Source organism: Myroides phaeus (assembly GCF_009799805.1).
Taxonomy (GTDB): domain Bacteria; phylum Bacteroidota; class Bacteroidia; order Flavobacteriales; family Flavobacteriaceae; genus Flavobacterium; species Flavobacterium phaeum_A.
The window spans coordinates 1930146-1987816 of the sequence record NZ_CP047050.1 but is presented as its reverse complement, the minus strand read 5'-3'; the positions used below and the strand labels follow the sequence as shown (position 1 = coordinate 1987816).

General features: G+C 36.5%; 51 protein-coding genes, 1 tRNA gene, 2 other RNA genes and 1 pseudogene (1 of these 55 only partly in view). 30 read left to right on the top strand and 25 right to left on the bottom strand.

Features of this window, described 5'->3' with window-relative positions:
- From GQS07_RS08895 to ffs (GQS07_RS08875), 5 genes are all read right to left on the bottom strand, one after another.
- Positions 1-1202 carry the 5' portion of a sigma-54-dependent transcriptional regulator gene (locus GQS07_RS08895; RefSeq protein WP_158210482.1) on the bottom strand. It extends 223 nt beyond the left edge of the window, so the window shows 1202 of its 1425 coding nt (coding positions 1-1202); it begins with the start codon at positions 1200-1202; its stop codon lies beyond the left edge, outside the window.
- Positions 1203-1611: 409 nt separating this feature from the next.
- The gene (locus tag GQS07_RS08890; RefSeq protein ID WP_158210481.1) at positions 1612-3924 is read right to left on the bottom strand and encodes a BamA/TamA family outer membrane protein; all 2313 of its coding nucleotides are present in this window, start codon (positions 3922-3924) and stop codon (positions 1612-1614) included.
- On the bottom strand, positions 3902-8977 hold the full coding sequence (locus GQS07_RS08885; protein ID WP_158210480.1) for a translocation/assembly module TamB domain-containing protein: 5076 nt from the start codon (positions 8975-8977) through the stop codon (positions 3902-3904). The genes GQS07_RS08890 and GQS07_RS08885 overlap by 23 nt, the downstream gene beginning before the upstream one ends.
- Before the next feature lie 659 nt (positions 8978-9636).
- Positions 9637-9735, bottom strand: an RNA gene (gene ffs / locus GQS07_RS08880) — signal recognition particle sRNA small type.
- 420 nt (positions 9736-10155) lie between these two features.
- An RNA gene (gene ffs / locus GQS07_RS08875) (signal recognition particle sRNA small type) lies at positions 10156-10254 on the bottom strand.
- Between the two features lie 88 nt (positions 10255-10342).
- On the opposite strand from ffs (GQS07_RS08875), the gene GQS07_RS08870 reads away from it, so the two are divergent.
- Positions 10343-11440, top strand: a complete 1098-nt coding sequence (locus GQS07_RS08870) for a glutaminyl-peptide cyclotransferase (protein ID WP_158210479.1) — start codon at positions 10343-10345, stop codon at positions 11438-11440.
- Positions 11441-11566: 126 nt separating this feature from the next.
- Here GQS07_RS08870 and GQS07_RS08865 read toward each other — a convergent pair whose 3' ends face one another.
- Both GQS07_RS08865 and GQS07_RS08860 read right to left on the bottom strand, forming a co-directional pair.
- The gene (locus tag GQS07_RS08865) at positions 11567-12241 is read right to left on the bottom strand and encodes a DUF2461 domain-containing protein (protein ID WP_158210478.1); all 675 of its coding nucleotides are present in this window, start codon (positions 12239-12241) and stop codon (positions 11567-11569) included.
- The gene (locus tag GQS07_RS08860) at positions 12238-12735 is read right to left on the bottom strand and encodes a DNA-deoxyinosine glycosylase (RefSeq protein ID WP_158210477.1); all 498 of its coding nucleotides are present in this window, start codon (positions 12733-12735) and stop codon (positions 12238-12240) included. Before GQS07_RS08860 ends, GQS07_RS08865 begins: the two co-directional genes overlap by 4 nt.
- Positions 12736-13046: 311 nt before the next feature.
- Here GQS07_RS08860 and GQS07_RS08855 point away from each other — a divergent pair, with 311 nt between their 5' ends.
- Together GQS07_RS08855 and GQS07_RS08850 are read left to right on the top strand one after the other, a co-directional pair.
- Positions 13047-13910, top strand: a complete 864-nt coding sequence (locus GQS07_RS08855) for a DUF4595 domain-containing protein (RefSeq protein ID WP_158210476.1) — start codon at positions 13047-13049, stop codon at positions 13908-13910.
- Positions 13911-14163: 253 nt separating this feature from the next.
- Positions 14164-14952 (top strand): hypothetical protein, encoded by a 789-nt coding sequence (locus GQS07_RS08850; protein ID WP_158210475.1) that lies wholly within the window; start codon positions 14164-14166, stop codon positions 14950-14952.
- 26 nt (positions 14953-14978) lie between these two features.
- On the opposite strand, the gene GQS07_RS08845 is transcribed toward GQS07_RS08850, so the two are convergent.
- The 3 genes from GQS07_RS08845 to GQS07_RS08835 form a co-directional block, all read right to left on the bottom strand.
- Entirely contained in the window at positions 14979-15275 is a 297-nt protein-coding gene (locus tag GQS07_RS08845; protein WP_158210474.1) for a hypothetical protein, read from the bottom strand.
- Positions 15276-15531: 256 nt separating this feature from the next.
- Positions 15532-17430 carry a molecular chaperone DnaK gene (gene dnaK / locus GQS07_RS08840; RefSeq protein ID WP_158210473.1) on the bottom strand — a complete coding sequence of 633 codons (1899 nt, stop codon included), beginning with the start codon at positions 17428-17430 and terminating at the stop codon, positions 15532-15534.
- A gap of 748 nt (positions 17431-18178) precedes the next feature.
- Entirely contained in the window at positions 18179-18610 is a 432-nt protein-coding gene (locus GQS07_RS08835; RefSeq protein WP_158210472.1) for a GNAT family N-acetyltransferase, read from the bottom strand.
- Between the two features lie 527 nt (positions 18611-19137).
- On the opposite strand from GQS07_RS08835, the gene GQS07_RS08830 reads away from it, so the two are divergent.
- Positions 19138-19222 (top strand) — tRNA-Ser (locus GQS07_RS08830).
- 84 nt (positions 19223-19306) lie between these two features.
- Here GQS07_RS08830 and GQS07_RS08825 read toward each other — a convergent pair.
- Positions 19307-20146 carry a tyrosine-type recombinase/integrase gene (locus tag GQS07_RS08825; protein ID WP_006260881.1) on the bottom strand — a complete coding sequence of 280 codons (840 nt, stop codon included), beginning with the start codon at positions 20144-20146 and terminating at the stop codon, positions 19307-19309.
- Positions 20147-20332: 186 nt separating this feature from the next.
- On the opposite strand from GQS07_RS08825, the gene GQS07_RS08820 reads away from it, so the two are divergent.
- The 7 genes from GQS07_RS08820 (at position 20333) to tet(X) (ending at position 27796) form a co-directional block, all read left to right on the top strand.
- Complete coding sequence (locus GQS07_RS08820; protein ID WP_008651082.1) at positions 20333-21499, top strand: tetracycline-inactivating monooxygenase Tet(X2); 1167 nt, start codon at positions 20333-20335, stop codon at positions 21497-21499.
- A gap of 192 nt (positions 21500-21691) precedes the next feature.
- Entirely contained in the window at positions 21692-22534 is an 843-nt protein-coding gene (estT, locus tag GQS07_RS08815) for a macrolide hydrolase EstT (RefSeq protein WP_229103106.1), read from the top strand.
- On the top strand, positions 22527-23750 hold the full coding sequence (gene floR, locus GQS07_RS08810) for a chloramphenicol/florfenicol efflux MFS transporter FloR (protein ID WP_014053560.1): 1224 nt from the start codon (positions 22527-22529) through the stop codon (positions 23748-23750). Before estT ends, floR begins: the two co-directional genes overlap by 8 nt.
- 27 nt (positions 23751-23777) lie before the next feature.
- The gene (locus GQS07_RS08805) at positions 23778-24083 is read left to right on the top strand and encodes a LysR family transcriptional regulator (protein ID WP_001255015.1); all 306 of its coding nucleotides are present in this window, start codon (positions 23778-23780) and stop codon (positions 24081-24083) included.
- A 111-nt stretch (positions 24084-24194) separates the two neighbouring features.
- Entirely contained in the window at positions 24195-25688 is a 1494-nt protein-coding gene (locus tag GQS07_RS08800) for an IS91-like element ISVsa3 family transposase (protein ID WP_001120888.1), read from the top strand.
- Positions 25689-26258: 570 nt separating this feature from the next.
- On the top strand, positions 26259-26636 hold the full coding sequence (locus tag GQS07_RS08790; RefSeq protein ID WP_044502095.1) for a hypothetical protein: 378 nt from the start codon (positions 26259-26261) through the stop codon (positions 26634-26636).
- A gap of 23 nt (positions 26637-26659) precedes the next feature.
- Positions 26660-27796, top strand: a complete 1137-nt coding sequence (gene tet(X), locus GQS07_RS08785; protein ID WP_396022221.1) for a tetracycline-inactivating monooxygenase Tet(X) — start codon at positions 26660-26662, stop codon at positions 27794-27796.
- A gap of 211 nt (positions 27797-28007) precedes the next feature.
- Here tet(X) and catB (GQS07_RS08780) read toward each other — a convergent pair whose 3' ends face one another.
- Entirely contained in the window at positions 28008-28637 is a 630-nt protein-coding gene (gene catB / locus GQS07_RS08780) for a type B chloramphenicol O-acetyltransferase (protein ID WP_010256763.1), read from the bottom strand.
- A gap of 629 nt (positions 28638-29266) precedes the next feature.
- On the opposite strand from catB (GQS07_RS08780), the gene GQS07_RS08775 reads away from it, so the two are divergent.
- The 4 genes from GQS07_RS08775 (at position 29267) to GQS07_RS08760 (ending at position 32165) form a co-directional block, all read left to right on the top strand.
- Positions 29267-29728: a MarR family winged helix-turn-helix transcriptional regulator gene (locus GQS07_RS08775; protein WP_010257559.1), complete on the top strand. Its 462-nt coding sequence runs from the start codon at positions 29267-29269 to the stop codon at positions 29726-29728.
- Between the two features lie 9 nt (positions 29729-29737).
- Positions 29738-30184, top strand: a complete 447-nt coding sequence (gene arr, locus GQS07_RS08770; protein WP_010257556.1) for an NAD(+)--rifampin ADP-ribosyltransferase — start codon at positions 29738-29740, stop codon at positions 30182-30184.
- Between the two features lie 191 nt (positions 30185-30375).
- On the top strand, positions 30376-31164 hold the full coding sequence (locus tag GQS07_RS08765; protein ID WP_158210470.1) for an APH(3') family aminoglycoside O-phosphotransferase: 789 nt from the start codon (positions 30376-30378) through the stop codon (positions 31162-31164).
- Positions 31165-31340: 176 nt separating this feature from the next.
- Positions 31341-32165, top strand: a complete 825-nt coding sequence (locus GQS07_RS08760; protein WP_004295324.1) for a class D beta-lactamase OXA-347 — start codon at positions 31341-31343, stop codon at positions 32163-32165.
- A gap of 202 nt (positions 32166-32367) precedes the next feature.
- On the opposite strand, the gene erm(F) is transcribed toward GQS07_RS08760, so the two are convergent.
- From erm(F) to ere(D), 3 genes are all read right to left on the bottom strand, one after another.
- The gene (gene erm(F), locus GQS07_RS08755) at positions 32368-33168 is read right to left on the bottom strand and encodes a 23S rRNA (adenine(2058)-N(6))-methyltransferase Erm(F) (RefSeq protein ID WP_015431539.1); all 801 of its coding nucleotides are present in this window, start codon (positions 33166-33168) and stop codon (positions 32368-32370) included.
- Between the two features lie 496 nt (positions 33169-33664).
- Positions 33665-34294 carry a type B chloramphenicol O-acetyltransferase gene (catB, locus tag GQS07_RS08750; RefSeq protein ID WP_010256763.1) on the bottom strand — a complete coding sequence of 210 codons (630 nt, stop codon included), beginning with the start codon at positions 34292-34294 and terminating at the stop codon, positions 33665-33667.
- A gap of 393 nt (positions 34295-34687) precedes the next feature.
- Complete coding sequence (gene ere(D), locus GQS07_RS08745) at positions 34688-35914, bottom strand: EreD family erythromycin esterase (protein ID WP_009040233.1); 1227 nt, start codon at positions 35912-35914, stop codon at positions 34688-34690.
- Between the two features lie 372 nt (positions 35915-36286).
- Here ere(D) and GQS07_RS08740 point away from each other — a divergent pair, with 372 nt between their 5' ends.
- The 8 genes and pseudogenes from GQS07_RS08740 (at position 36287) to GQS07_RS08705 (ending at position 42610) form a co-directional block, all read left to right on the top strand.
- Complete coding sequence (locus GQS07_RS08740) at positions 36287-37150, top strand: aminoglycoside 6-adenylyltransferase AadS (RefSeq protein WP_003013318.1); 864 nt, start codon at positions 36287-36289, stop codon at positions 37148-37150.
- A 158-nt stretch (positions 37151-37308) separates the two neighbouring features.
- On the top strand, positions 37309-37599 hold the full coding sequence (locus GQS07_RS08735; protein ID WP_158210469.1) for a hypothetical protein: 291 nt from the start codon (positions 37309-37311) through the stop codon (positions 37597-37599).
- Positions 37596-37787 (top strand): annotated as a pseudogene (locus GQS07_RS13855) (DnaJ domain-containing protein); the annotation flags it as partial. The gene GQS07_RS08735 and the pseudogene GQS07_RS13855, both read left to right, overlap by 4 nt.
- Positions 37788-38340: 553 nt before the next feature.
- Complete coding sequence (locus GQS07_RS13690) at positions 38341-39249, top strand: HNH endonuclease (RefSeq protein WP_199269093.1); 909 nt, start codon at positions 38341-38343, stop codon at positions 39247-39249.
- 266 nt (positions 39250-39515) lie between these two features.
- Positions 39516-40334: an AraC family transcriptional regulator gene (locus GQS07_RS08720; protein WP_158210467.1), complete on the top strand. Its 819-nt coding sequence runs from the start codon at positions 39516-39518 to the stop codon at positions 40332-40334.
- 76 nt (positions 40335-40410) lie between these two features.
- Positions 40411-40887 (top strand): hypothetical protein, encoded by a 477-nt coding sequence (locus GQS07_RS08715; RefSeq protein WP_158210466.1) that lies wholly within the window; start codon positions 40411-40413, stop codon positions 40885-40887.
- A gap of 2 nt (positions 40888-40889) precedes the next feature.
- A complete protein-coding gene (locus tag GQS07_RS08710; RefSeq protein WP_158210465.1) occupies positions 40890-41318 on the top strand; it encodes a DoxX family protein in 429 nt (142 codons plus the stop codon).
- Positions 41319-41320: 2 nt separating this feature from the next.
- The gene (locus GQS07_RS08705; protein ID WP_158210464.1) at positions 41321-42610 is read left to right on the top strand and encodes an APC family permease; all 1290 of its coding nucleotides are present in this window, start codon (positions 41321-41323) and stop codon (positions 42608-42610) included.
- Positions 42611-43016: 406 nt separating this feature from the next.
- On the opposite strand, the gene GQS07_RS08700 is transcribed toward GQS07_RS08705, so the two are convergent.
- The 8 genes from GQS07_RS08700 to GQS07_RS08665 all read right to left on the bottom strand — a co-directional run bounded on the left by GQS07_RS08700 (position 43017) and on the right by GQS07_RS08665 (position 49968).
- Positions 43017-43505 (bottom strand): hypothetical protein, encoded by a 489-nt coding sequence (locus GQS07_RS08700; protein WP_006260877.1) that lies wholly within the window; start codon positions 43503-43505, stop codon positions 43017-43019.
- Positions 43506-43508: 3 nt separating this feature from the next.
- Positions 43509-44423 (bottom strand): relaxase/mobilization nuclease domain-containing protein, encoded by a 915-nt coding sequence (locus tag GQS07_RS08695; RefSeq protein WP_006260876.1) that lies wholly within the window; start codon positions 44421-44423, stop codon positions 43509-43511.
- Between the two features lie 2 nt (positions 44424-44425).
- The gene (locus GQS07_RS08690) at positions 44426-44725 is read right to left on the bottom strand and encodes a plasmid mobilization protein (RefSeq protein WP_006260875.1); all 300 of its coding nucleotides are present in this window, start codon (positions 44723-44725) and stop codon (positions 44426-44428) included.
- A gap of 95 nt (positions 44726-44820) precedes the next feature.
- The gene (locus GQS07_RS08685; RefSeq protein ID WP_158210463.1) at positions 44821-45774 is read right to left on the bottom strand and encodes a toprim domain-containing protein; all 954 of its coding nucleotides are present in this window, start codon (positions 45772-45774) and stop codon (positions 44821-44823) included.
- Positions 45775-45993: 219 nt separating this feature from the next.
- A complete protein-coding gene (locus GQS07_RS08680; RefSeq protein ID WP_006260873.1) occupies positions 45994-47229 on the bottom strand; it encodes a primase-helicase family protein in 1236 nt (411 codons plus the stop codon).
- Between the two features lie 96 nt (positions 47230-47325).
- Positions 47326-47625, bottom strand: coding sequence for a DUF3853 family protein (locus GQS07_RS08675; RefSeq protein ID WP_006260872.1), 300 nt, complete (start codon positions 47623-47625; stop codon positions 47326-47328).
- Between the two features lie 175 nt (positions 47626-47800).
- The gene (locus GQS07_RS08670) at positions 47801-48700 is read right to left on the bottom strand and encodes a hypothetical protein (protein ID WP_006260870.1); all 900 of its coding nucleotides are present in this window, start codon (positions 48698-48700) and stop codon (positions 47801-47803) included.
- Positions 48697-49968: a site-specific integrase gene (locus GQS07_RS08665; protein WP_006260869.1), complete on the bottom strand. Its 1272-nt coding sequence runs from the start codon at positions 49966-49968 to the stop codon at positions 48697-48699. Before GQS07_RS08665 ends, GQS07_RS08670 begins: the two co-directional genes overlap by 4 nt.
- A 598-nt stretch (positions 49969-50566) precedes the next feature.
- Here GQS07_RS08665 and GQS07_RS08660 point away from each other — a divergent pair.
- Positions 50567-51277: a hypothetical protein gene (locus GQS07_RS08660; RefSeq protein ID WP_233269250.1), complete on the top strand. Its 711-nt coding sequence runs from the start codon at positions 50567-50569 to the stop codon at positions 51275-51277.
- A 193-nt stretch (positions 51278-51470) separates the two neighbouring features.
- On the opposite strand, the gene GQS07_RS08655 is transcribed toward GQS07_RS08660, so the two are convergent.
- Positions 51471-52319, bottom strand: coding sequence for a hypothetical protein (locus GQS07_RS08655; RefSeq protein WP_158210461.1), 849 nt, complete (start codon positions 52317-52319; stop codon positions 51471-51473).
- 252 nt (positions 52320-52571) lie between these two features.
- Here GQS07_RS08655 and GQS07_RS08650 point away from each other — a divergent pair, with 252 nt between their 5' ends.
- From GQS07_RS08650 to GQS07_RS08630, 5 genes are all read left to right on the top strand, one after another.
- Positions 52572-53387: a class I SAM-dependent methyltransferase gene (locus GQS07_RS08650; RefSeq protein ID WP_158210460.1), complete on the top strand. Its 816-nt coding sequence runs from the start codon at positions 52572-52574 to the stop codon at positions 53385-53387.
- 296 nt (positions 53388-53683) lie between these two features.
- The gene (locus GQS07_RS08645) at positions 53684-54115 is read left to right on the top strand and encodes a hypothetical protein (RefSeq protein ID WP_158210459.1); all 432 of its coding nucleotides are present in this window, start codon (positions 53684-53686) and stop codon (positions 54113-54115) included.
- 307 nt (positions 54116-54422) lie between these two features.
- Entirely contained in the window at positions 54423-54704 is a 282-nt protein-coding gene (locus GQS07_RS08640) for a hypothetical protein (RefSeq protein ID WP_158210458.1), read from the top strand.
- Between the two features lie 293 nt (positions 54705-54997).
- Positions 54998-55678 carry an Abi family protein gene (locus GQS07_RS08635; RefSeq protein ID WP_158210457.1) on the top strand — a complete coding sequence of 227 codons (681 nt, stop codon included), beginning with the start codon at positions 54998-55000 and terminating at the stop codon, positions 55676-55678.
- A gap of 20 nt (positions 55679-55698) precedes the next feature.
- Positions 55699-56187 carry a hypothetical protein gene (locus GQS07_RS08630; RefSeq protein ID WP_158210456.1) on the top strand — a complete coding sequence of 163 codons (489 nt, stop codon included), beginning with the start codon at positions 55699-55701 and terminating at the stop codon, positions 56185-56187.
- A gap of 102 nt (positions 56188-56289) precedes the next feature.
- Here GQS07_RS08630 and GQS07_RS08625 read toward each other — a convergent pair whose 3' ends face one another.
- Positions 56290-56523 carry a hypothetical protein gene (locus GQS07_RS08625; RefSeq protein WP_158210455.1) on the bottom strand — a complete coding sequence of 78 codons (234 nt, stop codon included), beginning with the start codon at positions 56521-56523 and terminating at the stop codon, positions 56290-56292.
- 96 nt (positions 56524-56619) lie between these two features.
- On the opposite strand from GQS07_RS08625, the gene GQS07_RS08620 reads away from it, so the two are divergent.
- On the top strand, positions 56620-57663 hold the full coding sequence (locus GQS07_RS08620) for an SMI1/KNR4 family protein (protein ID WP_158210454.1): 1044 nt from the start codon (positions 56620-56622) through the stop codon (positions 57661-57663).
- Positions 57664-57671 lie beyond the last annotated feature (8 nt).

Here is a 57671-nt window from a genome sequence, read left to right as displayed (position 1 = left end):
TGTGGCAAAACGTCTTTTTCAATAACCTCACCTCTTGTCAATAAAACAGAACGCTTGATAATGTTTTTCATCTCACGCAAGTTTCCAGGCCAATCGTATGTTAAGAAAACACATTCTACTTCAGAAGAAAACTTCTTCACTTGTTTTTCTAATTCGTGATTCGACTCTTCTAAGAAATGCTCAGCGAACATTAATATATCAGAACCTCTATCTGCTAATCTTGGAGCAACAATACCAAACTCGTTTAAACGGTGGTATAAGTCCTCTCTAAATTCTCCTTCACGAACCGCCTTTGGCAAGTCCTCATTAGTAGCTGCAATAACGCGAATATCCACATCAATTTCATTGCTACTTCCTACAGGTTTCACTTTTCTCTCTTGCAAAGCACGCAGTAATTGCACTTGCACTTCATACGATAAGTTACCTACCTCATCCAAAAAGATCGTACCGCCATTAGCCGCTTCAAAGTGTCCTACTTTATCCGTAACAGCGCCAGTAAACGAACCTTTGATATGTCCGAAAAACTCACTTGACGCTAAATCCTTAGGAATAGCTCCACAGTCAACTGCGATATACGGCTTGTCTTTACGCTTGCTCTTTAAGTGAATTGAATGGGCAATATTCTCCTTACCTGTACCACTATCTCCGATAATTAAAACAGACATATTTGTTGGTGCAACTAAGTCGATATACTCGTGTAATTGTTTAGAAATACTACTCTCTCCTCTAACGTAATCTAACTCCTCTTCTGTATCGTCAGTCGTTTCAGAAGTAGTTTTAGCAGTTGTCGTTTTTACCTTTGCTTTACTTGTAACAACCTCCCCGCGCTCTATACTTGCTTTACGCTCAAGTGCTTGTTTGATTGTCATCAAGATTTCATCCGGATTAATTGGTTTGGCAACATAATCAAATGCGCCTAATTTCATTGCATTTACAGCCGTTTTAATCTCAGTATATCCTGTCATCAAGATAACTTGTGCTGTTGGACAATGCGATTTAATATATTTCAACAATTCTAATCCATTACTATCAGGCAAACGAACATCCGTTAAAACAATATCATAGCACTCTTTATCAATAGATTGCTCGGCCTCCGCGCTACTAAAAGCATTGGATACTTTATACCCTTTTTTAGTTAAAAAAGTTTTTAGCATTTCGCAAAAAGGAACATCATCATCTATAACCAGAATCTTGTGACTCATATTTTCTATTTTTAGGTGCTAATCGCAAATTTAATATTTTTATTACTCACAAACCAACTGCTTCATCACTTTTACCTATATAAACAGTAAAAGGGAGCCTAAGCTCCCTATTTACCAGAAGATTTCTCTTCTTCACCTTACTAACGATCTAACCTGTTACCTTTCGATAACATAATTTTTTAAACAAACACTTTATTTTCTTTTTCAAAGCCGAAGATTATTGCTAATCTTCATTTTTTAATAACACCTTACGTTAATTATAATAGTAAATATTGTGCCATTTTTCTCATTCTATCACCTTATTCAATTATTTTATTAATTATCAACAACTTACGATATTCCACAAAAAAGCAATCCCCAGCTTTCCACAGAAAACGGGGGATTATATTGTGTAATGTTTCCACACTTGTTAGAATGGATACCCAATTGCGAAGTTAAACATCAGGTTATCTTTTCGCCATTGGCTATCTCCAAATCGTATATCGTCAACAACCCAACGCTCACCTGACTTATTGTAAGGGATACGCAATGGGAAAGCAAAGTCAAGTCGCAATACCAAAAAAGTAACGTCAAATCTCAAACCTGCTCCTGCGCCTACGGCAAAATCGTGAATGAAATTACCACTAAACTTACCTCCTGGTCTGTCAGACACATCGTTTAAATTCCATATGTTACCCGCATCTACAAATAGTGCTCCGTGTACAATGCTAAACAATTTCTTTCTATATTCTAAGTTCATCTCAAGCAACATATCTCCTGATTGGTCTGGAATAAACTTGCTATTTGTTGTATTTGGATCAAAGTTACCTGGTCCAAGAGTTCTTGCTCTAAAGGCTCTAATACTGTTAGACCCTCCCACAAAAAACTGCTTGGTATAAGGCATATTCTTTGAATTTCCGTACGCTACACCAATTCCAGCGTGCACTCTACTCACTAATTGAGATGTTCTACTCAACCTCAAATAATGTCTAAAGTCGTGTTCTGTTTTCACATACTGACTAAACGGAACCCCTAATACGCTTTTTTCTTTGTCTTTATCTACATTTGCCCCCATCAGTAATCCTGTGATATTTCCTGATAAGTCCACCGATCCTTTATAGTAGAACGTATGCTTTTTAAACTGGCGTGCTGTATTGGTAAACGTGTAAGAATAAGTAGGACCAAATGTCAACTGCTTGTCTAAAATACGCTGCAAGGAAGGATTACCCTCTGCGTATTCTTTATATAGATCAGTAACATCACCCGGGCTTACATAATTCGCCTCAATCACGTTAAACTGGTGTTCTTTGTAAGCATTCTCTTTCCACAAATATCCCCACGATGCCTTAAACGACTTCAATGAGTATAATTGTGTTCTATGTAAATACTCCCCACCTAATACAGCTCTTGTTTTTGGGATATACGCACTTGCCGATTTAAATTCCCACGGTGCTATAATCTTAGGCCACGTTAAACTCGCTTCTAACCCCGCCTTGTAAACATTGTAACCTTTGTTTGTAGACGACATTTGAAAGTCCGCTCCACCGTAAGCAGAAACTGAAAACACCTCAGCACCTCTAAAGAAGTTTTTATTGCTCCAATTCAAGTTAAGCTCCGCACCGTTATAACTTGCTGAGTTTGTCTTTCCAAGCAACTCAAGGCGGATAGCCTTAGGTTTGTCTGGTGTTAAGAAGTAGTAAGCATTCAACTTGTGGTTTAGCGTATCTGAAATCTCAAACTGATTCTTTACAAATTTAAACACCCCTAAACTCACCAATCGGTTTAGCGATAAATTGTGGTCATTTCTATTATACGTCTCCCCATTTTCTAAGTGAATGGTATGGTCAAAAATAGAAGGCTTAAACTTTTCTTTCGGATCCACGATCAAGAAGTCTTTGTACTCCTTAGCCGTTTCTAATTGCTCCTTAATATTCTTGTCCTCCAGCGTATAATCAGAAAAAATAAAAATCTTATCTATGGTGTATGGTTCCAATGCCAACTTTGGCGTTGCCTCTTTTACTCTCAAACGCAAGTCCACCTCGTGTTTTCCAACCGTACTATCCACTTGAACCAACAGGTGGTCTGGACTAAAAAAGTAGTACCCTTTATTCTTTAGGTAATTGTCAAAGCGAACACGTTCATCCTTGATATTGTTTAAATCGTATGCTCTCCCCTTTCTTAAACGCGTAAAACGCATTGCCTTAGTCAGCCATTTGTTTAATTCAGTCGAGTCTTGTGCAAAAGTAAACTCGTGTATTTTGTACTGTTGTTTAGGCACAATCGTATAATCTACACGTCTTTTCTTTTCAGAGACAACCACAGAGTCAGACGATACCTCAACGTTGAAATACCCTTGATTCTCTAACCTATTCGATAAAATAGCGCGGTTTTGGTCCATATCTACTTGGTCAATCAACACAGGCGGTTGCCCCATTTTGTTTCTCAACCATCGTCTCAATTTATTAGTCTTATCTGGGTTACCCCCTAAATTGTAGAAAAACAACTTTGGATGCATTCCTAAAAAAGACGAATTGGGAATAGGGCGTAATAGGCCCTGCAAGCCATCTGCCATTTCCGACTTCTGACTCTTGCTTAAGCTATCACTCTCTATGATAATCTTTCCCCCTGTATATAAATATTCGTCCTCTTTTAAATGACGTGTTGCACTACAAGAAAACAAAAAAGCAAAAACAACACCACCTACTAAAATATGTGTAAACCTACTTTTCATCTTTAACTTCATCTCTCAGTCGTTTTTTTAATTGTCTTTTATCTCTTGAATTTTCAAATAGCTCTTTAAACTTCTCGTAACTCATCGTTATAATAAATCCTACCCCTGTTTCTACAATCTGCCCTTGTAAGGCAACCTCATATCTATTTTTGCGGTACACACGCATTAGGTAACGCCCATCTTTAGACAACGCATACTCTAACTCAATATCCCCAGCAATATTATTTGCCTGTTCATTCTGGCGTTGGTTTCCTTCAACCTCAAAACTACTTCCAACCGTTACTTTAAGTCGATCCGAGAACAAACGCTTAGAAACTGCCACGTTTAAATCCGTTCTATTCTCTCTATTTCCAGATGAGAAATCCTCACTTGACTCCAAGTTAAAGTTTAGCTCCACTCCAGAAATAAGATTACTCGCCAAGTTGTTCAATTGATCTGAAAGCAATCTACTCACACTCTGACGTGCCATAGCCCCTGCTGTCATTCCACCCGCGCTACTTTCAAACGGATTCTCACCAATAAATCTGTTTAACAACAACAAGGCAAACACCTGCTTGTTCATTTCAGACTCATTCGTTCTCAACTGTTCTAACTTGGTTTTTGTGTTGTTAATCACATCACCAGAAACACTTGTAATGCCCTCTTTCAAGCGCAAGTCAAACGATATCTCTGGTTTCAACAACTCCCCTTCCATTTTCAAAAGAGCCTGGAACGGAATACGCTGTTTGTACATATTCTGTTGCGTTGGCGAAAGACCACTTAACTGTCCTCCTAACAAGTCCATAGGCGCTGTACTTGTTTCGTAAATCGCCGTTAAGTTCAACGTAGCATCAGTAGGATCACCTGCCCAAATAATATAACTACCCTTTTCAACCTCAAAACGACGTTTTAGCATATTAAACGACAAGTCGTACGCTCCCTCAGAGAACTCGTATCTACCAGCCAATGTTACCTTACCAGACGGGTCAATCCCTCCAACTAAGTCAGCATTTCCTTTCAGCAATATCTTATCTCCACTTGACTTATCCATCACCATTGTAAAAGCCGCATCTTTGTCAACTTTAATCGCCAAAGAAACATCCAATCCTTTCAAAGCAGAGTTGTTAAAATCATCCTCGTACTTCTTCATCTCTGCCACTTGCAAACTCTCTTGATCAACAAACTCTACGATTCCCTCTCTATCCGCAATACTCGGATCCTCTTGTGGCATTACAAACGTAAAGTCGGTCTTTTTACCAATCTCAATTCCCCCTGTAACCACAGGTTTATTCAAATCACCTTGAATCGAAATACGCGTATCAAACACCAATGTTCCGTAGTACATATCATTGTCCTTCACGGTTGAATTAACCGCTTTAAAGTCTAACGCTGTAATCAACAAATTAAACTTAAAGTCTTGGTACGCCTTAGTCAATATCTGACCATCGATCACTAATAAGTTACCATCCACATCTGTGATACTAAACTTATCCAGCTCAATACCCCTATTTGTAAACGATATCTTTTCATTAATATTTTTAAAATCCGCATTCAAGTCATTCACGTGTAACCCAATGTTATTGAAGTTCAATGCCCCTAAAACACGAGGATCATCAAACTTACCACCCACATTCAGTTTCCCGTTAAAATACCCTTCAGCATTTGAAATATGTTCCTTTGCAAAATACTCAAAAGCATCCATTTGAAGCTTAGCCAAATCAATGTCTAAACTCATCTCTTTGGTATCTGCATCTGCCCATCCGTCTAACTCAATTCTATTGTCGCCTCCTTCTAAAACTACATCTGCTAAGAACTTGCTCGCACTTTCATTTTTCACACCAACGTGTAAATTCCCCATTGCAATCTCCATTGCGTGTAAATCGCGAATATCAATATCAGATACAAATCGCATATCCGTTGTCAAGTCTTTCAAATTCACCTCACCGTTGATGAAACCACTTGCCAATAGCACGTCTTTCTTCACCATTTTAGTCAGCGTTTCAATGCTAAACTCTTTAAACTTGATGCTAAGCGGACTATTCACTTTCTCTTGTTCTGATTCGATGACAAGAGCACTTTTCCCTTGTGTCAATACAAAATCCTTCACATAGAACCCTTCCGGTTTAATCACAAAACGGTTATCTGGATTAACATCCCATTTTGCGTAATCAAGCATAAACCCATTCGGATACAACTTCATAACCATATCCTTTTCATCCATTGCCAGTTCACCCGAAATAACATAACACAACGCACCCGCACTATCTTTCAAGTTCAAGTCATACGCCAATTTGTTATCCTGTACTGCCCCTTTCAAATTCAAGCGTCTCAACCCAATACTCGCATTGGCAATTCGCTCTACACTAAAGCTATACCCCAATGCAGTATAATATGGTTTTACATCAACACTAATATTTGTAATCTCATTATCGCCATATTTCAAAAGCGGAATATTCCCTGTTAAACTAATATAGTTTGAATCAGCATCGTATTTTCCACTAAACGCAATCGGTTTAATATCCGTTAACTCAGGAACTATCTTGTGAATAATCGGATTATCCTTTACGTTAATCGTGTACGTAAAATGTTGGTTATCGGCTTTATGTTCCCCTTCCTTAGCCGGTTTTTCTACCTCGCCATCACTATCAAAATAATGCGCAATTGTCTTTCCAATCTTATCACCTAATTCCGTCAACTTATACTCCCCTTTGATGTTGAAATCAATCAACTGAGAAGTCAAGTTCATCTCTCTATACGCCTCCTTAGCCGTTGCTGTCAGCTCAATTGGCAATAGCGAATACGCGCGTTCTGCAGAAATAAAGTTCACGTCTTTCAAACGCAATTGTCCGTCTAAATCATCAGGCATTACGTTATTCATCTTCGCATCCACCACCGCAGAGAACACGGCAGGTTTATCTTCGATATGTAACTTATGTAAGTCGATATGTTTAAAATCACCCAACATATTCAAGCTAATCCCTTGCTCTGTCCACACCCCATCCGCTTGCAAGTCAAAAGTCAGGTTCGGATCATTGTTCACAGAAGTAACCTTGTACTTTCCGTTTTCAACCGCACCATCCACTTTAAGATTGTTGTACGTATACCCATTAAACTCCGCTTTAGCCACATCAATCACCGCAGTAGCATTAGCAGAAGTAGGTTCAAAGCTCGTTCCATCCGCCTGAATACGCATTGTTAAGTTGCCAATAGAATCGTTTTTAATCAAACTACCCACTTGCAACTCCTTCACATCCGCTAATAGCGAATACTTCTCTTTTCCTTTTCTACGTTGGTCTAAAGAAGCCTTCAAATCCACATTACCAGCCGTTGTTTTCAACGCCAATTGGGTTTGAATAGCCTGCATCCCCCCTTTCACAAAACCGTTTAAAGTCATATGAGCAGGAATCTGAATATTATCAGGAACCACACCTTTAGGCGCCACCCCCATAATATCCTTAGCCGATGTTTGTACTTTGTTTATTTTTAAATCAACGATTGTCTTTTCCGGAACCGGTAATCCTTTAATTCCCCCTTGCACATTAAGCACAGTAGATTGCAAACCAGTAACCATTAATTTATCAATCGTTAGGTCGTCAACCACCCCTTTTACCTTTGCATCAAACGTAAACGTCTTGTTGTTCATTCCCTTCAAACCAGCCTCGTCAAAAACAGTAGGCATTGCTAAATACACGTCTTGTAATCCTAAATGAGAATCCTCAATAGTAGCGTCAATCGACATATTAGCAATATCATCCACTAATTTATTAACATCAACATAGTTTAAAATAATATTTGACTTTATGTGTGTATTAGGCGTTTCAAGAACAAAATCTTTAATAAAAGCCGTTTGTTCACCATACAAGAAATACGTCTTAAAATTGTCTAATTTTAGTCCACTTTGCTCATTAAAAGAAAAGCGTTCTAAGTTACCCACGATATTCGTCGAAGAAAACTGGAAGTCTTTCAACTTGAAGTTCAAATCCGTAATTTCAATGTGGTTAGGGTCTAAACCAAACGCCACTGGTTTCACGTTTGAATCGTCATATTTCACGTTAATCTTGTTCAACGCTAATTCCTTAATACCCAATTTCCAAGGCACCTCCTCTGTTTTCACCTCCTCAGCAGCAGGTTCAGCAGTAGTAGTGTCCTCTTTCTTTTCAGCAGTTTTAGCCTCTTTATTAGGCAACAAACGAACAACACCCGTTGTATCGTCCAGTTTTATCTCGTTGATATCTATCTGTTGATTAACCAAATCAAGACCGTCAAAACTCGCTAAGAACTCGCCAAGAGTTAATTTAGCATACATTTTATTGTCTGCATCATCAAATAAAACCTTACTGTTACTCAAGGTAATTGTACCCAAATTAAGCGTAGGTAAAGCAGTAGGCGTATCCTCACTCGCCTCAGCGATCACCACCTCATTTGCCTTTTCGATACTTGCCAAAGAAGCAGGTAATTTCTTATAATCAACGTCCACTCCATCGATAGCAATCTTAGGCAAAGCAAACTTCATCTCGTCTAAATCGAATTGTTTAAAACGCGTAATGAATTTGTTTAACCCAAACTTCAAATGATGTCCGTCATACTCATCATGAAAACTCAATTGTACTTTGCTCAGGTTGATTTCTCCCACCTCAATTTTCATTGACCCACTCTCTTCCTCCTCCTTATCGTCTTCAGAAGCAAAAGCATCAATAATATAATCAAAGTTGAACTTTCCTAAGCTATCGCGGGTAATATTCGCTTTAAAATCATCTAACTCCACCTTACTCACATCAACAGTGCTTGAGATTAGCTTAAACAAACTAATATCAACCCCCAAATAATTTGTGTATAGTAACGTGTCTTTTTGTTGCGACTCTAAGTAAAGTCCTTTCACAACAATTTTCTTAGGGAAAGCAATTTCAATGCGATCTAAGTGCACAGGCGTACCAATCTTATCTTGCACAAAAGTAATGGCAACATCCTTCACCTTATTTTGAACATAAGGAACTTGAATGGCAACAATGACTAATAGCAGTAAAACAAGGACAGACACGAATATCCACCCTATGATTTTCCCAATTTTTATAGATAATTTCCCCAACGTTTATTTTTTAACATCAAAAATAACAAAAACCATCCCATTTATAGTGTTTATCGCTGTTTAAATTAAAATAATTCTCCTTTTTTTTAGCAATGAAAAACGAACAAGCACAACGTCTTATAATTCGCACAGTAAAAATCACTATTTGAGAATAAACTACAACCATTTAAAGACATAACAAGTAATACAAATTAACACATATCTCGATTAAACTAAGCAAGACAACATTGTTATCGTGATGTTAGTACTAATTTTAGTTCACTAATGATCTATCTCCTTAATGAGGAAATAATAAATAAAATTGAAATACCCGAAGATTTGAAAAATAACACTTTGGAATGCGCTTGAAACCTTAAACACCTTTATGCCGAGTTTTAAACGGACTATGTTCGAGACATCTACCACACAAGTACCAGATTAGTTCGGAAAAACGCCTTTTTCTCGAAGGTGTGTGGTAGTAATGTGGTAGCAATGTGGGATATGAGTCAAACAACCCTGTATTTATAAGGCTTTAAGACCTGTTTAACCTCATAAAAAGAGGTTGTTTTATAGTAGAAGTAACGCTAAAAAGAATAGTAGAGTTTTGCGGTTATAAGCACAAATGGAAAGGGGTAAAAACAAAAAAATCTCCCTAATGGAGATTAACTGATATAATAAAAAAATGGCAAGCTACCTACGTCGCACCGCTACAACCACATACCTTTGCTGCGTTCCCACCCTGGAGGAGTCTGCAGGAGCTGGTCGCGTAGGACTTGCCACTGCAAATATACAACCATTTTGGAGTAATGAAAACAAAATTGAAAATATCCTACAAATAAAAAACTAAGTCCCTCTACCTCAATAAAATCAAGGGTTAAAAAAAATATTGGATTGTAGATAATATAGTCAAAAAAGCCCGTATTTGGTAATAAATACGCCAAGTGGCAAGACTAAAAACAATCGTTTATCATTAAAAACTACCTTATGTTCTATTGGAATATACTCCTAAAAAGTTCGCTAATTGCCCTTTTTTGAAAAAGCCAATAAAGTAATACGCTAAAAACCGTAAGACTATCAAACAATAAAAAGTAGTGAATGTTTTTTTAAGAAAGAAAACAAGATAACATATTTCCGTTATCAAATGGAAAGGGGTATAAACAAAAAAATCTCCCTAATGGAGATTAACTGAGATAATAAAAAAATGGCAAGCTACCTACGTCGCACCGCTACAACCACATACCTTTGCTGCGTTCCCACCCTGGAGGAGTCTGCAGGAGCTGGTCGCGTAGGACTTGCCACTGCAAATATACAACCATTTTATATTTCTACAAGTCTTTTCTACTTTTCCGATAAGATTTGTATATTGTATTAAAATTAAAAAGACGGATGAAAAATTATAATATTCTATTTCCCATAGCCTTAGGCTTTGTTTTAATGAGCTGTTCGAACAATAAAAATTTAGAGAAAAATGTTTTTTCTATTGATACGACGCATTTAAAACAACTTTATGCAGGAAATGAAGACCTAAAATTGTCATTAAAAACAACTGATAACGCCGAAATTGATTCTGTTGCTTACTATTTAAACGACAAAAAAATAGCTACTGCAAAGAATAATGAGGTGCTGAATTACAACTTAGCAAACGAGAAATTGGGCGAAACAATCATCAAAGGAATAGCATATGCTGACGGACAACAAAAAGAGGTGACTACTAAGATTGAGGTAACTTCTCCTGTTACGCCGGTTGCTTATTCATACAGAATAGTAAATACCTATCCGCACGATCAAGAAGCTTACACACAAGGGTTGGAATTTTACAAGGGTACAATGATCGAAAGTACTGGTAATGGTGAAGGTGGTGGAACGGCTATCAACTACCAAGGTACTGGTAAAAAAGGTGTGTCAAGTGTTCGCCACGTTGATTATAAAACAGGACAAGTAACAAAAATACACAAGTTGCCAATGGAGATCTTTGGTGAAGGGTGTACTATTTTAAACGATAAACTGTACCAACTGACTTACCAAAACAAGGAGGCTTATGTGTATAATCCTGAAACATTGGAGAAAATAAAAACATTGCCTTACTTCAAGAATATGGAAGGTTGGGGATTGACAAATGACGGTACGCATTTATATATGACGGGTGGTGATGAAACGATTTATAAAGTGGACCCAGAAACATTTACAGAGGTTGACCAAATCAAAGTTTACATTAACAGAACGGCTGTACAAGGAGTAAACGAATTAGAATGGGTAGATGGTAAAATCTACGCAAATGTTTACGGTCAAAACGCAGTTGCTATTATCAACCCAAAAACGGGAGCAGTAGAAGCGATTGTTGATGTGAAAGAATTATTAGACAAGACAACGTATCACCAAGACCGCGATGTTTTAAACGGAATAGCTTATAATCCGCAAACAAAAACATTCTTCTTAACAGGTAAAAACTGGGATAAGATGTTTGAAATAGAAATCATTAAATAGATTATTTCCTATATAAAAAGCCTCAATAACACGATTTGTTATTGAGGCTTTTTTTTGCTCTTTTATACTTGAGTTATTGTTGCTAATAATCAAAATTAGCACAGTTGGCATCAGGCGTACAATCCCCTATTCATACAAGCTAACCCCGTTTACATCAGTGGTTAGCACATCCGACATATAGTCAAAAAATGGACGCATTGCCTCAAACGTTTTAATCACTTCATCCGCAAAACCTGGTTTTAATATCTCTTTATCTGTAAAGGAACGCATAACCAAAAACTGCTTCTTGCGCAATAAGTCAATGGCAGGATGCTCTTTGTCAAATCCCTTAGGACAAGTTTTCAATTCTTCACCTACTAAATCGCCAAAATACGCTTGAAAACGCTTGTCTTTAATAATATCGCGCAACTCACTATCATCCATTTCAATCTCCTTTCGAATACGCAATAAGTCCTCTTTATTAGGTTCCCAAAAACCACCACCAACAAAACTCTTTCCAGGCTCAATATTGATGTAATACCCTCCTCTTAACAACGGTTTATTACGTCCTAAGTGTAAACCGAAATACGTTTTATAAGGTGTTTTATCCTTAGCAAAACGCACATCTCTATAAATGCGATGTACGTGAAACAAATCCACCCCATCGTGCTGTTGCATCGTTTCATACACCTCTTTAAAGAAGTCTTTCACCTCTGCAAATAGCTTGTCGAAATACGGTTTATTGTCTGCAAACCAAGGCTTGTTGTTATTCTGACTAAGCGTTACCAAAAAATCTAAGTGTTCTTTCTGTAGCGACTTCATATAAATGATTTAAGTGTTTTCCAATGATTTAATTTGTCTTGCAAGCTCATCCTTGCATTAGCCCCGCTGGGCGATGGCATTGTTACAAAGGTAATACCTTCTATGGTACCAATGTACTTTTTGAAATACTGTGCTGCCTTTTGACTGGAGAACACAATGGTTTTAATTGTAGGATACGCTTTTAGCAAGCCCACAATATCATTAGGCACCTCTCCTTTGATCTTACTATCTAAGCTCCCTTCCCGTTCACACGACTGCAAAACGTCCCACAACGCAATCCCGTGTCGTCTTAACAATTCCTTCTTTAGCTCGTAATCAGTAGTCATTTCTTCTTCAAACACCCCAAATAAGATAGGCCAAAAGGCATTTTGTCTATTGCCGTAATACTCTTGTCCCTCTAACGACTTCACACTGGGCATCGTTCCAAGCACAAGAACAGTGGCATTATCACCTATCAACGGTTCAAAAGAAGCAATACGCATTTCATTCTTCATACCGATAAAGATAGGTGTTTTCTGAAATAGTCCCCAAAAAAAACACATCTTAGAAATAATATGCCAAAATAAGACAAACTACGTAAAACATTGGCAACACAAAACAACGAACAAACTATCAATCAACACGATGAGTTAAAATTTTTATAATTTTCATAGTGTTTTTTATAACTAAAAAGAGAAATAAATAATTTTGCGCAAAATAAAAATAAAACACGCTTTAATAGACAAAAAGCCAACATATAGCACAATAACATCTATTAAAAGTACAAATCAACATAATAACAAAACAAAAACTTAATATTTACGCTATGATTAAAAAACAATTATTTTTCTTTGGTTTGACAATGTTATTAACCTTAGGAAGCTGTAGTAAAGGAGATGATAACAACATCGTAAACCCAGAGCCACACAAAGGAGCACCTATATCTGCACCTATCGCTCCTCCTACAAAAACACAACAAGTTGACTTGGTAAGAGAAATTCAAATTACCAATAACAAAGCAGGAAAGGTAACAACTTCAAAAACTGTTTTCACTTACAATGCTGACAATACATTAAACACTGTAAGTGGATTAAAAACAAGCCCTTCTTTTGGTGCTGAGGATATTCGCTATGTGTACAGCAACGGAAAGGCAACTGCTTTTGTATCACAAAAAGGAATTAAAGGAGAAGATGTGTATGAGTTTACTTTAGCCCCAAATGAGAAAAAAGCCATCTCATTAAAGGTAACTTTAGCTGATACAGAGGATACGAACAGACGTTACGACTTCTCATACAACGAGCTAAACCAACTTGTAAAAATTGAAAATACAAGTGACCTTAATCACGATATTGAAGAGTATATTTGGGAAGAAGGAAATCCTTTAAAAACAAAAGGGCGTACACATATATCAGATTCTTATAGAAGATCGGATGTTTTAAACAATAGCAATATTGATTTAAACGTACTTATTGCAGGTTACCCTAACTTCATTAACCCAAGATACGCTGCTATTCAGGGATTATTAGGTGTAAAAGCACCTAACTTATTACAGCAATATGAAACATCTCGTAGAAGATTCTCTTATACGTATCAGTTAAATGAAAAAGGAGCTGTATCTCAAGTGGTCAGAACAATATTCCACAAAGATGAAAACGTAACTGAAACAACCACATTTGACATCAAATACTAAGCGTATTTCAGTTTACCATAAGCAAAGTCCAACTACATTTAGTTGGACTTTTTTTAGTTATCACAACTTATTTTGCTCATTTACAGACGTAAAATTATACTTAAAAAGAGTTTATTGTTCAAGTCTTAAACAGCAGTAAGCTATGAAACAACACATTACAAACCACATACACAAAAACAGCCTCAAACGCACATAGATAAAGGATTATTAGTAAATTTGCCCCACTTAAAAACACTTATTAAATACACCACAAATGTCATTTGCAATAGGAATCTATATACCGGTTTCGCCCGAATACGTTTTAACACCTACTGTCATTTACGCTGATAAACTAAGCGGAATATATTTTGAAACTGATAACGATAAATTTGGAAGAGTAACCTTTCAAGGGTTAGACTCGATCAAGGTTTCAAGAGGAGAATACTTACCTTTCGGACAAAACATTACATCGGCTACAGACGAAGTCGTTTGGATATACAAAATAATCAACTCTTCTTGGTTAGGAGAGCGTTACAACTACGAGAAGAAACACTACGGTACAGAATACGAATTTGGTGGAAACGTAACGGAAATGCTAACAGATTACTCTCATTACATTTTCCAGTTTCACGACCAATTTATTGAAGTTATCGCTAAAGGTTTTTGGTATGAAGTGGCTGACGAATGTTTGCTAAACAAACCTTTACAACTGGGACATCCTTTCTTAGAGTTGCCAAAAGAAAACACCTCAACTATTCTTGTACGAGGATTGGCTACAGAGGTTACAAAAACAACAAAATCAGAAGACGAGATATTGAGTGACGCACAATTGTGTTCTCAACGCTTAATCGACTTCAGCATTCAAATAGGAGACAAACCAAAGGTGGACAATACCTTATCTGTATTTATGCGAAACGGTGAACCTGTCAGCGTATTGAAAGGATATTTCTCTGCTACACCTATTGAATTTCCAGGAATTGCTACTTTAGAAGAAGCAAGACCATACATTGAGAAATATATGCTTGAAATAGTGAATAGACGTCAGAATATGGGACTTAACTAAAAGCCCTGTCTAAAACTATATAAAGACTATCGTGTTGCCTTATTTCGTTTATTCTTCGCTATTAGAAGGTAAACGAAATGAGTAACAATAGTCAACCCTCCCCCTCCTAACAAGAAAAACATAAATATTCCTAAATCCGGCATACCACAACGTGGCCCATTAGGCAATACATCAGGATAAAACAAAGGCGGTATCACAAAGATATACATCACTAAGATTAGTGCAACTACCGCGTGTTTCCACAATCGCAATCCCTTTGCGTCTAAAAGCACACTCAGTACAAGTTGCATTATCCATATCCCTACAACGGTAGCTATCATCATTTGATACCAATTTTAAAGTCAGAATAAAAATAATAATTCTCAGTAAAACAGCCTAATAAAAATTACTTCTGTCCTTTTATAAAATACAATGAGCCGAATAGCTTAATTATTCGGCTCATGTTTATAGGGTATTTTGAGCCGAATAAGCAATATATTCGGCTCACACCCTTCTCTCAAAAAAGTAAGTAAACAAAAAAAGCCGAGTCTATAACAGACTCGGCTTCCACTTTATAACAATTAAATGTCGGATATCCGATTATTTAACTTCTTCGTAATCTACATCTTGCGTACCATCAGCATCAGTACCTCCTTGGTTTGGTTGCGCTTGTTCAGCACCACCTTGTTGTCCTTCAGCTTGCGCTTTGTACATTTCCTCAGAAGCAGCTTTCCAAGCCTCGTTAATTTTGTCTAACGCAGGTTGAATAGTAGCAACATCTTTTGTTTCGAAAGCTTTTTTCAATTCCTCTAAAGCACCTTCGATGTTAGATTTATTGTTTGCAGATAATTTATCTCCAAATTCTTTCAATTGTTTTTCCGTTTGGAAAATCATAGCATCAGCCTCGTTGATTTTCTCAACAGATTCTTTTGCTTTTTTATCAGCATCAGCATTAGCTTCAGCCTCTTTTTTCATTCTTTGGATTTCTTCTTCAGTTAATCCAGATGAAGCCTCGATACGGATATCGTGAGATTTACCTGTTCCTTTATCAGTAGCAGATACTTTGATAATACCATTCGCATCAATATCAAAAGTTACTTCAATTTGAGGCACTCCTCTTTGTGCTGGTGGTAAACCGTCAAGGTGGAAACGACCGATAGTTTTGTTATCGTTAGCCATTGGTCTCTCTCCTTGTAATACGTGGATTTCAACCGATGGTTGGTTATCCGCAGCAGTAGAGAATACTTGAGATTTTTTAGTAGGAATAGTAGTATTCGACTCAATTAATTTAGTGAATACACCTCCCATAGTCTCAATACCTAATGAAAGTGGCGTAACGTCTAATAACAATACGTCTTTAACATCACCTGTTAATACCCCACCTTGGATAGCAGCACCAATAGCTACAACCTCGTCTGGGTTAACACCTTTATGTGGTTTTTTACCAAAGAATTTTTCAACTTCTTCTTGGATTCTCGGGATACGAGTAGACCCACCAACTAAGATTACTTCATCAATATCAGATTTAGATAATCCAGCGTCTTTTAATGCTTTCTCACAAGGGATCATTGAACGACGTACTAAATCGTCAGATAATTGTTCAAATTTAGCTCTTGTTAAAGTTTGCACTAAGTGTTTAGGTCCAGAAGCAGTAGCCGTAACATAAGGTAAGTTAATCTCTGTTTGTGTAGCAGAAGACAACTCAACTTTAGCTTTCTCAGCAGCCTCTTTCAAACGTTGTAATGCCATAGCATCTTTACGTAAGTCAACTCCTTCAGCAGCGTTAAACTCATCAGCTAACCAGTTGATGATTACGTTGTCAAAGTCATCCCCACCTAAGTGAGTATCTCCATTAGTAGACAATACTTCAAACACACCATCACCTAATTCAAGGATAGAGATATCGAAAGTACCACCCCCTAAGTCATATACTACAACTTTTTGGTCTTTTCCTGTTTTGTCTAATCCGTAAGCTAACGCAGCCGCTGTAGGCTCGTTAATAATACGTCTTACTTTTAATCCTGCAATTTCCCCAGCTTCTTTAGTAGCTTGACGTTGTGCATCGTTAAAATATGCTGGTACAGTGATTACTGCTTCAGAAACTTCTTGTCCTAAATAGTCTTCAGCTGTTTTTTTCATTTTTTGCAAAGTCATTGCAGAAATCTCTTGAGAAGTATATAAACGTCCGTCGATATCTACACGAGCAGTGTCGTTGTCTCCTTTTAATACTTTGTAAGGAACAGCGCTAATTTCGTTAGAAATTTCACTGAATTTTTCTCCCATAAATCTCTTAATAGAAGAAACTGTTTTTGTAGGGTTAGTTACCGCCTGACGTTTAGCAGGGTCACCAACTTTAATTTCTCCACCTTCTACGAATGCTACTACTGATGGTGTAGTTCTTTTACCTTCTGCATTAGGGATTACTACTGGCTCGTTACCTTCCATTACTGAAACACATGAGTTTGTAGTTCCTAAGTCAATACCGATTATTTTACTCATAATATCTTTATAGTTTATTTTTATACAATTTGTTCATTTCTGAGCTTCAAGCTCGGTTACTATTAAACAATCTCTGTGCCAACACAAAAAAATGACACTTTTCAGCCTTTTAAGACAAATACTCGCATTTTAATATGTCAGATTGTCATTTTCATTACTATTACTTCATTAATTACAGCCCATTTCGTCAGTCTAACGCTGACAGCAATATGCTTGAAATTCCACCAATAAACGGTAGATTTCCCTCTTTTGTACTAAGAACAGGGAATATTGACGTTAAAAAACCGATTAATGATGTATTCCTTTTGCTGTATAACGAGTATATGCCTTGCTTTTTGTAGATAAACGTTTATAAGCACATCACTCTTTGTGATAAAACAACAAGCATCAGTACATCGCTATTGAGATAAGCAACGATCATAAGTACATTGCCTTGTATAGATTCCCATTTATGAGAATCTCTCTATTGAGATTAGGCAACACGTATAAGTGCATTGCCTTGTGTAGATACCCGTTTAGATGAATGCCCCTATTGAGATTAAGCAACACGTATAAATGCATTGCCTTGTGTAGATGCCCGTTTATGAGAATCTTTCTATTGAGATTAGGCAACACGTGTAGATGCATTGCCTTGTATAGATTCCCATTTATGAGAATCTCTCTATTGAGATTAGGCAACACGTATAAATGCATTGCCTTGTGTAGATACCGTATAATGTAGAGCCTACAACTATAAGTGTATTAGCATTTACTTTAACAAGGCAAGATGTAAGATTGGATACGCCTTACCCTGGTCATCCTGTTCAGAACGACCGATCTGTGTAAATCCACAATGCAGGTAAAAACCAACCCCTTGTGTGTTTTGTTCATTCACATCTACTTTAGAAACGTTCATTTGCTCCACAGCATACCTAAGCAACTGCTTGCCTACGCCTTGTCCCCTATATGCGTTATCAATAAACAACATCTCCAAGCTCTCTTCCGCAATTCCCATAAACCCAACCAATACGCCACTTGCATTCTCAAGTGCATACAAATTTACATATTGAAAATACGTTGGAATATTTGCTTTATAGTATTCAAAATCCTCTTTATGCAGAAAGTCGTGTGTATTTACAACCGCACTCTCCCATATTTCCATCAACCTTGGGTAATCCCCTACCTTTACTTTTCTTATCATCCCTATCGATTTTGATTTACACTATATAAAACACAAAAATCATTCTTCTTTTGCTTATAACCGCATAGCACACACATAAATTTGTAATACAATCTACAAGGGGATAAACAGAGATGAGCTATGATTGCATTTAGTACTGCAAGATTACGGAGTTATAATCGCTATAAACAGAGATGAGCTATGATTGCATTTAGTACTGCAAGATTACGGAGTTATAATTGCCATAAACAGAGATAAACTGGGGTTCAAGCCTATTAAAAACAGTGGATGTAGAAAGATAACAAACCTTGTGTTGATTAATCTTTACTCCTCCGCAATCTTATTTATGTTGTAAAATTCGCCAAAAAGTAGATGGCGCACAATTATTTCAAAAAAAAGTACATTTTTTTTCACATCATAAAACTATCATTGTAAATAAGTTAAGAGAAACACTGCATTTTTTATTCAAAAAATTACAGCTGAACCCTTGACACGTATCACATTTGTGCTATCTTTGCACTCGCAATACAGAACAACTGTATACGACCGGAGAAATGGCAGAGTGGTCGAATGCGGCAGTCTTGAAAACTGTTGACTGTAACAGGTCCGGGGGTTCGAATCCCTCTTTCTCCGCAATAAACACTGATACTTAATCAGTTAAAGCATAAACACCCAATTTTACACCCAAAAATGTAAAGTTGGGTTTTTTAATTTAGGTTACAAAAAATCTAATGGACTTGGTGTCGATTTCTTATCTACATCTGTAATATGAGTGTAAATCATGGTTGTTCTAATATCACTATGCCCTAATAATTCTTGTACAACCCGAATGTCAATTCCGCTTTTTATTAAATGTGTGGCGTATGAATGACGCAAAGTATGCACACTGCCTTTTGTTACAATATTGGCTTTTTTCATTGACTTTTTCAAAACTAACTGAACACTTCTTTCGCTGTATTGCTCATCATTAGTTCCTTCAAATAAAAATATTTTGGGTTTATATTCAATATAATATTCTCGCAACAAACTTAATAACTTATCAGGTAAAGCTACTAGCCTATCTTTATTCCCTTTGCTTTGTTGTATTAATAGTAAATTACTGTCGGATTTTACATCGGTTAGTTTAAGATTTATTAACTCACTTAAGCGTAATCCACAACTGTAAATAGTGGTAAGAATTGCTTTATGCTTTAAATTTTCTGTAGCATTTAATATTTTTCTCACTTCTTCTTGAGAAAAGAAAGTAGGCAGTTGGGTTGATTTTCGTTTAGGATATAAATAATTTAACTCTATCGATTGATTATTGACCAACTCATAAATCTTCTTAATTGCCCCAACTAAAGAGCGTTGATAAGATGCACTAATATTGTCTTGAAATACTTTTTCATTAATAAAACCCTCTATTTCAGCAATAGGTATTTCGTTGAGCGTACGATATTTATTCATATACTCTAAGAATATTTGTGCATAACCACAATACGATTTTATGGTATTATTGGCGTAGCGTTGCACTTGCAATCGGTCGTGTAAGGTTTTTAATATTGTTTCGCTATCCATACTTAAATAAATCTAATTTAACCTATTTTGTTTCGCTATCCACAAAAAATAACTTACTAAGTATCTAATTTACAAAAAAGTAATTATATTAGCAACAGATTTTACGAAATGCGCATATAGGTGTTATTTTACGAAACTACACCGTGTTTTATTTCGTGAAATAACAATGTTATGTGCCATTTTTGAATGACAATGCGAATAGATACAGACAAACAAATGAATTTACTTAGTGATAAGAACGTTGCAATAATTGGTGGTGGACCCGTTGGACTGACTATGGCAAAATTATTACAGCAAAACGGCATAGACGTTTCAGTTTACGAAAGAGACAACGACCGAGAGGCAAGAATTTTTGGTGGAACCCTTGACCTACACAAAGGTTCAGGTCAGGAAGCAATGAAAAAAGCGGGATTGTTACAAACTTATTATGACTTAGCCTTACCAATGGGTGTAAATATTGCTGATGAAAAAGGCAATATTTTATCCACAAAAAATGTAAAGCCCGAAAATCGATTTGACAATCCTGAAATAAACAGAAATGACTTAAGGGCTATCTTGTTGAATAGTTTAGAAAACGACACGGTTATTTGGGATAGAAAACTTGTTATGCTTGAACCTGGTAAGAAGAAGTGGACACTAACTTTTGAGAATAAACCGAGTGAAACAGCAGATTTGGTTATTCTTGCCAATGGCGGGATGTCCAAGGTAAGAAAATTTGTTACCGACACGGAAGTTGAAGAAACAGGTACTTTCAATATACAAGCCGATATTCATCAACCAGAGATAAACTGTCCTGGATTTTTTCAGCTATGCAATGGAAACCGGCTAATGGCATCTCACCAAGGTAATTTATTATTTGCTAACCCCAATAATAATGGTGCATTGCATTTTGGAATAAGTTTTAAAACACCTGATGAATGGAAAAACCAAACGCAGGTAGATTTTCAAAACAGAAATAGTGTCGTTGATTTTCTTCTGAAAGAATTTTCCGATTGGGACGAACGCTACAAAGAATTGATTCATACGACGTTGTCATTTGTAGGATTGGCTACACGGATATTTCCTTTAGAAAAGCCTTGGAAAAGCAAGCGCCCATTACCCATAACAATGATTGGGGATGCCGCACATTTGATGCCGCCTTTTGCAGGGCAGGGAGTAAATAGTGGGTTGGTGGATGCCTTGATATTGTCTGATAATCTAGCCGATGGAAAATTTAATAGCATTGAAGAGGCTGTTAAAAATTATGAACAGCAAATGTTTATCTATGGCAAAGAAGCACAAGAAGAATCAACTCAAAACGAAATTGAAATGTTTAAACCCGACTTTACGTTTCAGCAATTGTTAAATGTATAAAATGGAATAAAACGGCACATAAAGGGTTGGTTAAGCGAAATTTTCCGTATATTCGTTTCGTTAAAACAGATGTTAGCGGGCATTGTGAAAGATACCAGCATAACAGTTAAACATTGATAAATGAAAAAAAAACTACTTTGGATATTAATTTTAGGACTGATAATAATCAGTTGCAAACAAAGGAAAACAGAAATGAAAGAGAAAATAATTAAAACAAACGGCATTGAACTCTGTACGGAAAGTTTTGGAAATAAGAAAAATCCAGCAATCCTTTTGGTAGCAGGTGCAACCGTATCAATGCTGTATTGGGACACTGAATTTTGCCAACAATTATCTGAAAAAGGATTTTTTGTTATTCGTTACGACAACAGAGATGTAGGAAAATCCACTAATTATGAACCAGGTTCTACTCCATACGATATTGTTGACTTAACTAATGACGCTATTTCAATATTGGATGGCTACAAGATTGACAAAGCACATTTTGTGGGGATTTCTTTGGGCGGACTAATTTCTCAAATAGCATCAATAAAGTTTGCCGACAGAGTTAACTCCTTAACTCTTATGTCATCAGGCCCTTGGGGAGACTCAGACCCAACTATACCTGAAATGGACACGAGTATTTTAGATTTCCATAGTAAAGCAGGTACAGTCAATTGGACAAATGAAGACAGTGTGGTAAACTATTTAATTCAGGGTGCAGAATTAATGAGTGGCAAGAAACAATTTGACAAACAAAGAAGTGAAAAACTGATAAGAGCTGAGTTCAATAGAGCCAACAATTATATAAGTATGTTCAATCACGCTGCATTGCAAGGTGGTGAAGAATATTGGAACAGATTAAACGAAATCAAACAACCCACCTTAATTATCCACGGAACAGACGACAAAATTTGGCATTATAAGAATGCAGGTTTTTTACAAGAAAAAATAAAAGGTTCAAATCTAATCACCCTTGAAGGTACAGGACACGAATTACACGTTGATGATTGGAAATCAATTATTGATGGAATAGAAAAACACATAAATGACTGATAAACAAAAACAACGCCCCGCGTGGGCCTATACGCTGCCGGCAGCACTGCTGCTGATGGCTCCTTTCGACATCCTCGCTTCACTGGCGATGGATATTTATCTCCCTGTCGTTCCAGCGATGCCCGGCATCCTGAACACGACGCCCGCTATGATCCAACTCACGTTGAGCCTCTATATGGTGATGCTCGGCGTGGGCCAGGTGATTTTTGGTCCGCTCTCAGACAGAATCGGGCGACGGCCAATTCTACTTGCGGGCGCAACGGCTTTCGTCATTGCGTCTCTGGGAGCAGCTTGGTCTTCAACTGCACCGGCCTTTGTCGCTTTCCGTCTACTTCAAGCAGTGGGCGCGTCGGCCATGCTGGTGGCGACGTTCGCGACGGTTCGCGACGTTTATGCCAACCGTCCTGAGGGTGTCGTCATCTACGGCCTTTTCAGTTCGATGCTGGCGTTCGTGCCTGCGCTCGGCCCTATCGCCGGAGTATTGATCGGCGAGTTCTTGGGATGGCAGGCGATATTCATTACTTTGGCTATACTGGCGATGCTCGCACTCCTAAATGCGGGTTTCAGGTGGCACGAAACCCGCCCTCTGGATCAAGTCAAGACGCGCCGATCTGTCTTGCCGATCTTCGCGAGTCCGGCTTTTTGGGTTTACACTGTCGGCTTTAGCGCCGGTATGGGCACCTACTTCGTCTTCTTCTCGACGGCTCCCCGTGTGCTCATAGGCCAAGCGGAATATTCCGAGATCGGATTCAGCTTTGCCTTCGCCACTGTCGCGCTTGTAATGATCGTGACAACCCGTTTCGCGAAGTCCTTTGTCGCCAGATGGGGCATCGCAGGATGCGTGGCGCGTGGGATGGCGTTGCTTGTTTGCGGAGCGGTCCTGTTGGGGATCGGCGAACTTTACGGCTCGCCGTCATTCCTCACCTTCATCCTACCGATGTGGGTTGTCGCGGTCGGTATTGTCTTCACGGTGTCCGTTACCGCGAACGGCGCTTTGGCAGAGTTCGACGACATCGCGGGATCAGCGGTCGCGTTCTACTTCTGCGTTCAAAGCCTGATAGTCAGCATTGTCGGGACATTGGCGGTGGCACTTTTAAACGGTGACACAGCGTGGCCCGTGATCTGTTACGCCACGGCGATGGCGGTACTGGTTTCGTTGGGGCTGGTGCTCCTTCGGCTCCGTGGGGCTGCCACCGAGAAGTCGCCAGTCGTCTAACCGACGACTGGTAGCAGGCCCGCTCCGATGCGGCGCACTAACCATCGAAACCTCGTGAATGTCGGTATCCTGTCTGGCAGGATACCGCTCATTTCCCTTGTTCAGTTCATCGCCGTCGCCGAGCATCTGAATTTTCGGCATGCGGCCAAGGCACTTGGTATCAGCCAGTCGAGCGTCAGCGCGCGTGTGAAAGCGCTGGAGGATAACCTTGGTGTCCTGCTATTTGAGCGCCATGCGCGGGGCGTTCGGCTAACAGACGCAGGCAGGCACTTCATGGAGCGTGTCACGGCGGGTGTCGATCAACTCGATCACGCAGTGAAGACCGCGGAGTGACGGGCACTGGCTGGCAATGTCTAGCAACGGCAGGCATTTCGGCTGAGGGTAAAAGAACTTTCCGCTAAGCGATAGACTGTATGTAAACACAGTATTGCAAGGACGCGGAACATGCCTCATGTGGCGGCCAGGACGGCCAGCCGGGATCGGGATACTGGTCGTTACCAGAGCCACCGACCCGAGCAAACCCTTCTCTATCAGATCGTTGACGAGTATTACCCGGCATTCGCTGCGCTTATGGCAGAGCAGGGAAAGGAATTGCCGGGCTATGTGCAACGGGAATTTGAAGAATTTCTCCAATGCGGGCGGCTGGAGCATGGCTTTCTACGGGTTCGCTGCGAGTCTTGCCACGCCGAGCACCTGGTCGCTTTCAGCTGTAAGCGTCGCGGTTTCTGCCCGAGCTGTGGGGCGCGGCGGATGGCCGAAAGTGCCGCCTTGCTGGTTGATGAAGTACTGCCTGAACAACCCATGCGTCAGTGGGTGTTGAGCTTCCCGTTTCAGCTGCGTTTCCTGTTTGCCAGCCGGCCCGAGATCATGGGGTGGGTGCTGGGCATCGTTTACCGCGTCATTGCCACGCACCTGGTCAAGAAAGCGGGCCATACCCACCAAGTGGCCAAGACGGGCGCGGTCACCCTGATCCAGCGTTTTGGATCGGCGCTCAATCTGAATGTTCACTTCCACATGCTGTTTCTCGACGGTGTGTATGTCGAGCAATCCCACGGCTCAGCGCGTTTCCGCTGGGTCAAGGCGCCGACCAGCCCAGAGCTCACCCAGCTGACGCACACCATCGCCCACCGGGTGGGTCGCTATCTGGAACGGCAAGGCCTGCTGGAACGGGATGTCGAAAACAGCTATCTGGCCTCGGATGCGGTGGATGACGACCCGATGACACCCCTGCTGGGGCACTCGATCACTTACCGTATCGCTGTCGGTTCACAGGCGGGGCGAAAGGTGTTCACTTTGCAAACTCTGCCGACCAGTGGTGATCCGTTCGGTGACGGGATTGGCAAGGTAGCCGGGTCCAGCCTGCACGCCGGCGTGGCGGCCAGGGCCGATGAACGCAAGAAGCTCGAACGGCTGTGCCGGTACATCAGCCGCCCGGCGGTATCCGAGAAGCGGCTGTCGTTAACACGAGGCGGCAACGTGCGCTACCAGCTCAAGACGCCGTACCGGGACGGCACCACGCACGTCATTTTCGAACCATTGGATTTCATTGCAAGGCTGGCCGCCCTGGTACCGAAGCCCAGAGTCAACCTAACCCGCTTCCACGGGGTGTTCGCACCCAACAGTCGGCACCGGGCGTTGGTCACGCCGGCAAAACGGGGCAGGGGCAACAAGGTCAGGGTGGCTGATGAACCGGCAACACCAGCACAACGGCGAGCGTCGATGACATGGGCGCAACGGCTCAAGCGTGTTTTCAATATCGACATCGAGACCTGCAGCGGCTGCGGCGGCGCCATGAAAGTCATCGCCTGCATTGAAGACCCTATAGTGATCAAGCAGATCCTTGATCACCTGAAGCACAAAGCCGAAACCAGCGGGACCAGGGCGTTACCCGAAAGCCGGGCGCCACCGGCTGAGCTGCTCCTGGGTCTGTTTGACTGACGAGCCTGAAGGCCAACGATACCAATCAAAATGCTGCGTTCACAGCGCCGCGGCAGGGATCCGCCGTGCTGGTTGTCGGAAAAGGAGCCGCTAGTGGGAAAGAGGAGGGTAAATTTTCAGCGTTGCTGGCTCCCCGTCAGCCGGATTGGGTTGCATCGCAGGGGTGTCGAAAGAGTCAACTGCGGTCCAAAGCTGTTGGACTTGGGTGAAAAGGGCGTTTATTCTTCCTATACGTTGTTCAGAATAACATTGTTCCGCCAACAATCAATTCGGTAGATATTGAACCTGAATATAGGGATATATTTAACTTGACGTTACACCAATCACAACAACGGCAAGTGAATTACGCAATGAGTAATACTTTTGGTTTTGGCGGACACATTGCCACAAGTATTTTTAAAAAATATGCTGAATAGAGAGTAGGTGCTAACTTCGGTTTGCTCGTGTTGGCGCTAAATCGAAAGTTCAAGTATCCCAACATGTTCCTTCGTATAGAAGTTAAAAGTTGGCAATTATCGTAGAACAACCTACAGACAACACCAATATGTAACCGATAAATAATTACAAAATATGACCGACAGAGTAAACATCATCAATAACTACATCGATGGATACAACCAATTTGATATCAAAAAAATGGTTGCAGACCTTGACGATAATATTGTTTTTGAAAACATTCAAAATAATGATATAAGTTTATCGCTGAAAGGGTTAACAGCGTTTAAACAACAGGCAGAAACAGCAAAAACATACTTTGCAAAGAGAACACAGACAGTTAAATCGTTTAGGCATTTTGACAACAGCACTGAAATAGAAATTGATTATACAGCAATTTTAGCAATTGACTTTCCGAACGGCTTAAAAAAAGGGCAAAAGCTAAAGTTATCAGGAAAATCCGTGTTTGAATTTAAAAAAAACAAAGTGATTAAATTGACAGACATTAGTTGACATTAAAACCAGCGAACAAGAATATGACTTTACTAAAACATAAAAAAATTACAATAATTGGTGCCGGGCCTGTTGGATTAACAATGGCGAGATTGTTACAGCAAAACGGCGTGGACATTACAGTTTACGAGAGAGACAAAGACCAAGATGCAAGGATTTTTGGTGGGACACTTGATCTGCACAGGGATTCGGGACAGGAAGCAATGAAAAGAGCGGGATTGTTACAAACTTATTATGACTTAGCTTTACCAATGGGTGTAAATATTGTTGATGAAAAGGGCAATATTTTAACCACAAAAAATGTAAGACCCGAAAATCGTTTTGACAATCCTGAAATAAACAGAAATGACTTAAGGACTATCCTATTAAATAGTTTACAAAATGATACCGTCATTTGGGATAGAAAACTTGTTACCCTTGAACCTGATAAGGAGAAGTGGATACTAACTTTTGAGGATAAATCGAGTGAAACAGCAGATCTGGTTATTATTGCCAATGGTGGAATGTCTAAAGTAAGAAAATTTGTTACCGACACGGAAGTTGAAGAAACAGGTACTTTCAATATACAAGCCGATATTCATCAACCGGAGGTGAACTGTCCTGGATTTTTTCAGCTTTGCAATGGAAACCGGCTAATGGCTGCTCATCAAGGTAATTTATTATTTGCGAATCCTAATAATAATGGTGCATTGCATTTTGGAATAAGTTTTAAAACACCTGATGAATGGAAAAGCAAAACGCGGGTAGATTTTCAAGACAGAAATAGTGTCGTTGATTTTCTCCTGAAAAAATTTTCCGATTGGGACGAACGCTACAAAGAACTGATTCGTTTGACATCATCTTTTGTAGGGTTAGCGACACGAATATTTCCCTTAGATAAGTCTTGGAAAAGTAAGCGTCCATTACCCATAACGATGATTGGAGATGCTGCTCATTTGATGCCTCCTTTTGCAGGACAAGGCGTAAACAGTGGGTTGATGGATGCCTTGATATTGTCGGATAATCTGACCAATGGGAAATTTAACAGCATTGAAGAGGCTATTGAAAATTATGAACAGCAAATGTTTGCTTATGGCAAAGAAGCACAAGAAGAATCAACTCAAAACGAAATTGAAATGTTTAAACCCGACTTTACGTTTCAGCAATTGTTAAATGTATAAAATGGAATAAAACGGCACATAACAAACAAATTGGCAATAGAGCCGGTGAAGTACTTCTATTGAACTTTTGTGCAATGTTGAAGATTAGTAATTCTATTCAACATTTGTGCTAAAAGTCGGCTCCATCGCCAATTTGCCAAACGTTATGTGTAATTTTAGCCGCAAACGCAGTTAAAACAAAAAGGCTCCGAATTTCGGAACCTTCTTTTTATCATTTCATTTTTCTAAAAAACTTGTACAACAAATCGATTTTATTTGAACAAAGAATTGGCATTGCTTCAAAAAGGGTTTCTTCATCCCATTCCCACCATTTCATTTCCTGCAATTTTTGGATGTCATCATCACTAAATCTCTTTTTTATCAATTTGGCTGGATTTCCCCCTACAATTGAATAAGGTTCAACATCTTTTGTAACCAAAGCACGACTGCCAATAACAGCTCCATCTCCTATCTGAACTCCTGGCATTATCATAGCTTCACTACCAATCCAAACATCATTCCCAACAACTGTATCTCCTGCTTTTTGAAATCCATCTTGGCTTTTACTGAAAACATCAAATTCAGACATATAAAAAAATGGAAAACTGGAAATCCAATCATATTTATGACCTTGATTACCTGCCATTATGAAACTTGCACCGCTCCCTATTGAACAATAAGAACCGATAATTAGTTTATCGACATCATTCCTGTCCGGAAACAGATAACGAGCACAATCGTCAAATGAATGACCGTGATAATAACCAGAATAATAAGAATATTTACCCGAAATTATATTGGGATTAGTTATGTGGTCTTTGATTATTTTTCCTTTAAAAGGACTTTCGAAGTAATTTTTCATTATTTAACATATTTAATTTACAATAAGAGACAATAAGGAAACGAAGAATAATACTAAACTATTCTCTTCCTATACGTTGCGTAAAGTAAATTTGCTAATCTGATAATTTCATCTGACAAAGATACTAAAAAACTACACATAACATCGCATTGGCAAAATGGCGGGTTAAGTTCAAAATTCAACTTTTGTGCTTTTTATTCCGCCGAATGTGTCCCACATTCAGCTTTTTTTTAATAATTTAGCTTCTGTGGAAACACATCGGCTACGTCACTGCTAAATTGAACTTTCGGTTCAATTTATCCGCCACTTCGCCAATGCGTTTCCCGTTGTTAGCAATCCGCTGCGCTCCTTGCTAACAATGGCTCGGCGACTTACGTCGCTTGCCGTAAGCCGCCGCTTCGCGGACTGCTTACAACAAGCGACTTGGCTAAATAGCTCCGCTTTTGTATCTTCGATACAGCTTCGCTACTTCGCCAATTCGCCGAGCCATTAGCGGGCATTGTAGAGCGACACCCATCCCTGACAGACAAACCAAAATCAACTATCCTTAAATTTTGAATCAAACATTTTAGGTAACTACCAAAAAAATATATTATCTTTGTTGTCAAGATAAATGGTTAACAAGATTTATGCCTGTCAAAGAAAAAATCATCAACTTAAGGAAATTGAGCCAACTTTATGCCTACACATCTATTCAAATGCACGAAAGCATTGGTAGAAAAATTGGACTGACTGGCACTGACCATAAATATTTAGGTTTCTTAATTCAAAAAGGTCAAATGACAGCAGGTGAACTTGCCCTACTTACAGGGTTAACAACAGGTTCGGTTACAGGGCTAATAGACCGGTTTGAAAACAAAAAACTCGTAAAAAGACAGCCCGACAAAACTGACAGGCGGAAAATAATCATAGTTCCCAATATTGATAGAATAACAAAGTTGGTTACACCATTTTATAGTAACTACCAAAACAAAACACACGACCTTTTTGTGTCATTCAATAGTGATGAATTAAACATTTTAGAAAAATACTTCCACAAAGCATTGGAGTTGATGAATAAAGAAATTGAAAAAGTAAACGAGAAACAATAAGAAATAACTATGAACACAACCAAAATAGAAGATAAAGCCGTACTTCATATTCCTACACCGTTTGCTCAAACCTATTTTCACGGAACAAAGGCTGACTTGAAAATTGGCGATTTCATTCAAGTAGGTTTCAACAGTAATTATGAAGAAAACAGAATATTAAAGCATATTTATGTTTCGGCTACACTGAATACTGCAATATTAGGAGCAGAACTTGCTTTGGGCAACGGACGTGAAAGGATTTATTTAGTAGAAGCAACAGGCGACATAGAAGATGACCCCAACGTAACGGACAAAAAATTTCCTGGTAATCCCACAAAATCCTATCGTTCGAAACATCCTTTTAAAGTTGTTGGAGAAGTAACCGGTTGGCACGGACATACCCTTGAAGAGATTAAAGCTATGAAAGATGGACTGGAAAAACTTAGAGAACAAGGGAAGAATGTTATTATAGACTAATGAATAAACAATTATTATTTGACATAGAACAACGACCCGCTAACATGGTATTTGCAATAGCACGACTGACGGAAGTAATTGAACATTTGTACTACTATCAACTTTTGTGCATATTTTCGGCTGACGGTTTTCAAATGCCGTGCCATCGCAAATACCCAAACCGTTGGTGGCAAGGCTAAAAGACACAGCAAATGGACATCAGTAAAGACGTAAAAAATCAACTTGACAAATATTTTGGAAATTATACTACCACACAAATTTCAGGTGGTTCAACAAATGCTGAATTGTTCAGGGTTACGACAGATGAATCAAAGAGTTTTATTCTCAAAAAACAAATTTATAGTAACCATAATGTAAACCTCAAATACGATTATCAAAATTATTTATGGCTTGACGGAAAAATTCCAGTTCCTAAGATTATTTTTTATGAACAATTAAGCGACTTTGAATTGTTATGTATGACGGAACTGCAAGGAAAAACTCTTGAATATTATTTTGATAAAATAGAAACTGAAGAAATTATTAAGCAATATGCAATATCATTGAAAAAACTTCATTCTTTGAAAATTGACAATACTGCGTTGGTTCAACACCTTGACTTGAAAATTTCAAAAGCAAGATTTAATTTAGATAGTGGGTTAATTGATCTTACAGACTTACAACCCGAAAATCAAACTTACAGCCCCGAAGAACTATTTGTGAAATTATTAAGCATAAAGCCATCAGACTATGAATTAGTGTTTACACACGGAGATTACTGTTTTGACAACTTAATTTTTGACAATCATAACTTAAGTGGTTTTATAGACATTGGCAATGGAGGTATAACAGATAAATATCAAGATATTGCACTTGCTGTTAGAAACATACGAGATAATTTTAGACCAGAAATGGTTGACATATTTTACAAGGTATATGGACTTGATAAGCCAAACAAAAATAAAATAGAGTTTTATATATTATTAGACGAGTTCTTTTGAAAGAAGCCCAGCCACCAACATCGTATTGGCAATAGTGGGGCTGATAGTTATAAATTCAACATTTGTGCTTCTATCGGGCATTAGTGCAAATGTTGGGCTGACGTTTTTCAAATGCCCCACCATCGCCAATACGTAACCGTTAGTGGCAACAAAAACAAACGATAATTAGACAATAAATGAAAAATATTTTATTTGTAGTTTTTATTTCAATGATATTTTTATTTGTTTGCTGTAACACAACAACGAATAAAAACATAATTGAAACAGAAATTTCTGATTTTGACAAAATTTTAGATAGTTTTCAAGTAAATGGTTCAATTCTAATTTATGATAACGACAAGAATACTTTTTACTCAAATGACTTTGATTGGGCTAAAAACGGAAAATTACCTGCATCAACATTCAAAATTCCAAATTCTATAATTGCTGTTGAATTAGGCATTATTGAAAATGATACAACTATTTTAAAATGGAATGGCGAGCAGAGAAAAATGGATATTTGGGAAAAAGATTTATCATTTAAAGATGCTTTTAGAATTTCCTGTGTTCCTTGCTATCAGGAAATTGCAAGGAAAATCGGAACAATTAAAATGAAAGAATATTTAGAAAAATTTGAGTATAAAAATATGATTTTTGACAGTTTAACGATTGACAATTTTTGGCTTGAAGGAAATTCAAAAATATCTCAAAAACAACAAATCGACTTTTTAAGGAAATTCTATTTTTCAAAATTTCCAATTTCTGATAGGACAATAAAGATTGTCAAAAATATTATGGAAATTGAGCGAACTGAAAATTACATTTTAAGCGGTAAGACTGGATTAAGTTCGATAGAAGAAAAATATAATGGTTGGTTTGTTGGTTATGTTGAAACAAAATCTAATGTTTATTTTTTTGCAACAAATGTAATTCCGACAGACGGATTGAATGTTGATGATTTTATTTCATCGAGAATTAATGTAACAAAAAATGCGTTAAAGCAAATGAATATAATGAAATGATAAATGCCACTAACATATGGTAGCCGATAATTGCCGGCTTTCGTGCCAACTTGATACTTTGGTGCTTTTAACGAACCGAAGTGCTAAATTGATACGAAAGTGCTGTAAATCCGGCAACTACGGCTACCATTTTTCGTTATGCGGCAGCTTAAAAGACGACACCAAACCAAAAAAATCATCTTGACAACCACCCGACTTTGAACTACGAAGGATGAAATTTTTCAGGGACAACTTCCAGCATTTCCAAAAAACAGTTTACCCATTGACTTGGAGACAAACAAACAATTTGAGCATTAAGGTTTAAACCGAATTTTTCCGAAATTGACCTGACCTGACTTTTCCTGAAAATCGACTTTAAAGCTGTTTTTACAGATAAATCAGGTTTCTCTAACAGACAGGAAATAAATGCTAAGTATTTGGCTTTAAACTTAAAATCAAAAAATAAGTGTTTTCTTTTAATGTTTAACAGGGCTGATTTGACAGTTGGCGGTGGCAAGAAACTTTCAGGACCTACCTCATAGACAAGTTTCAAATCAAAAAAAGTATGATAGAAAACGGTATATGGATTGTAAAGCTTCCTCGAAAATAACTTTTGTGTAGGTTCTAACTGAAGGACAATGGAACCTCCCAGAAAATTTCCAAGACTCTCAAACATCAGGATTTTGAAAATATCGGAAGTAATGCCATAAGGAATATTTGACACCACTTTGAAAGGAAATTTCGGAACTGCAAAATTCCTAAAATCACAACCGACAACTTGAACATTTCGGGCATCAGAAAATAATTTTCGTAAATGTTCAACCAAAGCTGTGTCGTTTTCAATAGCAACAACATTGTTGGCGATTTTTAGTAAATGAACAGTAAGAAACCCCTTGCCTGCCCCAATATCTAAAACCGTATCCTGATTACTTATATTTGCTTGTCTTATTGCATCTTTTATTAGCACTTTATCAATAGTAAAGTGCTGACCCGTAAAACGAACGGGCAATTTCTTTTTTGTCATTAGTAACTTCTTACAGGTGAATACTTGAATTCAAATCACAGAGAAGTGAATAGACAGTATTACCCGACAGAGCAACTACGACAAAGCAATGCCATCAAAAAAAATGACAGCACACACAAAGCATAGACTGATTGTCTTGCCCTAAAAGATTGATTGGAATTTATTCAGGACTGCCTATCACTTAGATAGAAGTCCAAGGTCTGCTGAAATACATAATTCAAAAATTGAAATTGCTTGACTGCAAATTTAGTAACTTTGCTTGACAAATTAACGAGAAAGAAGAGAAAATGAAAGCCGACCGCATAACATCACCTATACGCAAGCAGGGGGTTCGTGCTTCGTAAGACAGGAAAGTGGTAAATTTGAAGTTCAGTTCTTCGTAGGAAGTTCAGTGGTTAAAATCCCTGCCTGCGTATAGCTGAGAAACGTTATGTGTAATTTTAGCCGCAAACGCAGTTAAAACAAAAAGGCTCCGAATTTCGGAACCTTCTTTTTATCATTTCATTTTTCTAAAAAACTTGTACAACAAATCGATTTTATTTGAACAAAGAATTGGCATTGCTTCAAAAAGGGTTTCTTCATCCCATTCCCACCATTTCATTTCCTGCAATTTTTGGATGTCATCATCACTAAATCTCTTTTTTATCAATTTGGCTGGATTTCCCCCTACAATTGAATAAGGTTCAACATCTTTTGTAACCAAAGCACGACTGCCAATAACAGCTCCATCTCCTATCTGAACTCCTGGCATTATCATAGCTTCACTACCAATCCAAACATCATTCCCAACAACTGTATCTCCTGCTTTTTGAAATCCATCTTGGCTTTTACTGAAAACATCAAATTCAGACATATAAAAAAATGGAAAACTGGAAATCCAATCATATTTATGACCTTGATTACCTGCCATTATGAAACTTGCACCGCTCCCTATTGAACAATAAGAACCGATAATTAGTTTATCGACATCATTCCTGTCCGGAAACAGATAACGAGCACAATCGTCAAATGAATGACCGTGATAATAACCAGAATAATAAGAATATTTACCCGAAATTATATTGGGATTAGTTATGTGGTCTTTGATTATTTTTCCTTTAAAAGGACTTTCGAAGTAATTTTTCATTATTTAACATATTTAATTTACAATAAGAGACAATAAGGAAACGAAGAATAATACTAAACTATTCTCTTCCTATACGTTGCGTAAAGTAAATTTGCTAATCTGATAATTTCATCTGACAAAGATACTAAAAAACTACACATAACATCGCATTGGCAAAATGGCGGGTTAAGTTCAAAATTCAACTTTTGTGCTTTTTATTCCGCCGAATGTGTCCCACATTCAGCTTTTTTTTAATAATTTAGCTTCTGTGGAAACACATCGGCTACGTCACTGCTAAATTGAACTTTCGGTTCAATTTATCCGCCACTTCGCCAATGCGTTTCCCGTTATGTGAAAGAATAAAACGGCACCTCCAAAAAGAAAGTGCCGTTTCGAAATTAAATTTATAAATTCTCAATCCACTACTTCTGAAACAGTTGATTTTTCTATTAGAAAAATTCCGTCAAAAGCTTCTTCTATTTCAGTTTTTAGGCACATCGAATCAAATCGAATCTTATTACAATTTTTTAATTCCGTACTTCTGTTCATTAGTAAACAGCATTCTTTTCCTCCAAATTCTTGCATAATAAATTCAACAGAATCCGACTCTGGAAAATCAAGTGGAAATTTATCAACCCTAAAGCCAAATTGATAATCATTATCAGGATACAATGCCGCAGTTTCTCCACGTAGATTAGTTATTGCAAATGCTTTATATTTTTCTCCAAAAGTCATCGAAAGTCTTTGCCCCATTGGATAACAACTAATAAATCCATCAAAATCTACCGGAGTTTTTTGAATGTGAGCATTGTGGGCAACCAAAATAATCTTTTTACCAAGTGAATTTTTCAAAAACCAATCAATGCTTTCTGCCATATACTGGTCTTTTGCTCCCATATCTCCTTCAATTCCCCTTTCAGTAATGAAACTTTCCATAGCATCAGCATTATAATTCATATAAATCAAGCCTTTAACTTGATGAACTATCGATTGAAATTCTAAACTTTCTAATTTTGGTTGAAGAGTAATCAAACGAATGTAAACTTTTAATAGCAATGCTTTTAATTCATTATGTTCAGCTTCATCAAAAAGCGATAAATTTAACGCAAGCTGAGAAGTCGAATAGAAATCAAATTTCTCAGCAAGATTTAAAATCTTCTGTAAGACATCAGAAGAAACGATTGAAAGTCTTTGCAAATAATCAGATACAATACGAAAGTTTGGAAAATAAGAACCTCCATTTTTAGGAATATCCACACCTAAAAAGGTAATTTGATTATTATTGTCTTGATTATACCGACGAAGCCATAGCAAAGTATCTTTAAACTCATTTGGATAATAAAAGTGTGACAGTAACTTATCCAAATCGTCGAATGGAATTTGTGATTTTATCCACTTATCAACTTCTAATCCTTCAGAAAAACCAAACTCAAATGCCAAGGTGTCAAAATCACATTCAGTTACTAAAAACTCAATAACTTGATGCCTGAATGTAAAAAACTCTTTTATGAAATGTGCGTTTTCGCCTAAACCAACAATTGTAGAAGAATCAAAATATTCTCGAAATCGAAAAAGACTTTGTTTTATGGATGTATTATTTTCCGAATTAAACGGAAAAGTTAAGGGTTTTATATTTTTCATTATTACCTTATTTTAAATTAAAAATTAACGTACCAAATAGCAACCGTCTCAAAAAGACGATTTAATAATTTACTTTAATTTTTAATTACCAAGGCTTGCTGAAATACATAAAATGTGAATTATTTGAATACAAAGATACTAAAAATTCCTTCACATAACATCGCATTGGCAAAATGGCAGGTTAAGTGCTAAATTGAAAGTTTCTGCATTTTATTCCGCCGAATGTGTTCCACATTCGCTTTTTATTTGTAAGTTAGCTCTGTGGAAACACATCGGCTACGTTCTCGCTAAATTGAACTTTTTGTCCAATTTATCCGCCACTTCGCCAATGCGTTTCCCGTTGTACGACATAGTAAAACCGAACCAAACAAAATGAAAGTCAGAGAAGAAAAGTTAAGAACAATTATAGAATGGTCGGAGAAAAACGAAGATGTAAGAGTTCTTCTTCTGACAAGTTCACTTGTAAATCCTTTAGCACTTGTTGACGAATTTAGTGATTTAGACATTGAATTTGTTTTTGAGGATAATACAAATTACATTTCAGACAAAAGCTGGACGCTTAAATTCGGAAATCCAATTGCTATGATTGAAGAAGACGAAAGTTGTTTTAACCATAAACACGCAATGAAAATGCTACTTTATGAAGACGGTGTGAAAGTAGATTTTAAACTTTACAGCAAATCAAAATTTATAAAGGAAACGCAAGAGAAAGAATTACCAGAAGATTGGGATATTGGTTATAAAATTTTAATTGATAAAGATGGTATTACAAAGCAAATGCTGAAACCAACTTATCAAATTTCCATTATCAAAAAACCGTCTGAAAAAGAGTTTCAAAATCTAATAAACGATTTTTGGTGGGACACAACTTACGTGGCAAAGTGTCTTGTGAGAGATGAAATATTCTATGCGAAATTTATGTCGGAAACCGTTATTCGCACAGAATATTTAATTCCTTTAATTGAATGGCACATTGCAAGTGAACACAATTGGAACATAACGACCAATAAATATGGACGGCTTTTCAAAAAGTATCTTAACCAGGAAATGTGGGCTAAAACAGAACAAACATTTTCAGGGAGCGATATAAAGGAAAATTGGACTGCTCTATTTTCAATGACTGATTTAGTTTCAGAAATAGGAACTGAATTGTCAAAAAAATTAGAGTACAAATACCCGGATAAATTAGAAAATGACATACGAAAATATTTAGCTGGACTAAAACCCAAAACATAACTACGTCGTACAACATCGTATTGGCAATAGGCGGGCTGAACGGCTTCGTATCAACGGAAGTGCAAAATTCAACTTCTGTTCTTCGATTAAAGTTCAGTGCTAAAAATCCCGCCCATCGCCAATACGCGGCACGTTACCTATAATTCTTTTAACAAAATATGGAATATAACAAAGCACTAAAATTAATTGAAGAGAAATCTTATTTGATTGGCAAAAAAGTCAAAGGAAAAACTATTGATGAGTTAGTGATTTATCCTTCTGACGATGACGCAAAAAAGAAATTTAAAGAAATTTATATTGCAACTCTTGATGCTGATAAAGCAATTGAACCATTTAAAAAATTTGATGTAGATGTTTCCGTAATAATAGCAAAAGATAAAATTAGAGCTGGTTTTTTCTTTTCAGAAAATATTAATGAAGTGGAAAGATTAATTTCAGAAGATAAATGAAAGATTATTATAAAATTATAGGAGTAAGCAAAACAGCTTCCATTGATGAAATTAAGAAAGCATATAAAAAGCTTGCATTTAAGTATCATCCAGATGTTTCTACGTTATCTAATAGTCATGAAAAATTTATTGAAATTTCAGAGGCATATGAAATATTATCTGACGAAACAAAACGTAAAAATTATGATAACTTAAATAAATCAGATTTTTCGGAATCACCTCATTCAGAAAAATATACAACTTACCAAAAACATAAAAAAGAAGCAGAAAGAAAAGCTGAACAATATTCTAAAACAGATTTTAAAAATTTCAAATCATCTGTTTTAGACACAATGTATAAGGTATATGATAATTCAAAAAAAGGAGCTCAATTTGGTTGCGGTCTATATTTTGGTTTGACGTTTATTGGAGCATCAATATTTGGCATTTTCAAATGGTTAGAATATTGGGTAAAAGTTTCAAATGGAGAAAAGGAAATTGAGTTTTGGCCAATAGTATCAATAACTTGGATTTTACTTTTTGGTTATTTAGGATATAAAGGTGTGACTGGTTTATTTGATAATTAGAACTATAGGTAACAGCAGTTACAAGAAATTGCTAGGCTTGGGATTTGTAAGAATTTGTAATTGTTGAATCAAAGTTTTGTCTATATTTGTAATTGACAGTGAATGAAGTACACAACTTCTTGTAGCTGCGAAACGTTAGCTGATAGTGTATTTGAACAGAACGTAAAAAAGAAAAATGACGAAAAACGACAGACATAAAGACGCTGAAATATTTGCCGAAATTTTAAGAAAAACAAAACTTCCGAACGAAATTACTATTGGAAAATTTATTCTAAAAGGAACAAAAGGTGTAAAAGATAAAATACAATATAATCAAGATGGATTTGAAAGCTTACAAAACGAACACGAATACACTTTTCCTATTTTAGATGGGAATTTACAAGTTTCATTACAACTTTACGAAAACACGAGTAATTTTTATCGCTTATTTTGCTACACGAAAATTAATGGAAAAGAAGGAATGACTTTCTCTGTAAACTTAACAACAGAAAAAGAAAGTGATAACGTAATTTATCTAACTCAAAAAATAAAATTTTCCGAACAATATAAAGGTAGTGAAAAATTAGCTCAAGCTCATAGAAGACAAAAACAAATCGTATTTTGCGAACAACTTAAAAAACTTGGATTTGACGTAACAGACAATAACGATATTATTTTAGGAATATTTGACCCAACCAAAAAGCAACTTGTAAACACATCATTAGAAAAATTTTTGAATGATTTTATTGTGGTTTCAATTTTGAAAGGACATTTTCAAGGCAATAAAGGTTATCAACTTGAAATATTGCCAACTTATAATAAATTAGATTACATTTTTACAGGTAACGATGACGAAATAGAAAATTTACCGCTAAAAGTAATTGAAAACAAAACTAAACGAAATATTCCATTAGGAATGCGATACAAAGTATTTAAAAAAGATAATTTTAAATGTGTAGCTTGTGGAAAAAACGCAAATGATGGAGCTAAACTTCACGTTGACCATAAAATTCCATTTTCACTTGGAGGTTTAACCGAATTAAATAATTTACAAACTTTATGCAGTGAATGTAACTTAAGTAAAAGTAACAAACATATTGATTAATAACAACACCATCAGCTAACAGCAGTTTGGCAATATGGCGGGTTTTGGGCTTTTTTGGAAAGTTCTCTGTTTATCCAAAGTTTTGTTTATATTTGTGATGGTTTGGTGCTGAAAGTCCGCCACATCGCCAAGCTGCAAAACGTTGTAGGTAATGCAAAAAACCAGCCGCACATTAGGCACATTTGGTTTTTGCCAACACACAAAGCCAACGCTGAAAAAACCAAAAGAGCCTAATTTTGCCACCGCACGGACGGACAATACAATAAATGAAAACAGAACTCGAAATAAAAGACAAAACCAGACAGACCGAAGGACTAAAAATTGCTCCGTTCAGACAGCATATCAGAAAAACATCTCCACACAAACACAACAGTTATTTTGAAATAATTTACCTGACCAAAGGAAAAGGTTCCCACACCATTGACACCAAAGAATATGAAATAAAACCTCCTGTAATTTTCACTATCCGGAAAGAGCAGGTTCATTTTTGGGACATCAAAACAGAACCCCAAGGCTTTGTACTTATCATCAAAAAATCCTTTATTGATAACTGTTTGGACAACGACATCAAACGCCTGATTTCAGAATTGAGTGCACAAACCTGTCTTTTTCCCAAAGACAATACTGCTATTGACATTTTCAATATTTTACTAAATGAATATCAACAAAAGAAAAAACCAAATCAACCGATAATAGACGGACTGTTAAAAGCACTTTTGGCAAAATTTCTTGAATCAGCAACGCCAAATATTTCTAAAAACGGCAACAGCACAATCTTTCAAAAATTCATTGACCTTTTGAGCAAAGAAGATGAACTAACAAACAAAGTAAGCCATTATGCCAAATTGTTGAACACTACACCACAAAACCTAAATGCAATTTGCAGAAAAGAAACAGGACAATCTTCTGCCGAGATACTTTCAGAACACATCATCAATGAAGTAAAAAGGCTTTTGCTTTACACAGACATTACCGTAAGCGAAATTGCTCACAAACTTGATTTCAAGGACAATTCCCATTTTTCAAAATACTTCAAACGACACGTTGACCAAACTCCAGTGGGCTTTAGAAGCGACAACAACTAAATACCACACATTTTTCAAATAGACCATATTATTGGTTAAGTGTTGTATAGTTTTACGACATTAAAAACCACGAAATATGAAATGGTCAGTATCAATTATCGCTTTGCTTCTGCTTTGGTCTTGTGGAAACAATCAAGAGCAAAATGTACAAGGCAAATGGATAAAAGGAACGGAACAGGAAAAATTAAAAAGCATTGAAAACCAATTTAGGGGTTTTGATATGGCAATGGTAGAAACAGGCTACCGCTATCAGGAACTGTATTGGACAGGACAAGACGAAAATTGGGAATATGCCGACTATCAAATTGAAAAAATCCGAAAAGCGATTGAAAACGGCTTGGAACGAAGACCTAAACGTGCAAAATCCGCAGAACATTTCTTAACCGTAGCACTTCCAGAAATGGAAAAGGCACTTGAAAAAAGAGATACAGTCGTATTCAACAAAAATTTCCAAATGCTGACCAACAGTTGTATCAGTTGCCACGCAACGGAAAAAGTACCGCATTTTACAGTAAAGAAACCTCTTTACAGACAATCACCAATTCGCAAATAAGTATGTTTCAAAAAATAATTAGTTCAGACTATTCAAAAACCACCATCATTATTCGCTTAATGGTCGGTGCGGTTTTCCTTTCGGAAGGCATTCAAAAATTCTTATTTCCTGCTATTCGTGGTGCGGGACGATTTGAAAAAATCGGACTTCCGTCACCGGAATTTCTCGGTGCTTTTGTCGGCACGTTTGAGATTGTTTGTGGTGCGTTGATTTTACTTGGCTTGCTGACAAGATTGGCAAGTGTTCCAACACTCGTAATAATGTTGGTTGCCATTGCTACTACAAAATCAGAAATTTTAGTCAATGACGGATTTTGGGTAATGATGCACGGTAGCCGCACCGATTGGGCAATGCTTTTAGGAAGTCTGTTTTTGATAATTAAAGGTGGTGGAAAATGGTCGCTTGACTCGACATTTCAAAATAATAATTAAAAATGGAAAACGAACTAAAACGAGAACTAAAAACACCAGGAGCCATTTTAATGGGTTTGGGTTCAATCGTAGGGACAGGCATTTTTGTAAGTATAGCCATTGCTACCCAGATAGCAGGTAGTGGCATTATTATCGCAGTGGTAATCGCTGCTGTACTTGCAGCTTTCAATGGTTTAAGCAGTGCACAGCTTGCTGCTGCACATTCGGTGAGTGGAGGCACATATGAGTATGGAAACCGCTTTCTAAACTCTTATTTTGGATTTGCTGCAGGATGGATGTTTTTGATAGCAAAATCAGCGTCTGCTGCAACCGCAGTATTAGGGTGTGTAGGCTACCTATTTTATGCTTTTGGTGTAAACGCTGACAATGTGGGCATTGTAGGAGCCGGACTTTTGTTACTTTTTGTGATGACATTACTTGTTTCCGGTGGTATTAGGCGAAGCAATCAGGCCAATATAATTATTGTTTCTGCAACCTTATTAGGACTTGCTGCACTCGTAATTGTCAGTTTCTTTGTTAAGGGCTTTCCTGTTCAACCAATTGTTGACTCTGTAAAAGACACCTCTATTACATCAATTCTCTATGGGTCAGCTTTAATGTTTGTCGCATATACCGGATATGGGCGAATTGCAACACTCGGGGAAGAGGTTTCCGAACCACGTACTACAATTCCCAAAGCCATTATTCTTGCAATGGTAATTATTGTAATACTCTACCTTGCCGTTTCACTTACAGCGATAAATGTTATGGGAGCGGAAGCATTTGGTCTAAGCGTTGAGGGAAAAGCAGCGCCATTGATGTTAGTTGCTCAGTCACTTTCAGTACCTGTTATTGGCTCTGTAATCACTATTGCTGCCATTACTGCTATGTTAGGAGTAGTGCTTAATTTACTGCTTGGTTTGTCGCGTGTAATTCTTAGTATGGCACGGAGAAAAGACCTGCCTGCTAAATTGTCCAAAATAAATCACAAAACTCAAAGTCCCGCTGTAGCTGTTTGGGTGACAGGAGGTATAATTGGAGTATTGGTGTTAAGCGGAGATGTTGTTTTTACTTGGTCATTCAGTGCGTTTACAGTATTGATTTATTACGCTATTACTAATCTAGCGGCTCTGAGAATGCCTGCGGACTTACGCTTATATCCTCGTTGGATTCCCGCTTTTGGCTTATTTGGATGTCTGTTTCTCGCCTTTTGGATTGAACCCACTTTTTGGATTGGTGGTCTTGCATTATTAGGTGTTGGTTTGATTTGGCATTCAATTGCTTTAAAGTTGAAATCCCGAAACAAAGATTAATAAACGTCTAAAATAAAGCCTCGGATTATGTCTATTGACATTAATATCAAAGCCAACGCTCGACAGCCACACACATTGCCAAGCCGCTCGAATCAGCCGCACAATCCTAAGCTTGTCAATAAGTGTGTCTTCCCCAACGCACGGACGAAAAAGAAAGCACTACCTACAACATTGTATAAGCGTAATGCGGGCTGAGTGGCTAAAATTGAGTATTTTGGCATCTATCAAAGTTTGGTGCAGGTGGACAATGAATCGCTCCGAAATCCCGCACTACGCTTATACTTGACCGTCGTTAGTAAATCTTTTAAAATATTGTGAACCTATTCCAACAAAGTTATTCCATAAAATTTTGAGCCTTCAAAGCTCTAAAAATTTTACGGAAATAACTTTGATAAACACTTTTCAATTATTGCTTTTGACTCCACTCTTTGAAAGATTTAGCTGTCCTTGGATTTTTGTTAAAAAACTGATTTACATTTTCTAATTGATTTATTAATTGCCCCTTTTCTTTTTCTAAACGCTCATACTCCGATTTCTCAATAGTATTCTTAACAGCTAAATACATTGAAAAACCTGTTGTTAAAAGTAAAAAGATGTTCAATACAATCAAGTAGAATAACCTCTTTGAGCTAACAGCCTTGTGAACCTTCAAAAGCTCCTCATTATTTTTTGTTATCTCTCGATGAAATTGATCGAAGTCATTCTGTAAGCGTTGTCTTTGTTCTTTTTCTATCTGTCGAAGTTCAGCAACATTTACTGTTACTTTGATGTTACTTAATTCTTTGATGGTATCTAAATGAGTTTTTTTACTTTGTTTTATCGTGTGTTCTAATTGTATGACTTGCTGAAGTAATAGTTCTGTCATATCAGTGAGTTTAGGTTGGTTCTTTGCCATTGTTTATCTTTTTAGTGCTCTTCGTTTACGTTTTTTTTGTTCATCATCTTCATCGTTACCACTAAGTTGAAAAGCAGATAACAAACTAAATAAAACAGACACATCTGTTTTCCAATTCTGCATTTGTGGTTCGATTGCTTCTTGCTTAGTTAATAGTTTTTCTACTTCATTCTTTGACTCTGTGCTTGCTGTATTTTTAAATAAATCATTCAACTTCATATTTCGGTCAACTTCACTTGCTTTTAGGTTTGTATTAGTTGGTAAATGAATAAAGCGATATCCTTGAATATTCCCCTGTTTATTAATAGTTGGTTTAACCTCAATATCTTTTTCAAGCATTAATCGAATGTATTGTTGTAAATCTTTTGGTTCCTGTCTTAAAACTTCCCTATGAGCTGTTTTGATAGTGTTTTTAGCTATTAAGTTTGTGTTGTTAGCTCTTTGTTTCTTATTCTCGTTTTCTTGTCTTATAGACGTCCAACCGTATTTAAGTGCTATTTCGTGAGCAACTCTTTGAGCTTCAAAACCAATGTAATTATCTTTTAGAGCTTTGCCATTTTCATCTATGCGATTGGCGATGATATGAATATGTTTATGCTCTTTTTCTGTATGAACAAAAGCAATGAATTGAGCTTTGGTAGGATCGATTTGTAAACCAAGTAAAAACTCAACGGCTAATGCTCGTAAATCTCTATCGCTCATCTTTTGACTATCTACAATAGTTGGAGATATAACAGCCGATATTGTGTTGTTTTTACATCTGCTGTTTTGATTTTGTAGTATCTGCATCGTTTGAAACATATCTTTCGGAGTATCCCCCGAAAGATTGTTTCTTAATAGCTCATATCCCTTTTTATCATCAATTACGTAATTGAATAATGCTGTGCCACCAACACAAGATTTTGCTTTAGCTATCATAATTACAGTAGTTTTTGTAAGTGAGTCCGAATTAGATTAGCTGTTTCAATAGTGTGTTCTTTAACTCCTGTTGTATCACCAAGCTTAAAAAGGTTGCTTATTCGCCTAAAATTATCTGTGTATTTGTTCAGTAATTTGTAAACTTCAACTTCATCAGGAGTTAATTTATACGCTAAAGAATAGTCAAGTGCGGTGTTTCGGATGTACTCCGAAACGCTACAACCTACTTTTTCTGCTTTGTTTTTTATGATTAGAGCCTCTGTAAGAGTTACTCTAAATTCTATCTTCTTTGTTTTTTTCATCGTCTTACCCATTTTGCGACCTTCGGGAGAAAAACGAGTGGTCTTTGGTTGTCAAATTTCCAATTTGTAAGGACAAAGACACATCTCGATAATTCTCACGTCAAATCATTGCGGTTAATAGTTAGTAAATAATCATTCAAATCTTTGTGATTCTCGTACAGTTTTCGTCCATCAACAACGTTTGTATAGGTCTGAGCTACTTTTTGAAAGGCACTTTCTCCAGCTTTATCATTGTCGAAACAACAAATAATACTTTCATACTTTAATTCTTTGTACAAAGTATTATTGATACTTTTATCCATTTGTACATTGATACATTTATACAATTCCCCATTTGTACATTTGTACAAATAATTATTTGGTGTTTTAATTATTGTATTATTCAACATTGATACGGAATTAAGAATCAAATAATCATATTGCTTTTCTGCATTTGGATAAAGGGTTAAAAAGCTGATGTAATCACTCCAAGATTCAAACAAGACAATATGTTTACTTTTGTTATCAAAGTAGGTTACTGCCTTTTTTCCAAGACACATTTTTATATACACGTTTCTTAGTTCGAAACCATTTATGGTGGTATTGGGAAAACCAACAGCGTAATATGATTTGTTGTTTAGAGTATAGTGTACTTCCTTACAATAAGTTTGAGCCATTTTAAGGCTAAGATTACGCTCAGTGATATATTGTATCAAGTTTGGATGTGTTAATGGCTTAATCGCTTGAATTGTATATGTTGGTTCTTGAATAATGTTAGAACTCACAATAATTGGCTGATGAAAAGAAAAAGAATCGTTTTTGAGCAATTCTAAAGCTGATTTAATATCGCAATTATTGTACTTCATCACAAAATCAAGTGTTGTTCCACCAAAACCAGCAGAATGGTCATAAAACACGTTTTTATCAATATTCACTTTAAATGATGCTGTTTTTTCCTCTCTAAATGGACTTATATACCACCAATCAACTCTCATTATTTTGGTTGGGGTATGACCTAACTTTTTAAGTAAGTCTGTTAGGCTAATTTGTTTAGCTAATTCACAATTCATACGTTTTGAAATAGTCGGGTTAAAAATCTGTTTTTTTTTGATGCAATGATGCAGAAAGGTGTTAATCAATTGTATTTCAATAAAATACTCTGCATCACTCTTGCATCACTGCATCAAACTCATTTTGTTTCTTGCATCACTCTTGCATCAAACTTGACGTGTTTTTAGTTTGATGCAAACTTTGATGCAGTATAACTTGTTAATAAACAATAGTTTAATCTATTCTTGCATCATTGCATCAAATATTTTATAGAATAAATCTTTTTTAATGATGTAGTAACGTCCTCTACGTTCTATTTTAACAAATTCTCCATGAGATAAAAGCTCTATTCCTTGATAAGATTTTGTGTTGTTTTGTGGTTCAAAATCCCATTTCTTTAAAATCTTTCTTATTTCACTAGCAGATATTATTAGTTTTGGGTTTGTCTTGCGTAATAACAAGAGTAAATCATTGGGAGCTACGCAAATTTCATCCTCGGCAACCTTTTCAAAGCACAGGTTTAAAAGTTCTAAAAGTGAAATCTCTATTTTGTTTTTACTAATTAGCTTTAAAAGGGAAGCTGTAAGTATCTGTTTAGGTGTAAACCACATTCGGGTTTGTTGCGTGGTGTAATAAGGTCGTAGAAGTAAGTATTTGATGAAATAAGGAACTTCACTTGTTAGCTTCTTGATAAAGTGAACGTCTTCTGATTCAATAGGTTTAATCTTTCGAATCCAAAAACGTATTTCTTCTTCGTCTATTTGAATGAAATCATCCTCATTGTTAGAGCAAAGAATAAACTTGGCGAAAAACTCTATTTCCTGTCTGTCTTTTCCCTTTGCTTCAACTTTGTCTTTGTCAGTAGTAGAAAGGTACTTTAAACGCTCTGTAATCTCTTTCTTATCAAAGAATACTTCGTCTATGGCAACTAATAACATACTTGCCCAATCAGCGTTAAATTGAGAACCAAAAGAATCTCCTTTGATATAAGTCATATTGAGTCCAAAGATATTTTTAAGCCATTTAATAAAAGAGCTTTTTCCTGTTGCACGTTCTTTACTAACAAGGCACAATATTGGTAAGGTTTGCGTTGGCTTCTCATACAATAGCTTTAGATAGTCTAAACCATATTCGTATTGTTCACTTCCGAATATGTGCTTTACAAAGTGTAGTGAGTTTGGAATCAATTGTTCTAATTCATTTAAGTTAAAATCTTCTTCTATTGGTTTCATATTTAATTCATTATAGGTATTAAAAAAATTTTCTACGATTGGTTGATAGTTAAGATGGTCTGGAATACAGCAAAAGCCATCTAATTTTAAGACGTTCTCTAAGTAGGACTTTCCGTGATCTGATACAATCGTTTCACGAGTCCAACGCACCATTACTTTAACTTTATCACCTGATATCAAAGGTTTTTCGATGATTTTAAAGTAAGCAGTTCCTACTCGGATATAGGGTATATCTAAGCTCATATTTACTTGTGTTTTAATAATCCTTATCTTTATACGATAAGAGTTGAGTTATACTTTAATTGGATATTAAGGGACGATTTGCACAAGTTGTCCCTTTTATTTTTTAGCGAATAGTTCTAATGCCAAGTCAGCATCGACTATAATTTTTCTACCTCTTTGGATAATCGCTTTTTTGATATGACCTTCTTTCTTGATTTTATTAGCAGTGGTAATACTGCACCCAAGTAGGTCTGCTATACCACGTATTCCGTAAACATAACGCTTTGTAGATTGTTGCGTTTCTTGCGAAGTATTGAGTTCTTTAAAATCCTTTATAGATACTGTTTGTAATAACTGTAATAGTTCTTCTCCTGTCATTTGCCAAACTGGCTTTTCTTTTAATTCGCTTATATACATAGTTTTAGTTTTTAAATTATACGATTTTGTGATGTTCGAACAATTCAAAACTACGATGTGTGTAAGGTGGAGAGGGGGTGGAAAAACACACTTTATTGCACAAAAAAACCACTTTAGTAAAATTCTAAAGTGGTTCAAAGGTGGATTTATAAATTTTAAAGGCTTTTATAGTACTTTATTGTTTAAAAGCTGAATCAATGAGATTGCGATACTCTTTTAATGTATCATTGGCACTGCTACCTGTTATGTGTTTATACTTAGAGTCATAAGTTGCTTTCTTAATCTTAAATTCTTTTAATATTTGAGCAAACCACTTTTTCTTTAAACTTTTGTTTTCTATGTTATTATGTAAGCAATGAATTACATAAAAGAAAGTGTATAGAAAATCCTCTTTGATTTTTATTTTATTCACTGTATGTAAGATATTTATCTCTCTATAAAAATCATATTCTGATATATCTTCAATAAATTGATTGTTTACTATACTATGTAGTTTACTAATAAGTCCCATTGAAAATATAGGCTTGTCATTAATAAAAAGATAATCATTGTCATACATTTCATAGTCCTTAAAATTTGATTTCACATCTTTTAAAAGCCTTTTACTATGATTATATATCTCTTGGTGGTAGTCGTAGTTTAAAAAACCTATCTCTTTGTAAAAACTTGATTCAAAGTAGGTTTTACGTTCAGGCAATTCCGTTTCTCTATACAATTCCATTGTTAAATCATTATCTGACAAACTATTTTTATTTCTTTCTCGGTATTTCTTTAACCGAAGTCCATCTCTATCAAGATTAGTGAAGAAATCAGAATTTTTTTCATACAACTTAATTATTGTCTCCAAATTTTCTCTAACAATAGATAAAATTTCTTTTCTTTCTTGTGTGTCTTTTGCAGAATCAATTCGGTCTTTAAAATCAAACATTAAGATATTAATCATATATTGTCTATAAATATCTTGGGAATCGAAATTAAACGAATTTCCTGATGTGTTTAATTCTTTTTCCCACATCACTATTGTGTTATCAGTCATAAATCTTGTTAATTCTAATTGGGCATCTACTGTATTCATATCATATCAAATTTAGTCATTGCATTCGCTTTAATCGTATCAGCTACATCAATATAAGGCTTCATTGATTTGTAGTCTGAATGTCCTGTCCATTTCATTACAACCTGTACAGGTATCCCCAATGATAAAGCGGTACAGATAAATGTTCTTCGCCCTACGTGAGTGCTTAAATGTTCGTATTTGGGTTTTACTTCATCTATTCTTTCATTGCCTACATAGTAGGTTTCTCTAATCGGTTCGTTAATCTCTGCTAACTCTCCAAGTTCTTTTATGTAGTCATTCATCTTTTGATTAGAAATAACAGGTAGAGCCTTTCCTTTTTCAAAAGGTACATCTTTGTACTTCTCTAATATTGCTCTACTGTGTTTGTTTAATTCAACTCTCAGCATATCATTTGTCTTTTTGGTAACAAACTCAATAGCATCATTTTTAATGTCGTGTCTTGTTAGGCTAAAGGCATCTGAATAGCGAAGTCCTGTATAGCAACAGAAAAGCAATACATCACGTACACGTTCTAAGTACGACTTTGTGCCTAAATCCGTTGATTTAATCTGTTCGATTTCCTCTTGAGTTAAAAAGATTATCTTTTTAGATGTTTCCTTTAGTTTTGGTTTAAACTCTTCAAAATTATAGGTAATTGTATAATTGTTGTTTTTACACCACTTCAAAAACCACTTTACAAAACTAATTTGCTTTTCGATGGTGCTATTACGCATCTGTTTTTCAATGCGTAAAAATGAAACGTAGTCTAATAACGTCTTTTCGTTAATATCAGTAAACTGAAAATTGCTTTTGAAAGAAAAAAGATGTGAACGAACAGTATTAAACTTGGTGTAAGTAGCAGTTGTCCAATCATTGCGTTTACCACTACTTTTTACAAACTCGTCAAAAGCTGTAAAGAGATTCTTTTCTGTTGCTGATATGGTTTGTTTATCTGAGTAGCGTTTTATTTCATCTTTTAAGAGTTCAAAAGAAGGTACTTCGTTTTTCAATTCATACTCTTTAAAGATTCTATCAATCGTAGTAGATAGCTCCTGTATTGCTGTATTGATTTCGGAAGAGCTTTGTTTTAGCTTATTGGTACACCCATTGCGTACCTTTTCTTTTGCTTCATCCCATTTAGAAGCATCAATGCGGTAGCCTGTAAAGAGTTCTACACGGCCACCATTATATACCACTCTTGCACGAATTGGAACGTTCTCTGTGATTAATACACCATCTTTCTTTCTCTTTTCAATAGCAATAGTTATCTTTCTTTTTATAGTCATAGTTATTTGTAATAGCACCCAAATATACACCCAATTTTGATACTATCATATAGTATTTTAAGGTATTTAATCGACTTAATAAAAACATAACTACCAATAAATCAAAATAATAGTATTTTATCACACTCTATTTATATATGGGTTATATTCCCTCTTTCTCCGCAAATAAAACCGATAACTCTCGTTATCGGTTTTATTTTTGTCAAATTACCCTTGTTGGAATATGTAATCCCTCCAATTCACCCCTATCAAGTATTTTTCCAGAACATCAGGTTATAGTTTTATGTTGCAGTAATGTTTTTATAATTATAGGAAGTCCAAAATAATCATTATAAAATCTAATCTAAAGAGCTAAATACCTAAAAAACACTTTTAAAACTTTGAACCCCACAAAATCCCCCCCACAACGTATCTTGTTTTCATTTACCCCCTACCCTAACAAACAAATCCCTATTTTAGCAAAACAAAACCAACACCAAAAATGGACAAAAAAGCTAAAAACATCCTATTCAAAACCTATTGGAAAAGCGGATGGATAAACGTAAAAGACAGGCAAACAACCCCTGAAGACCTGGCCTATGCCAAGGCAAAAGGACTAATGTTTGCCCCCCTAACTATTTCCCACGATACCTGCTTAGACCTCATAGCCAATATACTCCCTACCATCTCAACACAACACGTAGCCAAAGCATTCCTAAGCAGCCTATCTACCAGACGCTTAGACTGGCGCTCTGGCTTAGCCTCTTACTTCATTGCTAAGCAACTAACGCCTCACAAATACACCAAGGCGATTAGCGGACAAAGTTATGATCAAAACGGAAACGTAACACACATAAGCTATACGTGTGGTATATGCAGAGATTTGAAATACGGAATTATTGGCGATGAACACTACGTTGATAAAGACTTAAACGTATTGAACTTTGAAAGAATAAAATGGGGCGGCGTAAGACACGGCGAACTTGTATACACCTTGTTTGACCTTCAACAACTGCAAGCGGCAGACATCCCAGAACCGACAACAGAGGACATCGATATTTTCAAAAATATACTAACGGCAATCGAAAATTCTCAACCCAACGACTATCCAAGTGCCTTAGAAAAAAACCTTGCGTCAGTTGTCAAATCAACCAAAGACGAACGCCAGATACTAATCGAAATATTAGCGTGTATCGACATCTTAAAACCGGCTTCTTATGACAGACCAGTGAAAGGAAAACACGATTGGACTTTTGTTACTTATTGGCGTGGAGAGGATAAGTACAATAAGGACGCTTTAAAGCAGTATTTCGGCAAATATATAGTCTAACCCTTTCTAAAGAAACTAATAGCTTACAGCGCATTTATATATCCCGCTTGCCACATTATAAGCAAATACCACATCTCAAGCAACGGTACTTGCTAAATAGACTGTTTGCCAACCTCAGTACGCTTTAACGCATAACCACGAAAAAGAATACTCCATTGGCAAATAGTTGTTCTTTCCTAAATCATCACCTAAATCACCACCTAAAGAAAGCCTTTAGCGACAAATAAATCCCTTGAATCACAGAACCCGTAAATTCCGCATCTTCTGTATTTTGAGATTTGCGTATCCCCCTCACCTTATACACATCTGTAGTTGACGTAATTTTAGCATCAAAGGTATTCTCATCTATAAAAGTTGCCTCTATTAAAAACGGCTCTGATTGATGAAAAGAAGAACATATAAATCCATTCTCAGTCATTACCCCATCAAAACCCTGAATACTTCCAGCCCCATACGCTCTGCCTATCACAGTTTGATTATTTCTGTATAAATCAAAGGTTTTCACTCGATCTATAGTATACCGAAGCAGTTCATTAGCATCACTTAAATCCTTTAATGTACCAAAGTCAAGCTCCCAAGTACCTGTAGGGGAAACATCAGTAGGCTTAGCTATTTGTGGAAAAGCAGACTCCTGTTTGTCCTTCTTTTCTACTACAAATTTGGCACGTTCTACTTTCGTATTAACACCATCTAAATATACTCCTGATACCGTATTTCCATTTCTAACCCCTCTAAACTCACTGTTTATCCCTGACTTAAAATGAACAGAATCTAAACCAGTATGCCCTTCACTTCCTTCTTGCCAATAACTCGAATGTGCTAATTCCGAACCACTAAATATGCGTACTTGTCGTACTCCCTCACTTCCTTCTACTCCAAATAACAAAGGGATATGCACGCCATCTTGTACAATAAAATGCCCTTGCCACACCTCATATCCGTATTGCCCTGCATCTCTTGGTTCCATCTCATAACTTTTAGAACAAGACGAGAAAAAGAAAGGGAAACTTGTCAACATAAAAAAGGGAAGTAATTTTTTCATAATAATCGTGTAAATTAGCTTTTAATAGCTTACTTGTAAACTTTATTTAAAAGTACAAAAAACTACCTTGACTACCAATAACGAACAACTAACACTAACTTCCCTCAACTCAAGCAACGTTACTAAATTTACTGTTTGCTAAACGCACTAATCTTTTAATAGAAGAATTTAATTACATTAGCGAATTGCCACTAACCTTCTGAATGTATGCTTGTTTACACAAACGGTTGGCTGGTATTAAACCTATACCAAATGAACGCAGAACAGAATTATTTAGAAATAAACCGACAGTCTTGGAACAACAGAACGGATACGCACTTAAAGTCAGAATTTTATAATCTTGAGGGATTCTTGAATGGAAAAACATCTCTAAATAAAATTGAACTGGACTTATTGGGCGATATCACAGGAAAAAAGATTTTACACCTGCAATGCCATTTCGGACAAGATACAATCTCGTTGAGCAGATTGGGCGCTAAGGTTACGGGGGTTGATTTGTCTGATAAAGCCATTGAAAGTGCCAAACAAATTGCGGCTGATACAAATGCTAACACGCAGTTTATTTGCTGCGATATTTACGATTTGCCAAACCATTTAGACGAACAATTCGACCTTGTTTTTACGAGTTACGGCACCATTGGTTGGTTACCCGACTTAGATAAATGGGCTCAGGTTATTTCCAAATTCTTAAAACCAAACGGACAATTTGTGTTTGTCGAATTTCACCCTGTGGTATGGATGTTTGATGATGATTTTGACAAAATTGGTTACAGATATTTTAATTCAGGAGCCATCGTCGAAACGGAAAACGGAACGTATGCGGATAAAGAAGCAGACATCTCTCAATCGTACGTTATGTGGAATCATAGCTTAAGCGAGGTTGTCAATAGTTTAATCCGCAATGGCATTGAAATTAACACCCTTGACGAGTTTGATTACTCGCCTTATAATTGTTTCAACCACACCGTAGAATTTGAACCTCATAAGTATAGAATAGCCCATTTAGACAACAAAATTCCAATGGTCTATGCAATTGTATCGACCAAAAAAGCATCCTATACTTTGTAGATAAAATCAGTACTGTTGAAACTTTTCACAACGTCAAATCCAGTATAAATACATCTCCTAAAAAAAGTCATTTGCTTCAAAAAGTATAAGGTACGTTTCTAAAATAACAAACAACCTCCTACCAAAGAGGTTGTTTTTTTTTGCTCCCTACTCCCCTTCACTCAAATTATCAAGCAGTTCACTAAACACAACCTTATTATCCATTAAATATCAGTAAATTAGAAGAAAAATAGACTACTATACAGCAATTTAACGCTTTTAAACTAACCTGTATTTATTGATAAAACGAGTAAATTATGCATACAAAATTCAAACTATTCTTAGGAGTAGCCGCTTTCTTTTTAATGGGCTTACAAACAGCCTCAGCTCAAATCTTTCAAACGAAGACGAACATTATCCAAAAATACGGTAGCGATTACACAGCGCATACTGCAAATGACAACACAAAGTATATTACATATAACGATGAAGTTGAAACCGAAGACAGAGGTACATTCACGCAAACGATAGCGATGTACTTTGTTGAACTTGACGACAAAACAGAAATGTGTTATATGTTTAAAATTTTTGTTCCTGAAACAGAAATAAATACGCTTAAAAGTTACATAAGAGAAAACTTAGTACAAACCGATACAGCAGAATGGAAAGACTATGACAACAAAATGTTGTACCAAATAACAACTGGAGCAGGCCTTTGTGTACTAACGGTTGTTTATAACGAAGATTAATATTTCAACCAACGGAATCATACACACTAAATCCAACCTATTTTTAGACGTTACCGCATTGTTTTGAGTAGAATTAAAAACAACCACAAATAACCTCAAGCACCACAAAACAACTATTGCTAAGCTAAATCCCTTACATAAATGAATACTACAACTTCAGAATACTTGAAGAAGCTTTAGAAAGAGCACTATAAATTAATCGCGTTTGATAAAACAGACAAAAAGTAAACCCTCTTTCGTTTGCCGTCAAAGCTCAAAACTCAAAAAGAGTGCATACCTTTACATTATAACCCAAAACTAATTCTCTATGAAAAAGCTTATTTTATTTGCAATTATCGCCACTACTTTTTCAGTTTTTAATCCCTTAAAAGCGGAAACTAAAACACCGATAGCAGTACAAAACAATACGCGAAAAGAATATGCTGAAGGATGGAAAAAAGGCTATTGTGAAGGCTGGAAAGACGTAAAAGGAAAACACGCTATTTGTCCTGCTACACCACATACTCCAGTTCCTGAAATGGGTAAAAAAAGTTACCAAGACGGGTACAATAGAGGTTTTAAAGCAGGTATCAAAGCCGCAAAACGATAATATGATTTACTAATATCACCGAAAGGAGAAACGACTTGTTTCTCCTTTTTTTATTACATTTTCAATATTTATAAAAAAATACTTCGATATCAAATATTATTTTTTCTTAATTTAGTCAAGATTAAACATTTAATAAGTTATTTAACTAAGAATCAAAAACAATATATTCTTGTCCAATCACAACAGATTGAAAGTATATAAAAAACGAAAACCCGATAGCTTGATAAATCAGGGGCTATCGGGAATAATGTATTACAAATTTAATGACTAATTTTATAACCACCTAATTTAAAATGAAATATATTGAATTTGAAGATATTATGTCAAAAGCAAGAATGCATCGATATCTTATTGCAACTGGTAATAACTCCAGAAAAGCAATGACTTTATATCGTAAAAATTTACGTCTTTCTCAAGAAATGTTTACAATAATAAGTTGTTTTGAAGTCGCAATACGCAATAAAATAAATGACCAATATACTACACAACATGGAAGTGATTGGCTAAAACATAGCGTAACTGCAAATGGTATTTTTACCTCTAAGAAATGCGCAAATACTAACAAAATAATTAGTAAATCATTAAAAAAACTAACTATATATACTCACTCAAAACTATTAGCAACACTTGATTTTGGTTTTTGGAGATATCTTTTTGCACAACCACAATATTATGCAGGAGGTCAAACTTTACTAAAAATTTTCCTATCAAAACCCAAAAGTACACCGACTATACAATACAATCAATCCTATATATTTAATCAACTAAAATTAATCAATGACTTTCGCAATAGAATTGCTCACCATGAGCCAATTTGTTTTCAACCTGGGAGTCAAAAAATTGACACTACAAATGCATTACAGCATTATAACCTTATAATTCAATTATTTCAATGGATGAATATTAATGAAAGCGCTCTTTTATATGGTTTAGACCACGTATCATCTTTGTGTAATGAAATTGACAATCTATAAACAACTCTAAAAAACGATAAATGGAACATAAAGTTTACGATAAAGCAAAATGGCATTACGGTTCAGCTACATTTCCTACAAGCTTACCCGTTGAAAACGGAGCTACACACATAGCCTTTTTTCTACGTTGGTGCATCGAAAACAACTTCATCGGAAAAGAAATTGCTAACGATACCCCTGACGATATCACGCAAATTAAAAGTGGAATAGCTGATTGCAGAGTCTTTTTGATGGATTACTTAGATGGTGTTTTAACCTCGGAAGACCTCAATACAAAAGGTCGCCTGTTTGCCAATGCCTACTACACAAGCACAAAGACAAAGTTTGCAAAGACCTACGGCTACTATTGTGCCGATGTAGACAACTGGGCACAAGCACAAAGCGAATTAGTTAAAAAGGGAAATGACGATGCTTACTTCTATATTGAAAACGATGAAAACACCTATGCCACGTTTAAAGAAATAATCAACAATCGCTATGAGGAATTTCTACAAATGAAAAAGAAATAGCCCCGATTTAATGACAAAAAACAACTCGAAAAGGCTAACCATACTCTGCTGCTTACTTCTTTTTGGACTATACATATTCACTAAATCGTATTTGAGAACCCTTCATTTTGATAGCGCTATAATCAAAATTATAATAGGCTCATTTTCCAATTTCACAGCAGCAACGGCAATTCCATTGGCACTATGTGTGGACTTATACAAGGCAAAAAGCATCTCAGAACTGACCAAATCAAATAGAACAATCTCTATTTTAATGGTCATCATAACCATAATACTAATATCAGAAGAATTCTTTCCGCTTGTTTCTGGCTCTAAAGTTTTTGATATTTGGGACATCGTATTCTCATTAATCGGAATGTTTTTATCCTTTGTGTACAAAGCTAAAATCACAACGCTTATAAAGAGGCAATTACCCATAACCCAAACACACCAATGATAGACAAGAATTTACATAAATTACAGCAGCAAATAATAGACGAAACAGACGGAAACAAATTCGCTAAACTCATCCAAAAGCTATTGAAAAAATACGCTACAGCAGAGAGAGAATACGTCTTAAACCTATTGACCACTTATGCACAAAGCGGACAAATAGTGCATTGGCGAAATTTCTTACTGACTGATATTATCAAACTTGTAGGTGATAGTGAAACCAACTGCATCCCCTTTTTCGAATGGTGTATCACCCAACCTGCATTGACCTATTGGGGAATTGACGGATTACTTAAAACTAAAGGAAAACAGGCGTATCCTGCACTAATCGAACTGATAAAAAACGAACAGATTGAGCTATCTGTCCGTGCTAAGGCTATCAAAAGTATCGCGATATACAGCAAGCAAGCGTTCGACCGAGAGTTGCCTAAAGACCCTGGATATTGGAAATTAGACAACCTAAGAATAACAGAAATAGAAACTTGGCAAAACAACGGTTGTCCTGACGGAGATGGTTATGCCGAACCTAAAACCCATCTTTCATTGCTATACCCAACAACGGAACTTGACAAAACAGCGGCTAAGCTCAACAATAAACTTGAAAAGCTAAGAGCCAAACACCAAGATTTGTCAAACCCTACCAATTGGCTGGTTATTGCTAATGAAACGGATATTTCAACGATTGAGAACAAGTGGCAACTACCCCAAAATTACCTGTTGTTTCTTAAAAACTTCTCGCCTTTAAATGTGTATATAGACAACAAAAAGTACTTTCAAGGCCTACATCTATATGGCGCTGGCGAACTACTAAGCAGGCAAGACGGATACGCTTTTAACCCTGTAACCAATCAACCAATTGCCGATTGGCCTACTAACTATATCGTCATTGCAGACGCTGGTGCTGATCCGTATTGCATTGATATCAATCAAATCACAGACCACGACGCTCCTATTTACACAAGTATGCACGGAACTGGGCAATGGGAGTTTGAATTATATGCGGATAGTTTTATTAACTTTTTAAAGGAAATCGCGGGGAAATAACCGCTATA

Excerpts from the sequence above, each read along its gene's own strand:
- GQS07_RS08890 (WP_158210481.1), bottom strand. The coding sequence starts at position 3,924 with ATGAAGTTAAAGATGAAAAGTAGGTTTACACATATTTTAGTAGGTGGT.
- GQS07_RS08870 (WP_158210479.1), top strand. The coding sequence starts at position 10,343 with ATGAAAAATTATAATATTCTATTTCCCATAGCCTTAGGCTTTGTTTTA.
- GQS07_RS08865 (WP_158210478.1), bottom strand. The coding sequence starts at position 12,241 with ATGAAGTCGCTACAGAAAGAACACTTAGATTTTTTGGTAACGCTTAGT.
- GQS07_RS08860 (WP_158210477.1), bottom strand. The coding sequence starts at position 12,735 with ATGAAGAATGAAATGCGTATTGCTTCTTTTGAACCGTTGATAGGTGAT.
- GQS07_RS08855 (WP_158210476.1), top strand. The coding sequence starts at position 13,047 with ATGATTAAAAAACAATTATTTTTCTTTGGTTTGACAATGTTATTAACC.
- GQS07_RS08850 (WP_158210475.1), top strand. The coding sequence starts at position 14,164 with ATGTCATTTGCAATAGGAATCTATATACCGGTTTCGCCCGAATACGTT.
- GQS07_RS08845 (WP_158210474.1), bottom strand. The coding sequence starts at position 15,275 with ATGATGATAGCTACCGTTGTAGGGATATGGATAATGCAACTTGTACTG.
- dnaK (WP_158210473.1), bottom strand. The coding sequence starts at position 17,430 with ATGAGTAAAATAATCGGTATTGACTTAGGAACTACAAACTCATGTGTT.
- GQS07_RS08835 (WP_158210472.1), bottom strand. The coding sequence starts at position 18,610 with ATGATAAGAAAAGTAAAGGTAGGGGATTACCCAAGGTTGATGGAAATA.
- GQS07_RS08825 (WP_006260881.1), bottom strand. The coding sequence starts at position 20,146 with ATGGATAGCGAAACAATATTAAAAACCTTACACGACCGATTGCAAGTG.
- GQS07_RS08820 (WP_008651082.1), top strand. The coding sequence starts at position 20,333 with ATGACAATGCGAATAGATACAGACAAACAAATGAATTTACTTAGTGAT.
- estT (WP_229103106.1), top strand. The coding sequence starts at position 21,692 with ATGAAAGAGAAAATAATTAAAACAAACGGCATTGAACTCTGTACGGAA.
- floR (WP_014053560.1), top strand. The coding sequence starts at position 22,527 with ATGACTGATAAACAAAAACAACGCCCCGCGTGGGCCTATACGCTGCCG.
- GQS07_RS08805 (WP_001255015.1), top strand. The coding sequence starts at position 23,778 with ATGCGGCGCACTAACCATCGAAACCTCGTGAATGTCGGTATCCTGTCT.
- GQS07_RS08800 (WP_001120888.1), top strand. The coding sequence starts at position 24,195 with ATGCCTCATGTGGCGGCCAGGACGGCCAGCCGGGATCGGGATACTGGT.
- GQS07_RS08790 (WP_044502095.1), top strand. The coding sequence starts at position 26,259 with ATGACCGACAGAGTAAACATCATCAATAACTACATCGATGGATACAAC.
- catB (WP_010256763.1), bottom strand. The coding sequence starts at position 28,637 with ATGAAAAATTACTTCGAAAGTCCTTTTAAAGGAAAAATAATCAAAGAC.
- GQS07_RS08775 (WP_010257559.1), top strand. The coding sequence starts at position 29,267 with ATGCCTGTCAAAGAAAAAATCATCAACTTAAGGAAATTGAGCCAACTT.
- arr (WP_010257556.1), top strand. The coding sequence starts at position 29,738 with ATGAACACAACCAAAATAGAAGATAAAGCCGTACTTCATATTCCTACA.
- GQS07_RS08765 (WP_158210470.1), top strand. The coding sequence starts at position 30,376 with ATGGACATCAGTAAAGACGTAAAAAATCAACTTGACAAATATTTTGGA.
- GQS07_RS08760 (WP_004295324.1), top strand. The coding sequence starts at position 31,341 with ATGAAAAATATTTTATTTGTAGTTTTTATTTCAATGATATTTTTATTT.
- catB (WP_010256763.1), bottom strand. The coding sequence starts at position 34,294 with ATGAAAAATTACTTCGAAAGTCCTTTTAAAGGAAAAATAATCAAAGAC.
- GQS07_RS08740 (WP_003013318.1), top strand. The coding sequence starts at position 36,287 with ATGAAAGTCAGAGAAGAAAAGTTAAGAACAATTATAGAATGGTCGGAG.
- GQS07_RS08735 (WP_158210469.1), top strand. The coding sequence starts at position 37,309 with ATGGAATATAACAAAGCACTAAAATTAATTGAAGAGAAATCTTATTTG.
- GQS07_RS13690 (WP_199269093.1), top strand. The coding sequence starts at position 38,341 with ATGACGAAAAACGACAGACATAAAGACGCTGAAATATTTGCCGAAATT.
- GQS07_RS08720 (WP_158210467.1), top strand. The coding sequence starts at position 39,516 with ATGAAAACAGAACTCGAAATAAAAGACAAAACCAGACAGACCGAAGGA.
- GQS07_RS08715 (WP_158210466.1), top strand. The coding sequence starts at position 40,411 with ATGAAATGGTCAGTATCAATTATCGCTTTGCTTCTGCTTTGGTCTTGT.
- GQS07_RS08710 (WP_158210465.1), top strand. The coding sequence starts at position 40,890 with ATGTTTCAAAAAATAATTAGTTCAGACTATTCAAAAACCACCATCATT.
- GQS07_RS08705 (WP_158210464.1), top strand. The coding sequence starts at position 41,321 with ATGGAAAACGAACTAAAACGAGAACTAAAAACACCAGGAGCCATTTTA.
- GQS07_RS08700 (WP_006260877.1), bottom strand. The coding sequence starts at position 43,505 with ATGGCAAAGAACCAACCTAAACTCACTGATATGACAGAACTATTACTT.
- GQS07_RS08695 (WP_006260876.1), bottom strand. The coding sequence starts at position 44,423 with ATGATAGCTAAAGCAAAATCTTGTGTTGGTGGCACAGCATTATTCAAT.
- GQS07_RS08690 (WP_006260875.1), bottom strand. The coding sequence starts at position 44,725 with ATGAAAAAAACAAAGAAGATAGAATTTAGAGTAACTCTTACAGAGGCT.
- GQS07_RS08685 (WP_158210463.1), bottom strand. The coding sequence starts at position 45,774 with ATGAATTGTGAATTAGCTAAACAAATTAGCCTAACAGACTTACTTAAA.
- GQS07_RS08680 (WP_006260873.1), bottom strand. The coding sequence starts at position 47,229 with ATGAGCTTAGATATACCCTATATCCGAGTAGGAACTGCTTACTTTAAA.
- GQS07_RS08675 (WP_006260872.1), bottom strand. The coding sequence starts at position 47,625 with ATGTATATAAGCGAATTAAAAGAAAAGCCAGTTTGGCAAATGACAGGA.
- GQS07_RS08670 (WP_006260870.1), bottom strand. The coding sequence starts at position 48,700 with ATGAATACAGTAGATGCCCAATTAGAATTAACAAGATTTATGACTGAT.
- GQS07_RS08665 (WP_006260869.1), bottom strand. The coding sequence starts at position 49,968 with ATGACTATAAAAAGAAAGATAACTATTGCTATTGAAAAGAGAAAGAAA.
- GQS07_RS08660 (WP_233269250.1), top strand. The coding sequence starts at position 50,567 with ATGTTTGCCCCCCTAACTATTTCCCACGATACCTGCTTAGACCTCATA.
- GQS07_RS08655 (WP_158210461.1), bottom strand. The coding sequence starts at position 52,319 with ATGAAAAAATTACTTCCCTTTTTTATGTTGACAAGTTTCCCTTTCTTT.
- GQS07_RS08650 (WP_158210460.1), top strand. The coding sequence starts at position 52,572 with ATGAACGCAGAACAGAATTATTTAGAAATAAACCGACAGTCTTGGAAC.
- GQS07_RS08645 (WP_158210459.1), top strand. The coding sequence starts at position 53,684 with ATGCATACAAAATTCAAACTATTCTTAGGAGTAGCCGCTTTCTTTTTA.
- GQS07_RS08640 (WP_158210458.1), top strand. The coding sequence starts at position 54,423 with ATGAAAAAGCTTATTTTATTTGCAATTATCGCCACTACTTTTTCAGTT.
- GQS07_RS08635 (WP_158210457.1), top strand. The coding sequence starts at position 54,998 with ATGAAATATATTGAATTTGAAGATATTATGTCAAAAGCAAGAATGCAT.
- GQS07_RS08630 (WP_158210456.1), top strand. The coding sequence starts at position 55,699 with ATGGAACATAAAGTTTACGATAAAGCAAAATGGCATTACGGTTCAGCT.
- GQS07_RS08625 (WP_158210455.1), bottom strand. The coding sequence starts at position 56,523 with ATGTCCCAAATATCAAAAACTTTAGAGCCAGAAACAAGCGGAAAGAAT.
- GQS07_RS08620 (WP_158210454.1), top strand. The coding sequence starts at position 56,620 with ATGATAGACAAGAATTTACATAAATTACAGCAGCAAATAATAGACGAA.